42 protein-coding genes are annotated in these 45,876 nt (G+C 72.2%); 38 read left to right on the forward strand and 4 right to left on the reverse strand.

Annotation, left to right across the window (positions count from 1 at the left end; translation table 11 throughout):
* Nucleotides 1-88 precede the first annotated feature (88 nt).
* Entirely contained in the window at nucleotides 89-646 is a 558-nt protein-coding gene (locus tag IE308_RS22815) for a TetR family transcriptional regulator (protein ID WP_190219340.1), read from the forward strand.
* A 68-nt stretch (nucleotides 647-714) separates the two neighbouring features.
* Here the strand turns inward: IE308_RS22815 and IE308_RS22820 are convergent, their stop codons facing one another.
* Nucleotides 715-1,359 (reverse strand): ScbR family autoregulator-binding transcription factor, encoded by a 645-nt coding sequence (locus IE308_RS22820; RefSeq protein ID WP_190219341.1) that lies wholly within the window; start codon nucleotides 1,357-1,359, stop codon nucleotides 715-717.
* Nucleotides 1,360-1,572: 213 nt separating this feature from the next.
* Nucleotides 1,573-2,343, reverse strand: coding sequence for a response regulator transcription factor (locus tag IE308_RS22825; RefSeq protein ID WP_110627879.1), 771 nt, complete (start codon nucleotides 2,341-2,343; stop codon nucleotides 1,573-1,575).
* 461 nt (nucleotides 2,344-2,804) lie between these two features.
* On the opposite strand from IE308_RS22825, the gene IE308_RS22830 reads away from it, so the two are divergent.
* From IE308_RS22830 to IE308_RS22845, 4 genes are all read left to right on the forward strand, one after another.
* Entirely contained in the window at nucleotides 2,805-3,713 is a 909-nt protein-coding gene (locus tag IE308_RS22830) for a ScbA/BarX family gamma-butyrolactone biosynthesis protein (RefSeq protein WP_190219342.1), read from the forward strand.
* Nucleotides 3,713-4,663: an NAD-dependent epimerase/dehydratase family protein gene (locus tag IE308_RS22835; RefSeq protein WP_190219343.1), complete on the forward strand. Its 951-nt coding sequence runs from the start codon at nucleotides 3,713-3,715 to the stop codon at nucleotides 4,661-4,663. The genes IE308_RS22830 and IE308_RS22835 overlap by 1 nt, the downstream gene beginning before the upstream one ends.
* Before the next feature lie 83 nt (nucleotides 4,664-4,746).
* Nucleotides 4,747-5,739, forward strand: a complete 993-nt coding sequence (locus tag IE308_RS22840; protein ID WP_110627876.1) for an aldo/keto reductase — start codon at nucleotides 4,747-4,749, stop codon at nucleotides 5,737-5,739.
* Nucleotides 5,740-5,902: 163 nt separating this feature from the next.
* On the forward strand, nucleotides 5,903-7,675 hold the full coding sequence (locus tag IE308_RS22845; RefSeq protein ID WP_190219344.1) for an acetyl/propionyl/methylcrotonyl-CoA carboxylase subunit alpha: 1,773 nt from the start codon (nucleotides 5,903-5,905) through the stop codon (nucleotides 7,673-7,675).
* 84 nt (nucleotides 7,676-7,759) lie between these two features.
* On the opposite strand, the gene IE308_RS22850 is transcribed toward IE308_RS22845, so the two are convergent.
* On the reverse strand, nucleotides 7,760-8,776 hold the full coding sequence (locus tag IE308_RS22850) for a hypothetical protein (protein ID WP_190219409.1): 1,017 nt from the start codon (nucleotides 8,774-8,776) through the stop codon (nucleotides 7,760-7,762).
* A gap of 316 nt (nucleotides 8,777-9,092) precedes the next feature.
* Between IE308_RS22850 and IE308_RS22855 the strand changes: the two genes are divergently transcribed.
* The 24 genes from IE308_RS22855 to IE308_RS22970 all read left to right on the forward strand — a co-directional run bounded on the left by IE308_RS22855 (nucleotide 9,093) and on the right by IE308_RS22970 (nucleotide 34,303).
* On the forward strand, nucleotides 9,093-10,367 hold the full coding sequence (locus IE308_RS22855; RefSeq protein ID WP_190219345.1) for an MFS transporter: 1,275 nt from the start codon (nucleotides 9,093-9,095) through the stop codon (nucleotides 10,365-10,367).
* Nucleotides 10,368-10,669: 302 nt separating this feature from the next.
* Complete coding sequence (locus tag IE308_RS22860) at nucleotides 10,670-11,329, forward strand: TetR/AcrR family transcriptional regulator (protein ID WP_110627872.1); 660 nt, start codon at nucleotides 10,670-10,672, stop codon at nucleotides 11,327-11,329.
* A gap of 98 nt (nucleotides 11,330-11,427) precedes the next feature.
* Complete coding sequence (locus IE308_RS22865; protein WP_190219346.1) at nucleotides 11,428-12,993, forward strand: acyl-CoA carboxylase subunit beta; 1,566 nt, start codon at nucleotides 11,428-11,430, stop codon at nucleotides 12,991-12,993.
* 226 nt (nucleotides 12,994-13,219) lie between these two features.
* A complete protein-coding gene (locus IE308_RS22870; RefSeq protein ID WP_110627870.1) occupies nucleotides 13,220-13,549 on the forward strand; it encodes a TcmI family type II polyketide cyclase in 330 nt (109 codons plus the stop codon).
* Complete coding sequence (locus IE308_RS22875; RefSeq protein WP_110627869.1) at nucleotides 13,546-14,817, forward strand: beta-ketoacyl-[acyl-carrier-protein] synthase family protein; 1,272 nt, start codon at nucleotides 13,546-13,548, stop codon at nucleotides 14,815-14,817. The genes IE308_RS22870 and IE308_RS22875 overlap by 4 nt, the downstream gene beginning before the upstream one ends.
* On the forward strand, nucleotides 14,814-16,028 hold the full coding sequence (locus IE308_RS22880; protein ID WP_110627868.1) for a ketosynthase chain-length factor: 1,215 nt from the start codon (nucleotides 14,814-14,816) through the stop codon (nucleotides 16,026-16,028). Before IE308_RS22875 ends, IE308_RS22880 begins: the two co-directional genes overlap by 4 nt.
* 656 nt (nucleotides 16,029-16,684) lie before the next feature.
* Entirely contained in the window at nucleotides 16,685-16,948 is a 264-nt protein-coding gene (locus IE308_RS22885; RefSeq protein WP_110627867.1) for an acyl carrier protein, read from the forward strand.
* An 85-nt stretch (nucleotides 16,949-17,033) separates the two neighbouring features.
* Nucleotides 17,034-17,819, forward strand: coding sequence for a 3-oxoacyl-ACP reductase FabG (gene fabG / locus IE308_RS22890; protein ID WP_110627866.1), 786 nt, complete (start codon nucleotides 17,034-17,036; stop codon nucleotides 17,817-17,819).
* Between the two features lie 24 nt (nucleotides 17,820-17,843).
* Entirely contained in the window at nucleotides 17,844-18,779 is a 936-nt protein-coding gene (locus IE308_RS22895; RefSeq protein ID WP_190219347.1) for an aromatase/cyclase, read from the forward strand.
* 52 nt (nucleotides 18,780-18,831) lie between these two features.
* Nucleotides 18,832-19,650, forward strand: a complete 819-nt coding sequence (locus IE308_RS22900; RefSeq protein ID WP_229909001.1) for a 4'-phosphopantetheinyl transferase family protein — start codon at nucleotides 18,832-18,834, stop codon at nucleotides 19,648-19,650.
* Nucleotides 19,605-21,083 (forward strand): FAD-dependent monooxygenase, encoded by a 1,479-nt coding sequence (locus IE308_RS22905; protein ID WP_190219348.1) that lies wholly within the window; start codon nucleotides 19,605-19,607, stop codon nucleotides 21,081-21,083. Before IE308_RS22900 ends, IE308_RS22905 begins: the two co-directional genes overlap by 46 nt.
* A complete protein-coding gene (locus IE308_RS22910; RefSeq protein ID WP_190219349.1) occupies nucleotides 21,083-23,092 on the forward strand; it encodes an SDR family oxidoreductase in 2,010 nt (669 codons plus the stop codon). The genes IE308_RS22905 and IE308_RS22910 overlap by 1 nt, the downstream gene beginning before the upstream one ends.
* 36 nt (nucleotides 23,093-23,128) lie before the next feature.
* Complete coding sequence (locus tag IE308_RS22915; protein WP_110627862.1) at nucleotides 23,129-23,893, forward strand: SDR family oxidoreductase; 765 nt, start codon at nucleotides 23,129-23,131, stop codon at nucleotides 23,891-23,893.
* Nucleotides 23,890-25,101: an MFS transporter gene (locus IE308_RS22920; protein WP_190219350.1), complete on the forward strand. Its 1,212-nt coding sequence runs from the start codon at nucleotides 23,890-23,892 to the stop codon at nucleotides 25,099-25,101. The genes IE308_RS22915 and IE308_RS22920 overlap by 4 nt, the downstream gene beginning before the upstream one ends.
* Nucleotides 25,102-25,211: 110 nt before the next feature.
* On the forward strand, nucleotides 25,212-26,243 hold the full coding sequence (locus IE308_RS22925; protein ID WP_190219351.1) for a methyltransferase: 1,032 nt from the start codon (nucleotides 25,212-25,214) through the stop codon (nucleotides 26,241-26,243).
* A gap of 26 nt (nucleotides 26,244-26,269) precedes the next feature.
* On the forward strand, nucleotides 26,270-26,950 hold the full coding sequence (locus IE308_RS22930) for a hypothetical protein (RefSeq protein WP_190219352.1): 681 nt from the start codon (nucleotides 26,270-26,272) through the stop codon (nucleotides 26,948-26,950).
* A gap of 26 nt (nucleotides 26,951-26,976) precedes the next feature.
* Nucleotides 26,977-27,894, forward strand: coding sequence for an LLM class flavin-dependent oxidoreductase (locus tag IE308_RS22935; protein WP_110627859.1), 918 nt, complete (start codon nucleotides 26,977-26,979; stop codon nucleotides 27,892-27,894).
* A gap of 76 nt (nucleotides 27,895-27,970) precedes the next feature.
* A complete protein-coding gene (locus IE308_RS22940) occupies nucleotides 27,971-28,738 on the forward strand; it encodes an SDR family NAD(P)-dependent oxidoreductase (protein WP_110627858.1) in 768 nt (255 codons plus the stop codon).
* A 10-nt stretch (nucleotides 28,739-28,748) separates the two neighbouring features.
* Nucleotides 28,749-29,426 carry an antibiotic biosynthesis monooxygenase gene (locus IE308_RS22945; protein ID WP_190219353.1) on the forward strand — a complete coding sequence of 226 codons (678 nt, stop codon included), beginning with the start codon at nucleotides 28,749-28,751 and terminating at the stop codon, nucleotides 29,424-29,426.
* A 1-nt stretch (nucleotide 29,427) separates the two neighbouring features.
* Nucleotides 29,428-30,216, forward strand: coding sequence for an SDR family oxidoreductase (locus tag IE308_RS22950; protein ID WP_110627856.1), 789 nt, complete (start codon nucleotides 29,428-29,430; stop codon nucleotides 30,214-30,216).
* A 187-nt stretch (nucleotides 30,217-30,403) separates the two neighbouring features.
* Nucleotides 30,404-30,985 (forward strand): NADPH-dependent FMN reductase, encoded by a 582-nt coding sequence (locus tag IE308_RS22955; protein ID WP_110627855.1) that lies wholly within the window; start codon nucleotides 30,404-30,406, stop codon nucleotides 30,983-30,985.
* A gap of 25 nt (nucleotides 30,986-31,010) precedes the next feature.
* Complete coding sequence (locus IE308_RS22960) at nucleotides 31,011-32,360, forward strand: LLM class flavin-dependent oxidoreductase (RefSeq protein WP_190219354.1); 1,350 nt, start codon at nucleotides 31,011-31,013, stop codon at nucleotides 32,358-32,360.
* A gap of 9 nt (nucleotides 32,361-32,369) precedes the next feature.
* Nucleotides 32,370-32,999: an antibiotic biosynthesis monooxygenase gene (locus tag IE308_RS22965; protein WP_110627853.1), complete on the forward strand. Its 630-nt coding sequence runs from the start codon at nucleotides 32,370-32,372 to the stop codon at nucleotides 32,997-32,999.
* Nucleotides 32,996-34,303: an acyl-CoA dehydrogenase family protein gene (locus IE308_RS22970; RefSeq protein ID WP_190219355.1), complete on the forward strand. Its 1,308-nt coding sequence runs from the start codon at nucleotides 32,996-32,998 to the stop codon at nucleotides 34,301-34,303. Before IE308_RS22965 ends, IE308_RS22970 begins: the two co-directional genes overlap by 4 nt.
* Nucleotides 34,304-34,310: 7 nt before the next feature.
* Here the strand turns inward: IE308_RS22970 and IE308_RS22975 are convergent, their stop codons facing one another.
* Nucleotides 34,311-34,760, reverse strand: a complete 450-nt coding sequence (locus tag IE308_RS22975; protein ID WP_110627851.1) for a MarR family winged helix-turn-helix transcriptional regulator — start codon at nucleotides 34,758-34,760, stop codon at nucleotides 34,311-34,313.
* Nucleotides 34,761-34,986: 226 nt separating this feature from the next.
* On the opposite strand from IE308_RS22975, the gene IE308_RS22980 reads away from it, so the two are divergent.
* The 9 genes from IE308_RS22980 to ahcY all read left to right on the forward strand — a co-directional run.
* On the forward strand, nucleotides 34,987-36,087 hold the full coding sequence (locus IE308_RS22980) for an NAD(P)/FAD-dependent oxidoreductase (protein ID WP_190219356.1): 1,101 nt from the start codon (nucleotides 34,987-34,989) through the stop codon (nucleotides 36,085-36,087).
* Nucleotides 36,088-36,573: 486 nt separating this feature from the next.
* On the forward strand, nucleotides 36,574-36,828 hold the full coding sequence (locus IE308_RS22985) for an acyl-CoA carboxylase subunit epsilon (protein ID WP_190219357.1): 255 nt from the start codon (nucleotides 36,574-36,576) through the stop codon (nucleotides 36,826-36,828).
* 74 nt (nucleotides 36,829-36,902) lie between these two features.
* On the forward strand, nucleotides 36,903-37,823 hold the full coding sequence (locus IE308_RS22990) for an alpha/beta hydrolase (protein WP_190219358.1): 921 nt from the start codon (nucleotides 36,903-36,905) through the stop codon (nucleotides 37,821-37,823).
* Between the two features lie 124 nt (nucleotides 37,824-37,947).
* Nucleotides 37,948-38,106, forward strand: a complete 159-nt coding sequence (locus IE308_RS22995; RefSeq protein WP_162655497.1) for a hypothetical protein — start codon at nucleotides 37,948-37,950, stop codon at nucleotides 38,104-38,106.
* 65 nt (nucleotides 38,107-38,171) lie between these two features.
* Nucleotides 38,172-39,380 carry a methionine adenosyltransferase gene (gene metK, locus IE308_RS23000; RefSeq protein WP_190219359.1) on the forward strand — a complete coding sequence of 403 codons (1,209 nt, stop codon included), beginning with the start codon at nucleotides 38,172-38,174 and terminating at the stop codon, nucleotides 39,378-39,380.
* Nucleotides 39,381-39,471: 91 nt separating this feature from the next.
* Entirely contained in the window at nucleotides 39,472-40,455 is a 984-nt protein-coding gene (locus IE308_RS23005; protein ID WP_190219360.1) for a carbohydrate kinase family protein, read from the forward strand.
* Nucleotides 40,452-43,919 carry a methionine synthase gene (metH, locus tag IE308_RS23010; protein WP_190219361.1) on the forward strand — a complete coding sequence of 1,156 codons (3,468 nt, stop codon included), beginning with the start codon at nucleotides 40,452-40,454 and terminating at the stop codon, nucleotides 43,917-43,919. Before IE308_RS23005 ends, metH begins: the two co-directional genes overlap by 4 nt.
* Nucleotides 43,916-44,773 carry a methylenetetrahydrofolate reductase [NAD(P)H] gene (gene metF, locus IE308_RS23015; RefSeq protein WP_110627844.1) on the forward strand — a complete coding sequence of 286 codons (858 nt, stop codon included), beginning with the start codon at nucleotides 43,916-43,918 and terminating at the stop codon, nucleotides 44,771-44,773. Before metH ends, metF begins: the two co-directional genes overlap by 4 nt.
* The coding region (ahcY, locus tag IE308_RS23020; RefSeq protein WP_190219362.1) for an adenosylhomocysteinase at nucleotides 44,763-45,876 on the forward strand (1,114 nt) is incomplete at its 3' end. The genes metF and ahcY, both read left to right, overlap by 11 nt.

Consider the following 45,876-nt stretch of genomic DNA (forward strand, 5'->3'; position numbering starts at 1 on the left):
TGGTTGTATGGTTTATTTAAGTGCGGTGTCAGTAGGCACCCGCTCGCTCTCCAAGCCGTCGTACCGCAGTGATCAAGGGGCAAGCGCGATGCAGAAGCGGTCGCAGTCGACCCGTCAGGAACTCGTGTATGCCGCCGTGCAACTCATCGCGAACGGCCGCTTCGCCGACGCGGGCCTGGTCAACATCTGCAACACCGCCGGAGTGAGCCGGGGCGCGCTCTACCACCACTTCACGTCGATCGCGGAGCTGCTGGCCGAGGTCTACGCACAGGCCGAGAAGCGCGTCCTGGCGCTGGCCGACGACAGCTTCGCGTCGCGGGGCGCCGGGGCGCCGGCGCGTTTCGGCATCGCCCTGGGGAAGGCGCTGGCGGAGGATCAGCTGGTGCGCGCCGGGGTGCGGTTGGCGGCCGACGGTACCGACAGCCCTCCCCGGTTGAGGGAGGAGCTGCTGGCGCGGCTGCGCGAGGAGGTCCTCGGGGACGCCCCCGTCACCCCCGAGCGGGAAGTGCTGGCGGACCTGGCGGTGGTGGTCACCGCGGGACTGATCTCGCTCGGCTACACGGACACGACGTGGTGGCGCCCGGAGAGCACGCAGCGGATCTGGGACGCGCTGCTGCCGCTCTTCACGGACGCCGAACGGCGCTGAATCGGCGGGTTGTTGCCGATGTGGCAGCTGGGGGGCGGCTCAGGGCCGGGGGAGTGACGGCTGACCGCTCACGCGCCGACAGCCGCGGGTTCCGGCGCGGCCGCCGGCGCGGGCGGTGGCGTGACGCGCAGGTGGCCGATCATGCCGGGGCTGACGATGCCGGGCAGCAACAGCCGCCACATGGTGGTGACGCGCTCGGGAAGGTCCTTGCGGTTCGTGTAGACCTGCGACATCACCTGCATGCCGGTGAAGGAGCCGACGATCATCGTGGTGGCCTCCGTCAGGTCCAGGCCCGGCAGGGTCTCACCCTGCTCCCTCGCCTGCTCCAGCAGCCCGCGGATGGTGGCACTGGACTGCTCGTACGGCGTGTTGACCGGCCGGGTGAACGACGTGTCCTCCACGGCCAGGCGCACACTGGCGCGCAGGACCGGATCGCGCTGGAGCCGGTAGGCGAAGCCGAAGGTCAGGTCGATGATCGCCTGCATCTTGGTGCTGTCGTCGGGTGCGACGAGGGCCTCGCTGTGCGCCTCCAGCAGAGCCGCGGCGATGGCTTCCTTGGACGGGAAGTGGTGGTAGAGGGCACCGCGGGTCAGACCGCTCCGTGCCAGGATCTCGTTCGTGCTCGCGGCGTCGTAACCCCGCTCGTCGAACACCTCGGCCGCGGCCCTGAGAATCGCCCGCCGTGACCGCGTCCCGCGCTCCTGCTTCGCCATTCGTGATCCCTCGCACTCGCCGAAGAAAAAAGTATACCGACTTGTCTGCATCCTCGTGCAGACAGTTTCGGAGTCTCTCGGCGCGCGCTGGAGATCCGGTGGAATCGCCCGCGGGCGGGCCGGGCCGGCGGGACGGCGGCCTTCGCACAGGGTGGGGCCGCGGTCCGCCGCCCGCGTCGGCCGGTGCGCCCCGCTTGAGGTGCCGGGGCCGGGTTACGGGTTGCCCAGGCGGAACCCGACACCCCGGACCGTTACGATCCAGTCGCTGGACCCGAGCTTTCCGCGCAGGCTGCTGACGTGGGTGTCGATGGTGCGGCCCTTGTGCGACCAGGCGTCGTCCCAGACCTGGCTCATCAGCTGCCGCCGGGAGACCACGGCCCCCGGCTGGAGCGCGAGGATGCGCAGCAGGTCGAACTCCTTGCGGGTGAGGTCGACGGGACGGTCGTGCAGGGTCACCTTGCGGGCGACGGGGTCGATGCGCAGCGGGCCGTGCTCGATGACGCGGGACGTCCGGCTGGGGCGGACCCGGCGCATCACCGCTCCGATGCGGGCGAGCAGCTCGTGGAAGCCGTACGGCTTGACCATGTAGTCGTCCGCGCCGGCCTGGAGACCCAGCACCCGGTCCAGTTCGCTGCCGCGCTCGGTGACGGCGATGATCGGGGTGTCGCTCACCGCCCGGATGCCCCGGCAGACCTCCAGGCCGTCGAGGTCGGTCAGGTCCAGGTCCAGCAGGATGAGATCGACCTGGTGGTGGACCTGGAGCGCCTGGGTCCCGGTGGCCACGCTCTCCGCGCGATACCCCCTTCGGGTGAGGTTCTGGACCAGGGTCTTGGCCGCGCGTTCCTCCTCCTCCACGACGAGGACGCGCAGCGCCGCGTGCTCGACCGGCGCGTGCAGCCGAGGCGGGGTGGGGTGGCCGGGGTGGTGGGCGGAGTGCTCCCACCTGGTGCGAGCTCCTGGTGCGTCTGCTACCTGCCGGTTCATCTGCTCCCCCTGTACTCGGGCTGGCGACGGCCCTGTCAGATGTTTGTGATGGAAAACCAGGTGCTTGGCGAAGATACCAAACAGACTTGTCTGATTGTCAATGTAGGGCCCGCTGGGTGGGGGCGGGGCTGACACGCGCGTGTGAGCTGCGTGGATCTGTGATATGCCGCTTTTGCGTGTCGGATCGAGAGGGTCGCTCACTTTGCCAGATGCGCCACACTGTTCGGTGTAAGCAGGCAAGGTTGCCCGATCATGTATTTCGTTGCGTGATGCATCGATTACGGAACGATCACTTCCATCTGCGGTCGCCGAGCCGAATCCGTCCGCCGGGTGACGGGCTTCGAGTTTTTACTTGATTTACCCGACAGACCTGTCTGTATCTTATGGCTTGGTCAACGGGGGGCTGCTGCATGGCGCAGCAGTTTGCCCTCCCTGCACACACACAGAAGGGAGCGCACATCATGACCGCAATGCTCGACACCGCCCTCACCACGATCGTTCCGCGCCAGTACGTCCACCGTGCCGCGGTCTCCGAAGTCCTGCTCACCGGCTGGCAGGCGGCCGAGCAGGCCGACGCCTTCGTGGTGCGGGCGCAGTGGCCGCGCGGGCACGCCCTCTTCGCCCAGTCGGGCGGCTACCAGGACCCGCTGCTGCTCGTCGAATCGGTCCGGCAGATAGGGTCCCTGCTCTCGCACGCCGAGTACGAGGTGCCGTTCGGGCACCAGTTCCTCATGCTCGGCATAGGCTTCAGCGCCACCCGCGACATGTTCGTCGCGACGCCCGCCCCGACCGAGGTGGAACTGCACACCGTGTGCCGGGACATCGTCCGCCGGGGCAAGGCGCTCGCCGGCATGCGCTACGAGGTCACCGCCATGGTCGACGGAGTGGCCCTGGCCACCGCCTCGGCGGCCTTCAAGTGCACGGCTCCCGGCGTCTACCAGCGCCTGCGCGGGGACCGCCCCACCCGCGCGAACCGCCTCCCCGGCCTGCCGGTCGACCCGGCGCTGGTCGGCCGTACCGGCACCGAACACGTGGTCCTGTCGCAGGACGGCGCCTCCGGCAACCGCTGGGAGGTGCGCGCCGACACCGACCACCCCATCTTCTTCGACCACCCTGTCGACCACATCCCCGGCATGGTGCTCCTGGAGGCGGCGCGACAGGCCGCCCACGCCGCGACCGGCCTCACCGACGCCCTCGTCCTCGACCTGGACAGCTCCTTCGCCCGGTACGCCGAACTCGACGAGCCCTGCTACATCGAGGCGGACCCGCTCGGCGCCGACGACGGCGGCGACGTACAGGTACGGGTGCACGGGGTCCAGGGCCGGCAGACCGTCTTCACCGCACGCCTCGTGCTGCGGCCCCGCGCCTGATGGGCCGGCACCCGGGCCTCGGCGCGCCCCACGTCCTGGTCACCGGCGCGGCCGGCTTCATCGGCGCCCGCGTCGCCCGTGCGGCGGCCCGTCACGCCGGGCGGCTCACCCTGACCTCGTACCGCAGGCCGCCGGAGCCGGTCTCCGGCGCGGTCAGGACCGTCCGTGCCGATCTGGCGGACCCGGCGTCGCTGCGCGGACTGTGCGACGGCGTCGACGTCCTGCTGCACTGCGCCTCGCAGATCGGCGGCATGCCCGAGGCCAACGAGGCCGTCAACGCCCGCGGCACCGCGGCGCTCGTCGCCGAGGCGCGGCGCGCGGGCGTGGACCGCATCGTGTACGTCAGCACCGCCTCCGTGTACGGGCGCGGCACCTTCCGCCGCGCCCACCCCGGACAGCTCGCACGCCGCCCGCAGTCGCCGACCTCGCGGACGCGGGCCGCCGCCGAGGACGCCGTCCTCGCCGCCGGCGGGATCGTCGTACGCCCGCACGTGCTGTACGGCCCCGGCGACGAGTGGGTGATCCCCGGGCTCGGCCGGCTGCTGCGGGACCTCGGCGGCACGCCGACGGGGTGGACGTCACGGCACTCGGTCATCGCCGTGACCGAACTGGCCGCCCTGCTGGTCGGCGTGGGCCTCGCGCCGCGCGAGCGCCTGTCGGCGAGCGTCTACCACGCGGCGTACCCGGCCCCGGCCCCGGCGTCCGCCCTGCTGGAGGCCGCGGCCGGCTGCCTGGCGGCGCCGCCGCCCCGGCGGGAGCTGGACGTCGCGGAGGCCCGGGAGCTACTGGCGGGCGACGCCGCCGCCCTGCACACGCTGGACCTGCTGGCCACCGACCACTGGTTCGACAGTGAGCCCCTCTGGGCGGACCTGGGCCGGCTCCCCGGCCCGGGCTGGGACGCGGACTTCCCGCGCATGAAGGAGTGGTACCCGGCGCCGGCCGCGGCCTGAGCCGGGTACCGGGGACCGGCGGCCCGAACCGCCGACCATGTCCGGCAGTTGGACAGACAGCACCATCCGAAGGATCGGAATCCATGGAATACACCAAGCTCGGCCGCAGCGGACTGACCGTGTCCCGGCTCGTCCTGGGCACGATGAACTTCGGGACGCAGACACCCGAGGAGGACAGTCACGCGATCATGAGCCGCGCGCACGAGCACGGCATCAACTTCTTCGACACGGCCAACGTGTACGGCACGCGGCCGGGGGAGGTGTCCACCGAGGAGATCATGGGGCGGTGGTTCGCCTCCGGCGGCGGCCGGCGGGAGAGGACCGTCCTCGCCACCAAGGTCTACATCCCCACGGGCAGCTGGCCCAACGAGGGCTTCCTGTCCGCGCTGAACATCCGGCGCGCCTGCGAGGCGTCGCTGCGGCGCCTGCAGACCGACTACATCGACGTGTACCAGATGCACCACGTCGACCGGGACACGCCGTGGGAGGAGATCTGGGAGGCGTTCAGCGTCCTGCGCCAGCAGGGCAAGGTGCTGTACTTCGGTTCCTCCAACTTCGCCGGCTGGCACCTCGCCCAGGCGCAGGAGGCCGCCCGCGCCCGGCACTTCCTCGGGCTGGTGAGCGAGCAGTCCATGTACAACCTGATGACGCGCTGGGTCGAACTGGAGGTCCTGCCCGCCGCACGGCACTACGGCGTCGGCGTCATCCCGTGGGGGCCGCTGCACGGCGGCGTCCTCGGCGGCGTCCTGCGCAAGCAGAAGGAGGGCAGGACCGCCCGGGGCAGCACCGGCCGCTCGGTCGGCGTGCTCGCCCGGCACCGCGACACCATCGAGGCGTACGAGAAGCTGTGCGCCGACATCGGTGCGGACCCCGCCCACGTCGGACTGGCCTGGCTGCTCGCCCAGGAGGGTGTCACCGGGCCCATCATCGGCCCGCGGACCACCGAGCAGCTCGACAGCTCGCTGACCGCGCTGACGATCCGGCTCGACGACGCCACGCTGGCGAAGCTGGACGAACTGTTCCCGCCGCCCGGCCCGAACGGGGCACGGCCCGCTCCCGAGGCCTACGCCTGGTGAGCGTGCGAAAGCGCTGAACACCGCCGGGTGGGGGAGGCGTTCGACGCCCGCCTCACCCGGCTCTCCCCCCCGTCCGCACCGCGCCCCCGACGTGCCCGGAGCGAGGCCGCGGCGGACGGGGAGGCTGCCGCAACCATCCGTTCTCTCCCAGAAAAGAGACATCGTGCGCAAGGTGCTCATCGCCAACCGTGGCGAAATCGCTGTCCGCGTGGCCCGGGCCTGCCGGGACGCCGGGATCGCGAGCGTGGGGGTGTACGCGGACCCGGACCGGGAGGCGGTGCACGTCCGTGCGGTCGACGAGGCGTTCGGACTCGGCGGCGACACCCCGGCCTCCAGTTATCTGGTCATCGACAAGATCCTGAATGCCGCCCGGGAGTCGGGGGCGGACGCCGTCCATCCCGGTTACGGCTTCCTCTCCGAGAACGCGGAGTTCGCGCAGGCGGTCATCGACGCGGGTCTGATCTGGATCGGCCCGCCCCCGCAGGCCATCCGTGACCTGGGGGACAAGGTCGCCGCCCGGCACATCGCCCAGCGTGCCGGCGCCCCCCTGGTGGCCGGCACCCCGGACCCGGTCTCCGGCGCCGACGAGGTCGTCGCGTTCGCCAAGGAGCACGGCCTGCCCATCGCGATCAAGGCCGCCTTCGGTGGCGGCGGCCGCGGTCTGAAGGTCGCCCGCACCCTGGAGGAAGTCCCCGAGCTGTACGACTCCGCCGTGCGTGAGGCGGTCGCCGCGTTCGGGCGCGGGGAGTGCTTCGTCGAGCGCTACCTCGACAAGCCCCGCCACGTGGAGACGCAGTGCCTGGCGGACAAGCACGGCAACGTCGTCGTCGTCTCCACCCGTGACTGCTCGCTGCAGCGCCGCCACCAGAAGCTGGTCGAGGAGGCGCCGGCGCCGTTTTTGAACGAGGAGCAGGTCGCGGAGCTGTACCGGGCGTCGAAGGCGATCCTGAAGGAGGCCGGCTACGTCGGCGCCGGTACGGTGGAGTTCCTCGTCGGCCTGGACGGCACGATCTCCTTCCTGGAGGTCAACACCCGCCTGCAGGTCGAGCACCCGGTCACCGAGGAGGTCGCCGGCATCGACCTGGTGCGGGAGATGTTCCGCATCGCCGACGGCGAGGAACTCGGCTACGACGACCCGGTCCTGCGCGGGCACTCCTTCGAGTTCCGCATCAACGGCGAGGACCCCGGCCGCAACTTCCTGCCCGCCCCCGGCACGGTCACCCGCTTCGACGCCCCCTCGGGTCCGGGTGTGCGCCTGGACGCGGGTGTGGAGTCGGGCAGCGTGATCGGCCCGGCCTGGGACTCGCTGCTGGCCAAGCTGATCGTGACCGGCCGCACCCGCAAGGAGGCCCTGCAGCGCGCCGCGCGTGCGCTGGAGGAGTTCCAGGTCGAGGGCATGGCCACCGCCATCCCCTTCCACCGCGCGGTCGTGAAGGACCCCGCCTTCGCGCCGGAGCTGACCGGCTCGGCCGACCCGTTCACGGTCCACACCCGGTGGATCGAGACGGAGTTCGTCAACGACATCAAGCCCTTCGCCGCCCCCGCCGATGCCGAGGCGGAGGAGGAGGCGGGCCGCGAGACCGTCGTCGTCGAGGTCGGCGGCAAGCGTCTTGAGGTCTCCCTGCCCTCCAGCCTGGGCATGAGCCTGGCCCGTACCGGCCTGGCCGCCGGCGCCAAGCCCAAGCGGCGCGCGGCGAAGAAGTCCGGCCCGGTCGCCTCGGGCGACACCCTGACCTCGCCGATGCAGGGCACCATCGTGAAGATCGCGGTGGAAGAGGGCCAGGAGGTCAAGGAGGGCGACCTGATCGTCGTCCTGGAGGCCATGAAGATGGAACAGCCCCTCAACGCACACAAGTCCGGCACCATCAAGGGCCTGTCCGCCGAGGTCGGCGCCTCCCTCACCTCCGGCGCCGCCATCTGCGAGATCAAGGACTGAGTCCGACAGTCGCAGCACCAAGGGCTCCCGGCGATACGCCGGGAGCCCTCGTGCGATGTGGCCGGTCGTTCGCGGCGGGCCCGGCTAGGCCGCGCCCGCCCGGTGCTTGAGCGTCTCGTAGACGTCCGCCGCGTGGTAGTACGTGCGTCCCGACTGGCTGCGGCGCCGCCACTTCCGGGTGCTGGCGTGCCGGTAGACGCTGCCCGGCGGCATGGACCACAGCCGCGCTATGTCCGCGGCGGTCACCCAGCGCGTCTCGGGCTGCGGGGCCGCCGCGCCGGATCCGGGCCGGTCCTCGGCGTCCGCACCGGTCGGGGGCGTCGCTCCGGTCGTGTCGGTCGTACGGGTCATACCGGTCGTACCGGTCCGGTCGGTCGTACCGGTCGTGCCGGTCGTGTCGGTCGTGCCCGCGGTGGCACCCTTCGCCGACGCGGCGGCCCCGCCCAGCCGGCGGCTGAGCTGGAGCAGCTCGGGTCCGAACCAGCGGTGGGAACCGTCCGCCGTACACGTGATCGTGGCGGGCCACTTGGGGTGCTGGGGCCGTACGACCGCGGTCAGGCCGCCGGGGCAGCCCGGCTCCACGCACTCGCCTATGGGTATGCGCCGGCGCGTCACCGGGTCCATCACGCTGTGCGCCCGGCGCACCAACCGCGCCACCTCGGCGGACAGGTCACCGGCAGCGTCATGCCGCGCGAGCCATCCGCTGTGCCGGAGCAGGAACGCGGCGAGCGGGCCCACCGCCCGCCGCGGACCGGCCAGTCCCAGCTCCTCCACGACCAGCGTCGCCCAGGAGCCGAGCACGGCCAGGATCGACGAACGCACCTCGGCGGCCCAGGAGTTGAAGGGCGTGCCGGGCAGCGGACCGCCGGAGGTGCGCTCCGCACAGCGCTCGCCGCCGCTGCCGTCGAGGTGCCGTGCGCATTCCTCGTACAGCTCCGGCAGCCGGGTCAGGTCCCGCACCAGGTGGTCGTGGCACGGCCGGCACAACCGGGCACCCGGCTCGGCCGGCCGCCGGTCCCCGCCACCGTCCGCGCGACGGGCACAGCCGTGTCCGGCACAGGCCGTCGTCACCGCGGGCATACGGATGCTCCCCTGGTTCACCGCAACTCCTCCTAGTGGTCGCCCATGAACAGGGGAACGCTAATTCCGCAATTCTCGGGACGGCAAGGGCGGCAGAACCTCGCCTGTGCTTCGCGACGGAATTCAGAGAAATCCCGGAGGTTCTTTTCCGGCTTCTGACACGCCCGCCCCGTCATCTGCCGGATGACCTTTTTCTGACGACGTTTGACCGGGATCTGACATGGGATTCCTTGACCGGCCGACGGCGATCGAAGAAGCTTTGAGGCAGAGTCCACAGCCGTGTGCCCGAATCGTCTCGCACCGTGTGCGGCAGAGACCGACCTACCCCAAGGACGAGATGAATTCCCCTCGCGCCCGGACCTTCCAGTCCCTGACGATCCGCAACTTCCGCCTGTTCGCGGCGGGACAGCTCGTCTCCGTGGCCGGTACCTGGATGATGGTGGTCGCGCAGGACTGGCTCGTGCTCGCACTGACCGGTGATTCCGGGACCGCGCTGGGCATGGTGACGGCCTTTCAGTTCGCGCCCCTGCTGCTGTTCACCCTGCACGCGGGCGGCCTCGCCGACCGGTACGACAAGCGCCGGCTGCTGATCTGCGCGAACCTCACCTCGGGCGCGCTGGCCCTGTGCCTGGGCGTCCTGGTGCTGGCGGGCGTCGCCCGGCTGTGGCACGTCTGTCTCTTCGCCCTCGGGCTCGGCCTCGTCAACGCCGTCGAGGTGCCCACCCGGATGTCGTTCGTCAGCGAACTCGTCGGCGCCGACCTCCTGCCCAACGCGTCCGCGCTGAGCGCCGCGTACTTCAACGCCGCGCGCGTGGCCGGGCCCGCCGTCGCCGGCCTGCTGATCGGCTGGCTGGGCACGGGGGCCGTGATGCTGCTGAACGCGGTGAGCTATCTGGCGACGGTGGCCGCGCTGCGGGCGATGCGGCCGGGCGAACTGCACCGGGACGGGCGGCGCCCCGAGCGGGCACCCGTCCGTGACGGCCTGCGGCACACGGCGGCCCGTGCCGACCTGCTGCTGCCGATGGTCCTGGTGGCCGTCGTCGGCATGCTGGGCTTCAACTTCCAGCTCACCCTGCCCCTGCTCGCCAAGACGGTCTTCCACGCGCGGGCCTTCGACTTCGGCCTGCTCACGACGGCCTTCGCGGCGGGCTCCCTGCTCGCCGCGTTCGTCACCACGCACCGCCGCGGCCGGCCCCCGGCCGGTCTCGTGACCGGCTCGGCCCTCGCGTTCGGCGCGCTGGAGACCGCGGCCGGGCTCGCCCCGACCTACGCCACGGCCCTGGTGCTGCTGCTGGGCACCGGGTTCGGCGCGATCTACTTCGCGCAGGCCGCCAACCACCGGATCCAACTGGGCACCGACCCCGCCTACCGCGGCCGGGTGATGGCCCTCTACACCCTGGTCTTCCAGGGCACCACCCCGCTGGGCGCGCTGCTGATCGGCGCCCTCAGCGAACGGTTCGGCGCCCGCTCCGGCCTGCTGGCGGGCGGAGTGGCCACGCTCCTCGCCGCGTCCGCCGTGCTCGTCGCCCAACGGCGCGCCCGCCCCGCGGCCGCGGTCACCGGCAGGGCCGACGAGCCCAGCACCCGGACCTCCGGGGAACCGGCCCGCTGAACACGGGGCGGACGACCGGGCCGGGGTTACGACCGGACCAGGTGCATGACCGGACCGGCTGCTTGACCGGACCGGGTGTACGACCGAGGCGGTCGTACGTCCCGACCCGACGCGTCGGCCGTAGACCCCCGTCGGCCCCCGACCGCAGATGCCGCCGGCCCCCGGGCCGCCGACGCCGCCCGCCCCCCGGCCGTAGACCGGACCGCCCCCCGGCCGCAGACCCCGACCGGACACCCTCACCCGAGGACGCGGCCGCCCTCGGCCCGCCTTCCCGTCCGAACGCCACACGGAGGAACACACTCATGGCCATCCAGGAAGCAACGATCACCCGCACCCCCGCCGGCTCGGCCGAGGAACGGCAGGACGTCGTCCGGGCGGCCCGCGCCGTCTTCGCCCGGGAGGGCTGGACGCACAGCGGTGTCGCGGACATCGCCCGGGAGAGCGGCCTCGACGAGGCCACGGTCACGCACTACTTCCCGGACAAGGAACGGCTGCTGCTCACCGTCCTGCTGGAGGGCGCCGCCTCGGTCGCCGCCGCGCTGACGGTCATCGCGGAGAATCACCTCGCCGACGTCACCGACCTGGAGAAGGACCTGATCGCGCTCGGCCACGCCTGGCTGACCCCGCTGGCCGACTTCCCCGAGCACTTCGCCATCGTGCGCCACCTCGGCGCCGAGATCGCCGCCTGGCCGGCCGGCGTGGTGGAGATGTGGCGGACGGCCGGCCCCCGGCAGGCCACCCGTGAACTGGGCCGCCGCCTGGAGCGCCTCGCCGACCGGGGGCTGCTCGCCTTCGACGACAGCGACCACGCCGCCGAGCGCTTCATCCAGCTGGTCGCGGGCGGCGTCGTCCAGCGCTCCTTCCACGGCGCCCTGCCGCTCGCCGACTTCGAGACCGAGGCGCTCGTCGCCGCGGGTGTCGCGGACTTCGTGCGCCTGTACCGGCCGGGCGCCGGCCGCTGACCCGCGGCAGCCAGCCCGGCCCCGAACCACGAGAGAACCCTCGGGGAATCCCACGACCCACGGAGGAATCCGACCGACCCACGGAGGTGGGAGACACCATGGCCACACCGCACGACTCGATCCAGGCCCGGATCGACGAGCTGACCGAGATCAAGGAGGCAGCGCGGCTCGGCCCCGACCCGGCGGCCACCGAGCGCCAGCACAACAAGGGCAAGCTGACGGCGCACGAGCGGATCGCCCTGCTGCTGGACAAGGGCTCGTTCAACGAGGTGGAGCCGCTGCGCCGGCACCGGGCCACCGGCTTCGGACTGGAGGACAAGAAGCCGTACAGCGACGGCGTGGTGACCGGCTGGGGCACCGTGCACGGCCGCACCGTCTTCGTCTACGCCCACGACTTCCGCATCTTCGGCGGCGCGCTCGGCGAGGCCCACGCCCAGAAGATCCACAAGATCATGGACCTGGCCGAGGCGGCGGGCGCCCCGCTGGTCTCGCTCAACGACGGCGCCGGCGCCCGGATCCAGGAGGGCGTCACCGCGCTCGCCGGGTACGGCGGCATCTTCCAGCGCAACACCCGCTCCTCCGGCGTCATCCCGCAGATCTCCGTGATGCTCGGCCCGTGCGCGGGCGGCGCCGCCTACTCGCCCGCGCTGACCGACTTCGTCTTCATGGTCCGCGAGACCAGCCAGATGTTCATCACCGGGCCCGACGTCGTCAAGGCCGTCACCGGCGAGGAGATCACCCAGAACGGGCTCGGCGGGGCCGACGTCCACTCCACCACCTCGGGCGTCTCCCACTTCGCCTACGACACCGAGGAGGAGTGCCTGGAGGACGTCCGCTACCTGCTGTCGCTGCTGCCCGCCAACAACCGTGAGCTGGCGCCCGTCGAGCGGTCCGGCGACCCCGTCGACCGGGTCAACGACGCGCTGCTGGACCTCGTCCCGGCCGCCGCCGGGCAGTCGTACGACATCCGCGCGGTCATCGAGGAGGTCGTCGACGACGGCGAGTTCTTCGAGGTGCACCCGCTGTGGGCGACGAACATCGTGTGCGCGTTCGCCCGGCTCGACGGGCACGTCGTCGGCATCGTCGCCAACCAGCCCGCCGCCATGGCCGGCGTGCTGGACATCGAGGCCTCGGAGAAGGGCGCCCGCTTCGTGCAGTTCTGCGACGCCTTCAACATCCCGCTCGTCACCCTGGTCGACGTCCCCGGCTTCCTGCCCGGCGTGGACCAGGAGCACGACGGCATCATCCGGCGCGGCGCCAAGCTGCTGTACGCCTACTGCAACGCCACCGTGCCGCGTATCTCGCTGGTGCTGCGCAAGGCGTACGGCGGCGCGTACATCGTCATGGACTCCCGGTCCATCGGCGCCGACCTGGCCCTCGCCTGGCCGACCAACGAGATCGCGGTGATGGGCGCCGAGGGCGCCGCCAACGTCATCTTCCGCCGCGAGATCAACGCCGCGGAGGACCCGGAGGCGGTGCGCCGACAGCGCATCAAGGAGTACAAGAGCGAGCTGATGCACCCCTACTACGCGGCCGAGCGCGGGCTGATCGACGACGTCATCGACCCCCGCGAGACCCGCGCGGTGCTGATCCGTTCGCTGGAGATGCTGCGCGCCAAGCACGCGGACCTGCCCTCGCGGAAGCACGGTAACCCCCCGCAGTGACTCCTCTGTAGTTCTGGACGCGGATTTGACGTAAAGCCCCCCGATCAGCCTTGAAATCGGGGGAGTTGCCGAAGAAGATGGATGTCAGAGTCCGGAGCTTTGTCGCCGACGTTTTCGGCTGGACGCCCGCTCATCCTTTCTTCGGATCCTTCCGAGCCAGAAACCTTTCTCCGCCCCACGGCCTTTCGCGCCCTTTTCGGGACCGGACCACTTGGAGAAGAATCGCATGCACAGCAACCTGATCGTGGCCAGGATGGAGCCCGCCTCGGGCGCCCAGGTGGCCGAACTCTTCAGGGCGTTCGACGCCACGGAAATGCCGCACCTGATGGGCACCCGCCGGCGTCAGCTCTTCCACTACCGCGGTCTGTACTTCCACCTCCAGGACTTCGACACGGACAACGGTGGACAGCAGATCGAGGAAGCCAAGACCGACCCGCGCTTCATACGGATCAGCGAAGACCTGAAGCCGTTCATCGAGGCGTACGACCCGGCGACCTGGCGCTCGCCGGCCGATGCCATGGCGACCCGCTTCTACCACTGGGAGGCGGGCTCGTGACCGGCCGGCGCGTTGTCATCACGGGCCTGGAGGTGCTCGCCCCCGGCGGGGTGGGCACCGACGCGTTCTGGTCCCTGCTGAGCGAGGGCCGTACGGCGACCCGCGGGATCACCTTCTTCGACCCCTCGCCGTTCCGCTCCCGGGTCGCCGCCGAGATCGACTTCGATCCGGAGGCGCACGGACTGAGCCCGCAGGAGATCCGCCGGATGGACCGCGCGGGCCAGTTCGCCGTCGTCGCGGCCCGCGGCGCCGTCGCCGACAGCGGCCTCGACCTGACGGACCACGAGGCACACCGGGTCGGCGTCACCGTCGGCACCGCGGTCGGCGCCACCATGGGCCTCGACCAGGAGTACCGGGTCGTCAGCGACGGCGGCCGGCTGAACCTCGTCGACCACCACTACGCCGTCCCGCACCTGCACAACTACCTGGTGCCCAGCTCCTTCGCCGCCGAAGTGGCCTGGGCCGTCGGGGCGGAGGGCGCCAACGCGGTGGTGTCCACCGGCTGCACCTCCGGCATCGACTCCGTCGGCTACGCCGTCGAGCTGATCCGCGAGGGGACCGCGGACGTCATGGTCGCGGGCGCCACCGACGCCCCGATCTCGCCGATCACGATGGCGTGCTTCGACGCGATCCGGGCGACCACCCCGCGCCACGACGAACCCGAGCGCGCCTCCCGGCCGTTCGACAGCACCCGCAACGGGTTCGTGCTCGGCGAGGGCTCCGCCTTCTTCGTCCTGGAGGAGCTGGAGAGCGCCCGCCGGCGGGGCGCCCGCATCTACGCGGAGATCGCCGGCTACGCGACCCGCAGCAACGCCTACCACATGACCGGGCTCCGCCCCGACGGCGCCGAGATGGCCGAGGCCATCCGGGTCTCGCTCGACGAGGCGCGGCTGAACCCGGAGGACATCGACTACGTCAACGCGCACGGCTCGGGCACCAAGCAGAACGACCGGCACGAGACCGCCGCGTTCAAGAAGAGCCTGGGCGAGCACGCCTACCGGACGCCGGTCAGCTCCATCAAGTCGATGGTCGGCCACTCCCTCGGTGCCATCGGAGCCATCGAGATCGCCGCCTCGACGCTGGCCATGACGCATCACGTGGTGCCGCCCACGGCGAACCTGCACGCCCCCGATCCCGAATGCGATCTCGACTATGTGCCTCTCACCGCCCGCGAACACCGGACGGACGCCGTGCTGACCGTCGGCAGCGGCTTCGGAGGCTTCCAGAGCGCCATGGTGCTGGCCCGCCCGGAAAGGACCGCCGCATGAGCACCTCAGTCGTGGTGACCGGCCTGGGCGTGGTCGCGCCCAACGGCCTCGGCGCCGAGGAGTACTGGTCCGCGGCCCGTGTCGGCAAGAGCGGCATCGGCCGGCTGACCCGGTTCGACCCGACCCAGTACCCGGCCCGGCTCGCGGGCGAGATCCACGGGTTCGAGGCCGAGGAGTACCTGCCGAGCAAGCTGCTGCCGCAGACCGACCGCATGACCCGGCTCGCGCTCGTCGCCGCCGACTGGGCGCTGGAGGACGCCGGGGTGCGCCCGCAGGAGCTGCCCGCCTTCGACATGGGCGTGGTCACCTCCAGCGCCTCGGGCGGCTTCGAGTTCGGCCAGCGCGAGCTGGAGCGGCTGTGGAGCCAGGGCAGCGAGTACGTCAGCGCCTACCAGTCCTTCGCCTGGTTCTACGCCGTCAACAGCGGCCAGATCTCCATCCGGCACGGCATGAAGGGCCCGAGCGGCGTCGTCGTCAGCGAGCAGGCCGGCGGCCTGGACTGCCTCGCGCAGGCCCGCCGCCAGGTCCGCAAGGGCACGCCGCTGGTCGTCTCCGGGGCCGTCGACGCCTCGCTGTGCCCGTGGGGCTGGGTGGCCCAGATGACCAGCGGCCGGGTCACCACGAGCGAGGACCCGGCCGGCGCCTACGTGCCCTTCGACGACCGGGCGTCGGGCCATGTGCCCGGCGAGGGCGGTGCCCTCCTGGTCCTGGAGGGCAAGGAGGCCGCCCGTGCCCGCGGCGCGAAGGTGTACGGCGAGATCGCGGGGTACGGCGCGACGTTCGACCCGAAGCCGGGCAGCGGGCGTCCGTCCACGCTGCGCAAGGCGATCGAGACCGCGCTGGCCGACGCCGGTGTCGAGGCCCGTGACGTGGACGTCGTCTTCGCCGACGGCGCGGCCGTCCCGGAGCTGGACCGGATCGAGGCGGAGGCCCTGAACGAGGTCTTCGGCACGGGTCAGGTGGCCGTCACCGTCCCCAAGACGATGACCGGGGCCCTGTACTCGGCGGCGGGCGCGCTCGACGTCGCCACCGTCCTCCTCGCGATGGAGGAAGGCCTGATCCCGCCCACCATGAACACCGAGCCGGCCGAGCGGTACGGCCTGGACCTCGTCGCCGGCCACCCGCGGACCACCGAGGTGCGCACCGCGCTGGTCGTGGCCCGCGGCCAGGGGGGCTTCAACTCGGCGCTGGTCGTCCGCGCGGCCGACTGACCGGCCGCCCCGCCCCGGAGACCCGCGGCACGCGCCGGCCGGGACACACCCTCACCACCGGGCCCGCCGGCCCGGCAACCCACCCGCGCGCCGACCGGGAGACCGACCGCGCGCCGGCCCCGGGGCCTGCCGTGCACAGGCTCCGGGGCCCGTGGCGCACCGGACGGGAGCGCCCGGACTCCGACTCCCGCCGGGCGTCGACCGGGAGACCGACCGCGCGCCGGCCCCGGGGCCTGCCGTGCACAGGCCCCGGGGCCCGTCGCGCACCGGACGGGAGCGCCCGGACCCCGACTCCCGCCGCGCGCCGACCGGGAGACCGGCCGCGCGTCCGCCCCGAGGCCTGCCGTGCACAGGCTCCGGGGCCCGTGGCGCGCCGGACGGGAGCGCCCGGACCGCAACTCCCGCCGGGCGTCGGCCCCGGGGCCTGCCGTGCACAGGCCCCGGGGCCCGTCGCGCACCGCACCGGTGCGCCCGTACCGCAACTCCCGCCGCGCGCCGGCCCCGAGCCCCGCGCGTCGGACCACACCCCCCCACAGCGCGCCGGCCCGGACCCCCCACCGCGGCCGGGCCGGCACCCACCGGAAGCCGAAGCCGCTTCGGGTTCCGGCGCCAGGCCGTGCCGGAAGCCGAAGCCGAACCGAAAAGGAACAACCGTCATGGCCGAGCAGGTATTCACCCTCGACGACCTCCGCCGCATCCTCATCGAGGCGGCGGGCGACGACGAGTCCTACAACCTGGACGGAGACATCCTCGACACCGAGTTCGAGGAGCTGGGCTACGAGTCGCTGGCCCTGCTGGAGACCGGCGGCCGCATAGAGCGCGAGTACGGCATCTCGCTCGACGAGGAGGTGCTGAGCATCGCGAACACCCCGCGCCTGCTGATCGACACCGTCAACGCCGGTCTCGCCGCCCTGGTCTGATCCGTCCCTCCCGCCGGGCGGTGCCCCGCCGCCGCCCGGCGGACGCGTTCCCCAAGCCCCCAACCGACCACTGGAGACGACAGACATGTCAGAGCAGGAAAAGCGGGTCGCTCTCGTCACGGGAGCCACCAGCGGGATCGGCCTCGCCAGCGCCCGGCTGCTGGCCCAGCAGGGCCACCGGGTGTTCATCGGCGCCCGCAACGCCGACAACGTCGCGGCGACCGTGAAGGACCTGCAGGCCGAGGGCCTGGAGGTGGACGGCGCCACCGTCGACGTCCGCTCCGGCGACGAGGTCCGCGCCTTCGTCCAGGCCGCGGTCGACACCTTCGGCACCATCGACGTGCTGGTCAACAACGCGGGCCGCAGCGGCGGCGGCGTCACCGCCGACATCGACGACGAACTGTGGGCGGACGTCGTCGAGACCAACCTCACCAGCGTCTTCCGCGTGACCCGCGAGGTGCTCAACACCGGAGGGATGCGGCACAAGAGCCGCGGCCGGATCATCAACATCGCCTCGACCGCCGGCAAGCAGGGCGTGGTGCTCGGTGCGCCGTACTCGGCGTCCAAGCACGGCGTCGTCGGCTTCACCAAGGCGCTCGGCAACGAACTCGCGCCCACCGGCATCACCGTCAACGCCGTCTGCCCGGGCTACGTCGAGACCCCCATGGCCCAGCGCGTGCGCCAGGGCTACGCGGCCGCCTACGACACGACCGAGGACGCCATCCTGGAGAAGTTCCAGGCGAAGATCCCGCTCGGCCGTTACTCCACCCCCGAGGAGGTGGCCGGTCTCGTCGGCTACCTGGCGTCCGACACGGCGGCCTCCATCACGGCGCAGGCGCTCAACGTCTGCGGCGGACTCGGCAACTTCTGATCCCGGCCTCGAGGAGAGCTGATCATGACCATCCGTGAGGTCGAACACGAGATCACCGCGAAGGCCCCGGCCGAGACGGTGTACCGGCTGATCGCCGAGGTGGAGAACTGGCCGCGGATCTTCCCGCCGACCATCCACGTCGAGCACGTGGAGCGCGGCGAGCGCGACGAGCGCATACGGATCTGGGCCACCGCCAACGGCGAGCCGAAGAACTGGGCGTCGCGCCGCACCCTGGACCCGGACACCCTGCGGATCGACTTCCGGCAGGAGGTGTCCACCCCGCCGGTGGCGGCCATGGGCGGGGCCTGGATCATCGAGCCGCTGTCGGCGGACGAGTGCCGGATCCGGCTGCTGCACGACTACCGGGCGGTGGACGACGACCCCGCCGGACTCGCCTGGATCGACGAGGCCGTCGACCGCAACTCGCGCTCCGAGCTGGCCGCCCTGCGCACCAACGTCGAACGCGCCCACGCCGAGGCCGACCTGACGTTCTCCTTCGAGGACTCCGTCGAGATCGCCGGATCCGCCAAGGACGTCTACGACTTCATCAACGAGGCCGACCTGTGGGCCGAGCGGCTGCCGCACGTCGCCTCGGTACGGCTGACCGAGGACACCCCCGGCCTGCAGACCCTGGAGATGGACACCCGCGCCCGCGACGGCTCCGTCCACACCACGAAGTCGTACCGGGTGACGTTCCCGCACCACAAGATCGCCTACAAGCAGGTGACCCTCCCGGCGCTGATGACGCTGCACACCGGCTACTGGACGTTCACCGAGACCGACACCGGCGTCACGGCGTCCTCCCAGCACACCGTGACCCTCAACACCGCCAACATCGCCCGTGTCCTCGGCGAGGACGCCACCGTCGCCGACGCCCGCGCCTATGTGCGGGACGCGCTGAGCACCAACAGCAGGGCCACGCTCGGCCACGCGAAGGCCCATGCCGAGGCGCGGCGCTGAACCGGACGGCGCCGGTCGGACGGCCGGCTCCCCGCGTCGTCCCCTGGTCCCGGTGCTCCGCGAGGCACCGGAACTCTCGCTGTGGCTGCTGCGCTCACCGTCCCCGGACAGTGCCGCGGCAGCCCGGCTGGCGGTGCGCGAGCTGGACGACACGGAGGTGCGCCGGGCCGCGCTGTTCGTGCGGCCCGCGGACCGGGTGCAGTACCTGTCGGCGCACATCGCCCTGCGCCGGATCCTCGCGGCGACCACGGGCTGCCCGCCGGAGTCGCTGCGGCTGGGCCGCGAGCCCGGCCCGCTGCTCTCCCCCCGTACCAGCAGGCCCGTGCTGCGGCACCCGCCGGTGCCGGTGCACTTCTCGCTCTCGCACAGTCACGGGCTGATCCTCATCGGCACGGCCGCCTCGGCCGTCGGCGTTGACGTGCAGCGCACGCCGACGATCGAGGCGGTGCGGGTGGTGGGACCCGCGCTGCACCCGGCGGAGTGGCGGGAACTCCTCGCCCTCCCCGAACCGCGGCGACCGGCGGCCTTCGCGCAGCTGTGGACCCGCAAGGAGGCCTACCTCAAGGGCCTGGGCACCGGCCTGGTCCGTGGCCCGGCCCTGGACTACCTGGGGCTCGGCACCGACGCCGACGCCCCGCCCGGCCCGCCCGGCTGGATCGTCCGCGACGTCCTGGTCGGGCCGCATCACGCTGCTGCCGCCGCCCTGGCCGTCGCCGTGGAACCGCGCATCACGCTGCGCACGCTGCCGGTGGCGTGCCTGTACGACGGCGACGCGGGACTGCCGCTGTCCGCGGCCCCGCTACTTGCTCTGAGAAGGAGAGGTTCATGGACGCTTCGGTGGTCGTTGTTGGAGCGGGACCCGCCGGGCTGATGCTCGCCGGGGAACTCCGGCTCGCCGGAACCGACGTCACCGTGCTGGAACGCCATCCCCGCCGCACCGGCGAGTCACGGGGGATCGGCCTGACCATCGGCACCATGGAGGTGTTCGACCAGCGCGGACTCCTGGGCAGGCTCGGCCCCTACGAGACGAGCGGCATGGGGCACTTCGGCGGCGTGCCGCTGGACATGAGTGTCCTCGGGCGGGCCCACGAGGCCGCCCGCACGGTCCCGCAGTCGGTGACCGAGGAGGCCCTGGAGTCCTGGGCGCGCGACCTCGGCGCCGACATCCGGCGCGGACACGAGTTCGTGTCGTACGAGGACACGGGCGACGGACTGACCGTGACGGTCCGTCACCCGGGCGGCGAGGAGCGGATCCACACCCGCTACCTCGTCGGCTGCGACGGCGGGCGCAGCTCTGTGCGCAAGGCGGCGGGGTTCGACTTCCCCGGCACCGCCGCCACCACCGAGATGTTGCTGGCCGACGTGCGCGGAGTCGACCTGGAGCCGCGCATGACCGGCCAGCACGTCGGCGGCGGGTTCGTGATGGTCGCCAAGCTGGCCGGCGGCATCCACCGGCTCATCGTCGGCGAGCACGGCATACCGCCCCGCCGGCGCACCGAGCCGCCCGCCTTCGCCGAGGTCGCCGACCTGTGGAAGCGGCTCACGGGCGAGGACGTCTCGCACGCGGAGCCCGTCTGGGTCAGCGCCTTCGGCAACGCCACCCGGCAGGTCACCGAGTACCGGCGCGGCCGGGTCCTGCTCGCCGGCGACTCCGCGCACGTGCACCTGCCCGCGGGCGGGCAGGGCATGAACACCAGCGTCCAGGACGCGCACAACCTCGGCTGGAAACTCGCGGCGGTGCTGCGCGGGGACACCCCCGAGGAGCTGCTCGACACCTACCACGGCGAACGCCACGAGGTGGGCCGCGCCCTGCTCGCCAACACCCGCGCCCAGAGCCTGCTGGTGCTGGGCGGCGAGGAGGCCCAGCCGCTGCGTGACGTGCTGGCCGAGCTGATCGCCTACCCCGAGGTCACCCGGCACCTCGCGGCCAAGGTCAGCGGCCTGGACATCCGCTACGACGTCGGCGGCGGCACCCACCCGCTGCTCGGCCGGCGCATGCCGCACCTGCCGGTGACGACGGCGAGCGGGCCGACCAGCAGCACCGCGCTGCTGCGCACCGGGCGCGGGGTGCTCCTCGACCTGGAGGACAACGCCGTGCTGCGCCGCCGCGCGCACGCCTGGCGCGACCGCGTCGACGTCGTCACCGCCACCCCCGGCGCGCTGCCCGAGGACAGCCCGCTGGCCGGCACCGCCGCGGTGCTGCTGCGCCCCGACGGCTACGTCGCCTGGGCCGCACCCGGCAGCCACCGCGACCTGAACTCCGCCCTGACCCGCTGGTTCGGGCCGGGCCTGGGACGGCGCTGATGGCACGGCAGACACCCGACGCGGACGTCCTCGTCGTCGGCGCCGGACCCGTGGGGCTGTTCCTCGCGGCCGAGCTGCGCGCCGAGGGCGCCCACACCGTCGTACTGGAACGGCTTCCCGAGCCGACCGGAGAGTCGCGGGCCTCCGTCCTGCACGCCAGGACCATGGAGATCTTCGCCGACCGGGGCTTCCTGCCGAAGCTCGGCGAGCTGCCGCCCGTGGGCGCCGGCCACTTCGGCGGGCTGCGTCTGGACCTGGCCGACGCCGCCCCGGACCACCCGTACGCCGGGCAGTGGGAGTGCCTGCAGTACCACCTGGAGGCCGAACTCGAACGCCACGCCCGCGACCTGGGCGCCGACATCCGGCGCGGCCACACCCTCACCGGGCTGTCGCAGTCCGGCGACGGCGTCCGCGCCGAGGTGCGCCGGCCGGACGGCACCCGGTACACCCTCACGGCCGGCTACCTGGCCGGCTGCGACGGCGAACGCAGCACCGTGCGCGACCTCGCCGGCTTCGAACTCGCCGGGCACGAGGCGGACAAGGTGATGCTGCGCGCCGACATCGCGGGCGTCGAGCTGGACAACCGGCGCCTGCAGCGGTTCCCCGACGGCATCGCCACCGCCTACCGCAGGCCCGACGGCACCACCCGGCTGATGGTGCACCGGTTCGGCGAACAGCCCGCCGGCGAGGTGACCTTCGAGCAGGTCGTCACCGCGTGGGCGGCCGTGACCGGCGAGGACATCGGTCACGGACGGGCCCTGTGGCTCAACCGGTTCGACAACGCCTCCCGGCAGGTCACCGAGTACCGGCGCGGCCGGGTGCTGCTCGCCGGTGACGCCGCGCACCAGCAGATGCCGGTCGGCGGACAGGCCGTCAACCTCGGCCTGCAGGACGCGGCCAACCTCGGCTGGAAGCTCGCCCGGGTGGCCACCGGGCAGGCCCGGCTCGCACTGCTCGACACCTATCACGCCGAGCGGCACCCGGTCGGCGCGCGCACCCTCGCCCACATCCGGGCCCAGGCCCACCTGCTGTTCGGCACCGAGGAGGTCACCGCGCTCCGTGACGTCTTCGGCGAGCTGCTGGAGTTCGCCGGCGTCCGCCGCCACCTCGCCCGCGCGATCAGCGGCCTCGACGTCACGGAACAGCCCCGGCCCGACCGGCCGGCCGAGCCCGCGCCGCACACCGGCGGCCGGGCCCGGCCCCTCCGCCCGCACCCCTCGCACACCCACCCATCCGGAAGGTCAACCGTGGACAGGCTCACCGACAAGACCGCCCTCGTGACCGGTTCCAGCCGCGGCATCGGCAGGGCGACGGCGATCCGGCTCGCCCGCGAGGGCGCGCTGGTCGCGGTGCACTACACGGCCAACCAGGCGGCGGCCGAGGAGACCGTCGAACTCATCGAGAAGGAAGGCGGCAGCGCCTTCACCGTCCGCGCCGAACTCGGCGTCCCCGGCGACGTGCACGAACTCTTCCTCGGCCTCGAACGCGGCCTGAAGGAGCGCACCGGCGACACCCGCCTGGACATCCTGGTCAACAACGCGGCCGTCACCTCGACGGGCGCGGCGCCGGAGGACCTCACCCCCGAGGAGTTCGACCGCTACTTCGCCGTGAACGCCAAGGCGCCGTACTTCCTCGTGCAGCGCGCGATCGGGCAGATGCCCAGCGGCGGGCGCATCGTGAACATCACCTCGGGCGTCACCCGCACCGCCGTCCCCGACCAGCTGGCGTACGCCATGACCAAGGGCGCGATCGAGCAGCTCACCTTCCACCTGGCGCGGATCCTCGCCCCGCGCGGCATCACCATCAACAGCGTGGCGCCGGGCATCACGGACAACGGCAGCGCCCTCTTCGACAACCCCGAGGCCGTCAAGGCGATGGCCCAGCTGTCGGCCTTCAACCGGGTCGGCGAGGCCGGTGACGTCGCCGACGTCATCACCTTCCTCACCACCGACGAGGCCCGCTGGATCACGGGCGCCTTCATCGACGCCACCGGCGGCACCCTCAGCTGAGCCACCCGCACCCGTTTCCACCCGTGAGAGGGAGTCATGTCCGCCAAGACCCCCCGCTACGCCGTCGTCACCGGCGGCAACAAGGGCATCGGCCGCGAGATCGTCCGGCAGCTCGCCGAGCGCGGCCTGGTCGTCTACCTCGGCGCCCGCGACGAGCAGCGTGGCCGCGCCGCCGAGAGCGACCTGCGCGCCGACGGCCTCGACGTGCGGTTCCTGCACCTCGACGTCACCGACGACAAGAGCGTCGCCCTCGCCGCCGAACGGCTGCACGAGGAGGCAGGCGTCCTGCACGTCCTGGTCAACAACGCCGGCATCGGCGGCCCCATGCAGCCGCCCAGCGAGACCCCCACCGAGCAGGTGCGCACGGTCTACGAGACCAACGTGTTCGGCGTCATCACCGTCACCAACGCGCTGCTGCCCCTGCTGCGCCGGGCCGGTTCCGCCCGGATCGTCAACGTCAGCAGCGCCATCGGCTCCCTGTCGGCGGCGGCCGCGAACCACGACCCGACGGGCGTGCACCCGCCGGGCGAGTTCCCCGTCATGCTGTCGTACGCCACCTCCAAGAGCGCGCTCAACGCGGTCACCCTGACGTACGCCAACGAACTGCGCGGCACCGGCATCCTCGTCAACGCGGCCTCGCCGGGATTCGTCGCCACCGACATCAACGGGCACCACGGCGTGCTCACCCCGCAGCAGGGCGCACGCATCCCCGTGCTGCTGGCGACCCTCGGCGACGACGGGCCGACCGCCGCCTTCCTCGGCGAGGACGGCACCCCCGAGGGGCAGGTGCTGCCCTGGTGACCGGCGCCCTCCTCGACCCGCCCGCGGTGCGGGCCGGCTGGACGGCACGGCAGTGGACCAGGCTGCTGGTGCTGTCCGGCAACATGCTGCTGGACGCCGTCGAGGTGTCCGTCGTGCTGATCGCCCTGCCCGCCGTCGCCGCCCGGTACGGCCTCACGCCCTGGGGCGCCCAGTGGCTGATGAGCGGCTTCGCGCTCGGCTTCGCCGCGCTGCTGCTGCTCGGCCCGGCCCTGTGCGCCCGCATCGGGCGGCGGCGCGCCTACCTGGGCGCCATGCTGCTGTTCGTCCTCGCCTCCCTCGCGGGCGGCGTCGTCGACGGCCCGGCGCTCCTGGTGGCCGTCCGGGTGGTCAAGGGCTGCTGCGCGGCCCTGACCGCACCGATGGGCCTCGCCCTCATCAACGACCTGTTCCCCGAGGGTCCCGAGCGGCGGCGGGCGCTGTCGGTCTACTCGCTGTCCGGCGCGGCCGGCTTCACCGCCGGCCTGCTGCTCGCCGGTGCGCTGCTGGCGAGCGACTGGCGCTGGGTGTTCGTCTTCCCCGCGCCCGTCGCCCTGGTGCTGCTGGTGTGCGGGCTGTTCGTCCTGCCGCGCGGGCGGGGCGGCACCCCGCCCGGGCCGCCGCGCCCGGCGCTGCTGAAGCAGGGGGCGCTGCTGCGCTCCGCGCTGGGCGCCGCCTCGCTCAACGGCACCTACCAGGCCCTGCTGGTGCTGATGGTCTTCCAGATGCACGACGACTTTGGCTGGAGCGCCTGGCGGACCGCCCTCGCCCTGCTGCCCGCGTGCGTCCCGCTGGCGCTGACCGTCCCCTTCGCGGGCCGGTTCATCGCCCGGTACGGCACCCGCCGGCTCATCGCCGCCGGCGCGCTCTTCCCGCTCCTCGGCTACGGCCTCTGTCTGGCCCGGCCGGACGGCAGCCCGTACGCCGTCGGCACGCTGCCGGTCCTGCTGCTGGTCGAGGCGGGCTTCTGCTGCGCGTTCGTCGCCCTGAACGCGCAGGCGACGGCGGGCTTCGAGGCCGCCGACCGGGGCGCGGCGGTGTCGTTGTACCAGACGTGCGTCCAGCTCGGCGCCGCGGTGCTGCTGCCCCTGGTGGCGCTGCTCCTGACCCACGGCGACGGCCCCCGCCCCGCCCTGGCCCTCATCACGGCCGTAGGGGCCCTGGGCCTCGCCGCCGCCCTGGCACACCGCCCGGCCCGCAGCGGGCGGTGACCCGCACTCCGACCCGTTCACCACCCCACGCACGCCCTTCGCCCCCCACAGCTCACCCCCACCCCCCACGCCCACCACTCCACCTTCACCACCACGGAGGCATACCGACCATGGCCGACGTAGCGCACGAGAGCGCCCCGAACCCCGGCCCGATCATGGGGCTGATCCTCGGCGCCTGGCAGTCGCGCATGCTGCTGGCAGCCGTCGAGCACGACATCTTCACCGAACTGTCCAAGGGAGCGGCGACCTCCGCCGAACTGGCCGGGCGGATCGGCCTGGTGGAGCGCCCCACCAACGACCTGCTCGCCGGCCTCGCCCACCTCGGGCTGCTGGAGTCGGCGGACGGCACGTTCACCAACTCCGCCGTCGCCGACGCCTTCCTGGTCCGCGGCCGGCCCGCCTACCTCGGCGGCTACCTGCACTTCTGCGAGCAGGAGCTGAACCCGGCGTGGAACGGCCTGGCCGACTCGCTGCGCACCGGCCGGCCGCAGAACCGGGCCGCCGTGGAGGGCAACCCGTACGACACCCTGTACGCGGACGCCGACGCCACCGACGGCTTCCTGGACAGCATGGACCTGCTCAACGCGCCGATCGCGGCGGCCCTGAGCCGCTTCGACTGGAGCGGCTACACCTCCTTCGTCGACATCGGTGGCGCCCGCGGCAACTTCGCGCACCAGATCGTCACCCACAACCCCCACCTCAAGGGCGCCGTCTTCGACCTGCCGCCCCTGGAGCCGGCCTTTCGCCGGCACATGGACCGCCTCGGCGACACCCCGGCGCCGATCACCTTCCACGGCGGCGACTTCTTCAAGGACGACCTGCCCGCGGCCGACGTCCTGGTCTTCGGCCACGTGCTGCACAACTGGGGCGTCGACGACCGCGTGACGCTGCTGAAGCGGGCCTACGACGCGCTGAAGCCCGGCGGCGCCGTCTTCGTCTACGACCCGATGGCCGGCGGGCAGCAGCCGTCGATGCACGGCGCGCTGGCCGGTCTCACCATGCTCGTCTGGTCCCGCGGCGGCCACGAGTACACCGCCGACGAACTCCACGGCTGGCTGCGCGAGGCGGGCTTCTGGCCGGAGACCGTCGAGGTCGACGGCCTGCACGACGACGTCCTGGTCATCGGCCGCAAGGCCGAGTGACGCCCTTGGAACCCCAGGAGCCCACCATGCCCCGCACATCCGACACCCGGCCGGTCCTCGGCCGTCCCGACGCCACCGCAGCGCTGGTCGAGGAGGTCGTCGACGGCGACCCCGAGAAGCTGCGGGCCGCCACCGCCGCGGTCCTGCGGCACTGGGACTCCGCCGAGTGGCCGGCGGGCCTGCTGGCCGTGTCCCTGTTCACCGGCACCGACGACACGTCGCTGCTGGTCTACTCGCAGTGGTCGGCGCGCGCCGGGCACGGCGACGACCTGCCGGCGGCGTTCGACGCCCTGCGGCCCGACTGGCGGGCGCTGGGCTACACCCCCGGCGAGCCCCGGGTGTTCGAGCTGTACCGGCGGGTGCAGCCGGCCGTACTGCCCGATCCGCTGCCGCCCGTCGGGTGCTACCCGGCCGCGTTCTTCTCGATGAACGACGGCCAGACGGCCCGCGCCTGGGTCGACGGCCTGCTCGGCACCGAGGAGGAGACCATCGGCGAGGACCGCGCCTACCCCGGGGCCATCGCCGCCAACTTCCACGTATCGGCGGACGACTCGGGCATCTTCCTGTTGTCCGAGTGGGCCTCGGAGGCGGAGGCGCTGGTGCACATCAAGGCGGAGATCGAGCCGCTCCTGGAGTACATGGGGCAGGCCGAGGCCGGACCGGGCCGCCGCTACACCTTCCACGCCACCGCCGCCACGGCCGGCTGAGAACCACACAGACGAAGGACAGCATTGTGTCTACCCGCGAAGTCGTCTTCGGCTTCGGTGCGCACAGCACCATCGACCAGGGGCCGGAGCTGCTCGACATGGCCCGGCTGGCCGACCGCGAGGGGCTCGACCTCTTCTCCCTCTCCGACCACCCCTACATCGGCCAGCGCCTCGACGCGTACGCCACCGTCGGGTTCGTCCTCGGCCGCACCCAGCGGCTGGCCGGGTTCGCGAACGTGAGCAATGTGCCGCTGCGGCCCCCGGCCATGCTGGCGCGCACCGTGACCACGCTGTCCGCGCTCTCCGGCGGCCGTGTCGTGCTCGGCTTCGGCGCCGGCGGGCTGTGGGAGCGGATCGCCGACATGGGCCGGGAGCCGCTCACCCCGGGTGAGGCCGTCGAGGCCTTCGAGGAGGCGGTCGTCCTCATCCGGAAGCTGTGCGGCGGCGGCCCGCCGGTCACCTTCGAGGGCCGCCACTACCACGTGCGGCAGATCGAGCCCGCCCCGGTGCCCGCGCCGCCGGTGTGGACCGGGTCGGTGGGCCGCAAGTCCCTGGCCGCCACCGGCCGGGTGGCCGACGGCTGGATCCCCGGCCACGCCGCGGACTGGCTCAGCCCGCGCTACCGGGCCTCCCGGCCCGTCATCGACGAGGCGGCCAAGGCCGTGGGCCGCGACCCGCGCGAGGTCCGCACCATCTTCAACTTCCCCGGCCGGATCACCGACCGGCCGCTGTCCGTCACCCGCGACCCGGACGGCCGCTGGATCGGCGGCAGCGTCGAGCAGTGGGTGGAGGAGCTGACCGGAGCGGTCCTCGAACACGACGCGGGCGGCTTCATGCTCTTCTCGCCCCGCGGCGGCACCCCGGACATGGCCTCCCTCGGCCGCTGGGCCGGCCAGATCGTCCCGGCGGTCCGCGAGGCCGTCGCCCGGCACCGCGGCCAGTGACCTGCCGCGTCCCGTACCCCGGTTCTCCGAACCCCGTTTCACCCCCCAACTCACCCTGAATCACGAAGGGCTTTCCATGAGCAGGCTGAAGAACAAGACGGCACTCGTCACCGGCGCCAGCCGGGGCATCGGGCGCGGCATCGCGCTCCGGCTGGCCCAGGACGGGGCGCTCGTCGCGGTGAACTACTCGGCCAACGAGGCCGCGGCGAAGGAGACGGTGGCCCTCATCGAGGAGGCGGGCGGCCGTGCCTTCACCGTGCAGGCCGAACTGGGCAAGCCCGGCGCGGTGGAGCAGCTGCTGGCCGGCGTGGAGGCCGGGCTGGTCGAGCACACCGGCTCCCGGACGCTGGACATCCTCGTGAACAACGCAGCCGCCACCGGCTTCGCCGGGACCGGCCCCCACTCGGTCACCGAGGAGATCCTCGACAACTGCTACAACATCAACGCCAAGGCGCCGTTCCTGCTCATCCAGAAGGCACTGGACCTGATCCCCGACGGCGGCCACATCGTCAACGTCTCCTCCGGCGTCACGCACTCCGCGTTCCCGATCCAGATCGCCTACGCGATGAGCAAGGCCGCCCTGGAGCAGATCACGCTGCACATGGCCCCGGTCCTGGCGCCGCGGAACATCACCATCAACACGGTGGCCCCCGGCATCACCAACAACGGCGACCCGGTGTTCGAGGACCCCGAGGCGGTCAAGCAGATGGCCGCCCTGTCGGTGTTCAACCGGGTCGGCGAGGTGTCCGAGGTCGCCGACATCGTCGCGTTCGTCGCCTCCGACGAGGCCCGCTGGATCACCGGGGCGTTCGTCGACGCCACCGGCGGCACCCTTCTGCGCTGAGGAGCCCCGCATGCACAACGAGATTCAGTCGGCGGTGGGTTACGCCCACGCCAAGCCGGAGAAGGCGGAGGAGCTGCGTGACCTGCTCGTCTCCTTCGCCGAGCGGTCCCGTGCCGAGGAAGGCTGCCTGGGCAGCTGGATCAACCAGGACGCGGGCGACCCCCACCTCTTCGTCTTCTACGAGATCTGGGCGACGCGCAAGGACCTGGCCCGCCACCTGGCGCAGCCGTACATGAAGGAGTTCCTGGCCGGCCGGGACGAGTACCTGGCCAAGGAGCTGGAGGTGCGCCAGCTGCACCTGGCCGGCCCGGCCCCGGAGCCCGCGGAGCCCGCCGACCCGGCCGAGATGAACCAGCGGTACCTGGACGCCTACGCCGCCCGCGACATCGACGCGATCATGGCGGTCTACGCGCCCGGCGCCGCGGCCGTCTGGGAGCCCGGCAAGGCGGTCAGCGGTGCCGAACACCGGGCGGCCGTCGAGGAGTTCCTCAAGCGGGAGCCGAAGCTGTCCGCCGAGGTCCGCGAGAGCTACGTCGTCGGCGACACCGCCGCGCTCGTCGTCGACTGGAGCATCGAGGTGCCCGGCTCGCCCGAGATGACCGGCACCGGACGCGGGCTGGACGTCCTGCGGCGCAACGCCCGCGGCGAGTGGCGCTACATCATCACCAACCCGTTCGGGAGCCTGTGACATGAGGATCGAAGGCAGCGTGGCCGTCGTCACCGGTGCCGCGAGCGGTATCGGCAAGGCGATCGCGGAGCAGCTCGCCCTCGCCGGCGCCCGGGGCGTGGTCGTCTCCGACCTCGACGCCGAGGGCGCCGAGAAGGTGGCCGCCGGCATCGGCAGCGCGGCGCTGGCCGTCCAGGCCGACGTCGGCGAGGAGGCGTCCGTGCAGGCCCTCGTGGCCCGCGCCCGGGAACGGTTCGGCCAGGTGGACATCTTCGTCTCCAACGCCGGACTCACCGTCACGGGCAGCTACGACGCACCGGACGAGGACTGGAAGCGCGCGATGATCGTCAACATGATGTCGCACGTGTACGCCGCGCGTGCGGTGCTCCCGGCCATGCTGGAGGCCGGCCGGGGCCATCTCGTCCAGACGATCGCCGCGTGCGGTGTCCTCACCGCGTTCGGCGCGGCGCCCTACGTGGTCGCCAAGCAGGGCGCCGTGGCGTTCGCCGAGTACCTCGCCGTGGAGTACGGCGACCGGGGCATCGGCGTGTCGTGCCTGCTGCCCCAGGCGGTCAACACCCCGATGCTGGCCGCCAGCGTCAGCAGCAACGAGCAGCTGGCCCAGCTGAAGAAGAACTCCGAGGTGCTGGAGCCGGAGGACGTGGCGCGGGCCGCCCTCGCCGGCATCGAGGAGAACCGGCTGCACGTCTTCACCCACAAGGGGTCGGCGGAGTCCTTCCGGCAGCGTGCCGCGGACGCCGACGTGTGGGCGGCGCAGATGCGCGCCATCCGTCACGGCGGCCGCCCCTGACGCCTGACCGGGCCCGTCACCCGCGGGTGCGGGGCGCCCACACCGCGCCCCGCACCCGGCCCGCCCCGGCCCGCCACCCCCTCTCGTCCGGCTCACCGGCCGCCCTCGGCCGGCCCCCGCCCCGGCCGTCCCGCGTCTTTCCGTTTCCCTCGCCGTGCCCGGTTCCTGGCGCGCAGGAAGGAAAATCATGTCCGAGGAAAACCTTCAGCTGACCGTGATCATCGGTTCCTCCCGTGAGGGCCGCACCGGCCCGGCCGTCGCGCGCTGGTTCGTCGCGGAGGCCGAGTCCTGTGCCATGTTCGACGTCGACGTCCTGGACCTGGCCGGCGTCGAACTGCCGCTGTCCCTGACCCAGGACCCCGGGTCCGAGTCGGCCGAGCTGCTCGCCGCGGTCGGGGCACGCCTGGAGTCGGCGGACGCGTTCGTCGTCATCACCCCGGAGTACAACCACAGCTTCACCGCCCCGATGAAGAACCTGATCGACTGGCACCGCACCCCGTGGCAGGCCAAGCCGATCGGCTTCGTCTCCTACGGCGGCCTCTCCGGCGGTCTGCGCGCCGTGGAGCAGCTGCGCCAGGTCTTCGCCGAGCTGCACGCCGCCACCATCCGGGACACCGTCAGCTTCCACGGCGTCTGGCAGCACGTCGGCGAGGACGGCGTCCTGCGCGCCCCCGACGCGGCCGTCCCGGCCAAGGTCATGCTCGAAAAGCTCCAGTGGTGGGCGGCCGCGCTCAAGGACGCCCGCACCCTCCGCCCGTACGCCGCCTGATCCCCCCGCCCGCCGAGGTCTCCCCATGGACAAGCAGATACGCGTCACCGCCTTCGCCATGAACACCCCGACACACCTGTCGCCGGGCACCTGGCGCCACCCGGCGAGCCAGGGCCGCCGGTACAAGGACCTGAGTTACTGGACCGACCTGGCCAGGACGCTGGAACGCGGCCTGTTCGACGGGCTGTTCATCGCGGACGTGCTCGGCGCGTACGACGTGTACGCGGGCACCCCCGACGCGGCGCTGCGCGGAGGCGCCCAGGTCCCGGTGAACGACCCCATGATGCTGGTCTCCGCGATCGCGCACGTCACGCGGCACCTCGGGATCGCGGTCACCGCCTCCACGTCGTACGAGCACCCCTACCCGTTCGCCCGCCGCATGTCGACGCTGGACCACCTCACCGGTGGCCGCGTCGCCTGGAACATCGTCACCTCCTACCTGGACAGCGCCGCCCGCAACATCGGCCTCGACCGGCAGGTCGGACACGACGAGCGGTACGACATCGCGGACGAGTACCTGGAAGTCGTCTACAAGCTGTGGCAGGGCTCCTGGGAGGACGACGCGGTCCGGGCCGACGACCACTACGCGGACCCCGCGAAGATCCACCCGATCGCCCACGAAGGCCGCTGGTTCACGGTGCCGGGCATCCACCTGTGCGAGCCGTCCCCACAGCGCACCCCCCTGCTGTTCCAGGCCGGCACCTCGCACCGCGGCAAGGACTTCGCCGCGCGGCACGCCGAGGCCGTGTTCGCGGTGGCGCCGGAGGCGGCGATGCTCCGCAAGCAGGTCGAGGACCTGCGCGGCCGGGTCGCCGCGGCGGGCCGCGACCCGCACGACATCAAGGTGTTCAGCGGGTGCACGGTCATCACCGGCGAGACGGAGGCCGAGGCCCGGGCCAAGTACGACGAGTACCGCAGCCACATCGACCCCGAGGGCATGCTCGCGCTGTTCTCCGGCTGGCTCGGCTTCGACCTGTCCCCGTACGGCCTCGACGACCCGGTGCGGGTGGTGCCCAACCACGCCGTGCAGTCCATCGCCGAGACCCTCGGCCAGGGCGACTGGACCGTGCGCGACCTGCTGGAGCGGCTCGCGCTCGGCCATCCGCCGGTGATCGTCGGCGCACCGGACAAGGTCGCCGACGAGATCCAGCAGTGGATCGAGGAGACCGGCGCGGACGGACTGAACCTGGGCCATGTGGTCACGCCCTCGACCTACGAGGACTTCGTCGACCTCATCGTGCCCGAACTCCAGCGCCGCGGCGCCTACAAGACGCAGTACGCCGACGGCACGCTGCGCCACAAGTTCTTCGGCCGCGGGGACCGCCCGGCGCTCACTCACCCCGGTTCCCGGTACACCCACGCGGCGCTCGACTAGGGAGAGCACATGAGTTCCATCAGGGTGGAGGACGGCTACTTCACGCTGTTCAACATCTTTCACACCGACGGCCCCGAGGCGCAGCAGCTGCTGTTCGACCAGTGGCGCAGCCTGCCGCCGGCGCACACCCAGCCGGGTCTGGTCTCGGGCAACTTCCACCGCGGCTTCGACGGCGCCTCGGTGGTCAACTACGCCCAGTGGGAGAGCCGCGCCGCCTACGACGCCTTCATGAGCGAGCAGGCCACGCGGGGCCGGCTCGGCAGCGCCCTCGCCGTGTCCCGGCTGGACAGCATCGCCTGCGAGGTCGTCCACACCTGGGACCCGGCGCCCCGGATCTCGCTGGACCAGCCCTGGTACACCGTGGTGGTCGTCGTCAAGTCGGCTCCCGAGGACCAGGCCGAGGTCCTGAAAGAGATGACCTTCGATCCGCCGGAGCTGGCCGACACCCCGGGGTACGTCTCGCACGCCGTGCACCGGGGCCTGTCCGGCGAACACGTCGTCAAGTACGCCCAGTGGCGGGACGAGGAGAGCTTCCGCGCCTTCGTGAGCAGGCCGCAGGAGCCGTCCCCGCTGGACGAGCTGTCCGTCGAGGTCGAGCTGTACTTCGGCGAGATCGAGTACATCCGGGAGCGGTCGTGACCACCACAGCAACCTGGCCGGACGCGCGGGCGCTGCAGACCGCGGCCGACACGGCCGCCCGGCACGCGGCCGAGGCGGACACCGGCGGCAGGCTCGCCGACGCCACGGTGCGCGCCCTGGCCGAGGCCGGCTTCACCGCGGGGTTCGCACCCGTCGGGCAGGGCGGTGCCGGGGCCACCTTCACGCGGATGACGGACGCGGTGGCGGCGATCGGGGAGGGCTGCACCTCCGCCGCCTGGATCGCCTCGCTCTGGGCGTACAACGGGCGTTTCAGCGCCTACCTGCCCGAGGAGGGACAGCGGGAGGTCTGGGCCAAGGGGCCGGACACCCGGCTGGTCAGCTCGATGGTCGCGGCCGGCGTCGAGGCCGAGCCCGTGGACGGCGGCTGGCGGATCTCGGGCAGCTGGCTGTACGTCAGCGGCGTCGAGTTCGCCGACTGGGCGCTGGTCAGCTCGGCGCCCCCGCGCGAGGGCGACCGCACCATCAGGGTGTTCGCCGTGCCCCGGGACTCCTTCACGTACCGGGAGACCTGGTCGACGCTCGGCATGCGCGCCACCGGCAGCCACACCCTGGTCGTGGAGGAGGCGTTCGTACCGGAGTACCGGTCGTTCCTCTGGGACGACATGCGGCAGGGGAACCTGCCCGTGCCCGCGGCGAATTCCGGACACGATGGCGCGGACGGCTCGCATATACGGCCGAATTCCGGCACGCCTTCCTCGGCAGGCGCGGGATCATTTTCCGGACCGGCCTCCGCGTCGCTTTCCGCTACGCCTTCGGGCTCGGCCACCGGTCCGCTTTCCGGCGCCGAATCCGGATCGCTTTCCGGTGCGGACGCCGTGTCCGCCGTGCATTCCGCGCCGCTGTTCGCGGTGAACGGACTCACGTTCGCGGCGCCGATCCTCGGCGCGGCCCGGCAGGCCCTGCGCCTGGTCGAGGAGCATCTCGCCCAGCAGCCCAGCGGGGCACGCGCGGCGGCCCGCGAGTCGCACCGGATCGCCCTCGCCCGCGCGGCGGGGGAGATCGACGCGGCGGCGCTGCTGCTGGCCCGGGTCGCCGACACCGCCGACCGGGGCCTGCTCCGGGAGGACGGGGTGGCCGTGCGCAGCCACCGCGACAGCACGCTCGCGGTGGAACTCCTCGTCGGCGCGGTGGACCGGCTCTTCCGGGTGACCGGCACCCGGGGGCAGGCCACCTCCCACGCCATGCAGCGCATCTGGCGGGACGTCCACGGGGCCGGCTCGCACGCCGCGCTCCAGTTCGAGCCGGCGGCCCTCGCCTACACCCAGCGGCTCGTCGCCGCCTGACGCCCGCTCAGCCGCCGGGGGAGGCCTGGTCCGGCTCGGCGAAGACCGCCGGCACCTTGTGGTCCAGCACGATCCGGCCGAGCAGACCGGCCAGCGTGTCGCGCTCGGCCGGATCCAGGCCGGCCGGCAGCTCCTCGATGCGCCGGCAGGCCTCGGTGTAGAAGCGGTCGGCGAGCCGCGCGCCCCGCGGGGTGAGCGCCACCCGCACCGCGCGGCTGTCCCGCGGGTCCGGCTCACGCCGTACCAGGCCGTTGTTCTCCGTACGGTCCACCAGACCGGTCAGGCTCGACTTGGCCAGGCCCAGCATCGAGCACAGCTCGCCCATGCCGTAGGGCTGGGCCATCAGGACACACAGCAACTGACCCTGCTGCGGGGTGAGGCCGTCGTCGCGGGCCGCCTGGGCATACACGGCATGCACCAGGAACGAGGAGCGCACCAGCGCCGCCACCAGCCCCATCCCGCCGTCTTCACGCTTAGCCACGCGCGCAGCGTACCACGGAAAACCGGGAAAGTTCGCTGCCAGAACTATCAGGGATCTGTCAGAAATCCGCTGAACATTTCTCTGTAGTTGCTTAACAAAGATCTGTAGTTCTTGAAACTCTCATTGGTTGTGGTTCGTACTGCGAACCAGTACGTTCTCCACTCGAACCCGAAGCTTTTTCCTGGTCTCTGGAGTGTGAATCATGAGTCGTACAGTCGCTGTCGTCGGCGGTGGCTACGGGGGCGCCGCGGTGGCCAAGGCGCTGGAGTCCGAGGCCGACGTCGTCCTCATCGACCCCCGGGACGCGTTCGTGAACGTCGCGGGTTCGCTGCGCGCGGTGACCCAGCCCGACTGGGCGGCCAACATGTTCTACCCGTTCAGCACCCTGCTCACGAAGGGCAAGCTGGTCCGCGACCGGGCCGTCTCCGTCGACCCCGCCGGCGTCACGCTGTCCTCGGGCGAGCGCGTCGCCGCGGACTACGTCGTCCTGGCCACCGGCTCCAACTACCCCTACCCGGCCAACCCCACGGCCGACACGGTCACGGAGGCGCTGGAGGACTTCCGCCGCTCGCACAAGGAGCTGCGCCAGGCCGACAGGATCCTGATCCTCGGCGCCGGCCCCGTCGGCCTCGAACTCGCCGGTGAGATCAAGGAGATCTGGCCGGACAAGAAGGTCACCATCGTCGACCCGGCCACCGAGCTGCTGCCCGGCTTCAAGCCCGAGGTGGTCGAGGACCTGCGCGGCCAGCTCGACGCGCTCGGCGTCGAGGTGCGGCTCGGCAACAGCCTGACGGCCCAGCCGGGCACGGAGGCGGGCGTCGCCGGCTCCTTCACCGTCACCACCACCGACGGCGACGAGATCACCGCCGACGTCTGGTACCGCGCCTACGGCACCACCGTCAACAGCGGCTACCTCTCCGACGGCAAGCTCACCACCCTCACCCCGGCCGGCCAGGTCGAGGTGACGGAGAAGCTCAACGTCAAGGGCTACGACCACGTCTACGCCATCGGCGACCTGACCGACGTCGCGGAGAACAAGATGGCCGGCTTCGCGATGCAGCACGCCGAGGTCGTCGCCAAGAACATCATCGCCCAGATCAAGGGCGAGGAGCCGACGGCCACCTACCAGCCGCTGGGCTTCCCGATGATCCTGCTCCCGCTCGGCACCAAGGGTGGCGTGGGCCAGCTGCCCTCGCCGGACGGCCCGTTCGTCGCCCCGGCCTCCATGGTCTCCGAGTTCAAGGGCAGCGACCTGTTCACCGGCCGCTTCGTCGGCCAGTTCGGCCCCACCGCCGCCTCCTGATCCGACGCGGCCTCCCGGCCCGCCGCGCGAACGCCTCGGGTCCCACTGGAACTTCCCCCGGCCAGTGGACCCGGCGTTCGCGCGGCGTTCGTGTTTCCCGTGATCCCGGCCGCCGGCATCCACGCCGGCGGCCGTGGTGTGCGCGGCCCGGCCCGTTGCCGTAGCCGGCACCTGACTCAGGCACCTCCGCGCCGCGCCTTCCAGCCGTAGCCGCGGGCACAGCCGTCGCCATCGCCGCAGCCGTGGCCATCGCCGCAGCCGTCGCCATCGCCGCAGCCGTGGCCCGCGGCCTTCCGCCGTGGTGTCTGCCGCAGCTGTCCGGCCCTTCCGGCGGCTCCTCCGGCCCTTCCGGCCCCCCGGCCCGGCTCCTCCGGCTCCCGGCCCCCTTTGCCCCGGCCCCGCCGCGCGCATCGTTGCCGTCCGGCAGCTTCCCTCCCCCCACTCATCGGCGTCCCACGCCGCGTCCTCACCTTCCCGGAGACACCCATGTCACCTTCCGCATCCGCGGACCACACAGCCGTACCGGCTTCCGCAGAGACGTTCCTGCGTATCGAGAAGGGCAGCCCCGACGCCACGGAACTCGCCGCGCTCACCTCGGTGCTGCTCGCCCGTGCGGCCGTCCTGGCGAACGCGGACGAGGAGACGGAGCAGACACCCCGCCGCACCGCGGGCTGGCGCCGCCTCGAACGGCGCTCGCGCGCCGGCACGCCCCGCAGCTGGCGCGACGACACGCGCCGCTGATGGGGCACGCGCCAGGCCGGGCCCGCGTCCGTCTCCCCGCCCGGAAACCCCGCAGCCCTCGGAGGTGTTGATCCATGTCCCAGCCGTCGCCCGCCGACGCCTCCCCGGTCCGTGACATCACCCTCGACGCCGACGGCATCCCCCTCTCCGGTCTCCTCGCCGAAGCGCGGCACGGCCCGCCCAGGGCCGTCGTGGTCGCGGTGCACGGCGGCGGCATGTCCGCGGGCTACTTCCACAGCCAGGTCCGCCCCGGCCTCTCCCTGCTCACCCTCGGCGCCGACCTCGGCTACACGGTCCTCGCCATCGACCGCCCCGGCTACGGCAGTTCGGCCGCCTGGCTGCCCCGCGGCCAGACCCTCGCCGACCAGGCGGCGACCTTCCACGACGCCCTCGAATCCTTCGCGGCCACGCACGACACCGGCGCCGGCCTCTTCGTCGTAGCGCACTCCAACGGTGGCAAGCTCGCCCTCGCCGCAGCCGCCGAGGAGCGCGGCGGCACCCTGCTCGGCCTGGACATCTCCGGCCTCGGCTGCCGGCTCGCCGTGCGCAGGGACCAACTCCCGGGACTGAACGGGCACGGCGACTGGCGGCGCCACTGGGGCTCGCTGCGCCTGTACCCGCCGGACGCCTTCCGGCAGGGCCGTCACCTGATCTCCCCGGTGCCCGAACTGGAGGCGCAGGAGGGCCCGTCGTGGCCCCGGATGTATCCGGACATCGCCCGCAGGGTGCGGACGCCCGTCCGTTTCACCTTCGCCGAGCAGGAGCAATGGTGGCGGTTCGACGACGAGGCCGTGGCCGCGCTCAGGGAACCGCTGGTCGCGCCGAAGGTGCTCGTCGACCACCAGCCGGACGCCGGACACAACCTCAGCCTCGGCTGGGCGGCCCGCACCTACCACCTCAAGGCGCTCGGCTTCCTCGAGGACTGCCTGCTCGCCAGGGACGCGGCACCGGCCCATCCACGCCTGCGGCAGCGCGAGCCGATCGCCGCATCCTGAGCCGGCCCTGAGCCCGCCCTGACCCGGCCCACAGACCACCCGTCCGCCCCCCTCCAGCCGCCGCGCCCACCCGATCGGAGAACACCACACCGAACACCACACCACCGGAAGACAGGCACAGCAGATGACCATCGACACCCTTGAACCGGAGCTGGTGTCCCACCGCCAGACCCCGGACGAGCCCCAGCCCGTGGCCGCACAGCCCGTCGTCGTGCGCCCCGCGCTCCTCGCGGGGGAGGAGCACGAAGCGCCGGACCCGTGGATCTTCCGCGGCACCGACTGAACCGGCCACGGGCGTACCCACCGCCGTCATCACCACCCCTTCGCCACCCACCACCCAGGAGAGACATGTCCCGCCGCCTGTTCACCTCGGAGTCCGTGACCGAGGGCCATCCCGACAAGATCGCGGACCAGATCAGCGACGCGATCCTCGACGAACTCCTGCGCCAGGACCCCACCTCGCGCGTAGCCGTGGAAACCCTGATCACCACCGGCCAGGTGCACATCGCCGGCGAGGTGACGACGGCCGGGTACGCCGACATCGCCGCGCTCGTCCGCGAGACGATCCTGAGGATCGGCTACGACTCCTCCGCCAAGGGCTTCGACGGCGCCTCCTGCGGCGTCTCCGTCTCCCTCGGCGCCCAGTCCCCGGACATCGCACAGGGCGTGGACGCCGCGTACGAGGCCCGGGTCGAGGGCGACGACGACGAGCTGGACAAGCAGGGCGCCGGCGACCAGGGCCTGATGTTCGGTTACGCCACCGACGAGACGCCCACGCTGATGCCGCTGCCGATCGAGCTGGCGCACCGCCTGTCCCGCCGTCTCGCCGAGGTCCGCAAGGACGGCACGCTCCCCTACCTGCGCCCCGACGGCAAGACCCAGGTCACCATCGAGTACCTGGGCAACCGCCCGGTCCGCCTGGACACCGTCGTCGTCTCCTCCCAGCACGCCCCCGGCATCGACCTGGACGGGCTGCTCGTCCCCGACATCCGCACGCACGTGGTGGAACCCGTGCTGAACGCGCTGGCCGAGGACGACATCAAACTGGAGACCGAGGACCACCGCCTGCTGGTCAACCCGACCGGCCGCTTCGAGATCGGCGGTCCGATGGGCGACGCGGGCCTGACCGGCCGCAAGATCATCATCGACACGTACGGCGGGTACGCCCGGCACGGCGGCGGCGCCTTCTCCGGCAAGGACCCGTCCAAGGTGGACCGCTCGGCGGCGTACGCGATGCGCTGGGTCGCCAAGAACGTCGTCGCCGCGGGCCTCGCCTCGCGCTGCGAGGTGCAGGTCGCGTACGCCATCGGCAAGGCCGAGCCCGTCGGCCTGTTCGTGGAGACCTTCGGCACCGGCACCGTCGCGCAGGAGCGGATCGAGCGGGCCATCGCCGAGGTCTTCGACCTGCGGCCGGCCGCGATCATCCGCGACCTGGACCTGCTGCGCCCGATCTACGCGCAGACGGCCGCCTACGGCCACTTCGGCCGCGAGCTGCCCGACTTCACCTGGGAGCGCACCGACCGGGCCGAGGCACTCAAGGCCGCCGCGGGCGTCTGACGCCTCCCCACGCAGGAAACACACAGCCCCCTCCCCAGCCGGCCGGGTGGCCGGCCGACGCCGGCCACCCGCCAGGAGTGCAGGAGTTCAAGTGCGTATCGCGGTGACAGGATCCATCGCCACCGACCATCTCATGGTCTTCCCCGGCCGGTTCGCCGACCAGCTCCTCCCGGACCGGCTCGCCCGCGTCTCCCTGTCCTTCCTGGTCGACGCCCTGGAGGTGCGCCGGGGCGGAGTCGCGGCCAACATCGCCTACGGCCTCGGCAGCCTCGGTCTCGACCCCCTGCTGGTCGGGGCCGTGGGCAGCGACTTCGCGGAGTACGCGGTCTGGCTCAAGGACCACGGCGTCGACACCGGCGCCGTACAGATCTCCGCCGAGCGGGCGACCGCGCGGTTCATGTGCATCACCGACGAGGACGCCAACCAGATCGCCTCGTTCTACGCGGGCGCCATGCAGGAGGCCCGCGACATCGACCTGGGGCGGGTGCTCGCCGGCCGCCCGCTGCCCGACCTGGTCCTCGTCGGCCCCAACGACCCGGAGGCGATGCTCCGGCACACCCGCGAGTGCCGGGCCCTCGGCCTGTCCTTCGCCGCCGACCCCTCCCAGCAGCTCGCCCGCCTCACCGGCGCGCAGGCGCGCGACCTGGTGACCGGCGCCCGCTGGCTCTTCACGAACGAGTACGAGGCCGCCCTGCTCCTCGAACGCACCGGCTGGGACCACGACGACGTCCTCACCCGCGTCGGCGCCTGGATCACGACCCTGGGCGGCGACGGCGTGCGCGTCGAGAGCGCCGGCGAACCCCCGCTCACCGTCCCGGCCGTCCCCGACACGCCGGTCACGGATCCGACCGGCGTCGGTGACGCCTTCCGGGCCGGCTTCCTCGCCGCCCTCAGCCGCCGGCTCCCGCTGCCCGCCGCCGCCCGGCTGGGCTGCGTGGTGGCGTCGGCGGCCCTCGCCACGGTCGGCTCGCAGGCCTACCGCATCGACCCTGAGCACCTCCTGACCACCGCCGCACGCGCCTACGGCGCCGACGCGGCCCGAGAACTCGCCCCGGCCCTGGACGGCACGCCATGACACCATCCCGCAGCGCAGACCTCCGCGAGGCGCTCGCCACCCGTGTGGTGGTAGCCGACGGTGCCATGGGCACCATGCTCCAGGCGCAGGAGCCCAGCATGGAGGACTTCCAGCAGCTGGAGGGCTGCAACGAGGTCCTCAACGTCACCCGCCCGGACATCGTCCGCTCGGTCCACGCGGCGTACTTCGACGCCGGTGTGGACTGCGTGGAGACCAACACCTTCGGCGCCAACCATGCCGCGCTGGGGGAGTACGGCATCACCGAGCGCATCTTCGAACTGTCCGAGGCGGGCGCCCGTATCGCCCGCGAGACGGCCGACGACTTCACCCGGCGGACCGGCCGGCAGCGGTGGGTCCTGGGCTCGATGGGCCCCGGCACAAAGCTGCCCACCCTCGGCCACACCACCTTCGCCGCGATCCGCGACGCCTATCAGCGCAACGCCGAGGGTCTCGTCACGGGCGGCGCGGACGCCCTGCTCGTGGAGACGGCCCAGGACCTGCTGCAGGCCAAGGCGGCGCTCCTCGGCGCCCGCCGGGCCCTGGACGCCCTCGGCGCGGACCTGCCGCTGATCTGCTCCGTGACGGTGGAGACCACGGGCACGATGCTGCTCGGCTCGGAGATCGGTGCGGCGCTGACGGCGCTGGAGCCGCTCGGCATCGACATGATCGGCCTGAACTGCGCCACCGGCCCCGCCGAGATGAGCGAGCACCTGCGTCATCTCTCCCACCATGCGGGCATCTTGTTGTCGTGCATGCCGAACGCCGGCCTGCCCGCCCTCACCAAGGAAGGCGCCCGGTACCCCCTGACCCCGGCCGAACTCGCCGATGCCCAGGAAGGGTTCGTCCGCGAGTACGGGGTGTCCCTGGTGGGCGGTTGCTGCGGCACGACTCCTGAGCATCTGCGCCAGGTGGTGGAGCGGGTGCGGGGGCTGTCCCCGGCCGAGCGCGATCCGCGACCGGAGCCGGGTGCGGCTTCCCTCTACCAGAGTGTCCCGTTCCGTCAGGACACCTCCTACCTGGCGATCGGTGAGCGCACCAACGCGAACGGGTCGAAGAAGTTCCGTGAGGCGATGCTGGAGGGCCGCTGGGACGACTGTGTGGAGATGGCCCGGGAGCAGATCCGTGAGGGCGCGCACATGCTCGATCTGTGCGTGGACTACGTCGGCCGTGACGGCGTGGCGGACATGGAGGAGCTGGCCGGCCGGTTCGCGACCGCCTCGACGCTGCCGGTCGTGCTGGACTCCACCGAGGTGGAGGTGATCCGGGCCGGGCTGGAGAAGCTGGGCGGCCGGGCGGTGATCAACTCGGTGAACTACGAGGACGGCGACGGCCCGGAGTCCCGTTTCGCCCGGGTGACGGCGCTGGCCCGGGAGCACGGGGCGGCGTTGATCGCGCTGACCATCGACGAGGAGGGCCAGGCCCGCACGGCGGAGAAGAAGGTCGAGATCGCGGAGCGGTTGATCGCGGACCTGACCGGGAACTGGGGGATCCGGGAGGAGGACATCCTCGTCGACTGCCTGACCTTCACGATCTGCACGGGTCAGGAGGAGTCCCGCAAGGACGGCATCGCCACGATCGAGGGCATCCGCGAGCTGAAGCGCCGGCATCCGAACGTGCAGACCACCCTGGGTCTGTCGAACATCTCCTTCGGCCTGAACCCGGCCGCCCGCATCCTGCTGAACTCGGTTTTCTTGGACGAGTGTGTGAAGGCGGGGCTGGATTCGGCGATCGTGCACGCCTCGAAGATCCTGCCGATCGCCCGGTTCGACGAGGAGCAGGTGCAGACCGCCCTCGATCTGATCTACGACCGTCGCCGTGAGGGCTATGACCCGCTGCAGAAGCTGATGCAGTTGTTCGAGGGTGCCACCGCCAAGTCGCTGAAGGCCTCGAAGGCGCAGGAGCTGGCGGCGCTGCCGCTGGAGGAGCGCCTGAAGCGGCGCATCATCGACGGTGAGAAGAACGGCCTGGAGGCCGACCTGGACGAGGCCCTCGCCGCGCGTCCGGCGCTGGAGATCGTCAACGAGGTGCTGCTGGACGGCATGAAGGTGGTCGGTGAGCTGTTCGGCTCCGGCCAGATGCAGCTGCCGTTCGTCCTGCAGTCCGCCGAGGTGATGAAGACCGCGGTCGCCTATCTCGAACCCCACATGGAGAAGACCGACGAGGCCGGCAAGGGCACCATCGTGCTCGCCACCGTGCGCGGCGACGTCCACGACATCGGCAAGAACCTGGTCGACATCATCCTGTCCAACAACGGCTACAACGTGGTCAACCTCGGCATCAAGCAGCCGGTCTCGGCGATCCTGGAGGCCGCCCAGGAGCACAACGCCGACGTGATCGGCATGTCCGGGCTGCTGGTGAAGTCCACCGTGATCATGAAGGAGAACCTGGAGGAGCTCAACGCCCGCGGCCTGGCCGCCGACTACCCGGTCATCCTCGGCGGCGCCGCGCTGACCCGCGCGTATGTGGAGCAGGACCTGCACGAGATCTACCAGGGCGAGGTCCGCTACGCCCGGGACGCCTTCGAGGGGCTGCGGCTGATGGACGCCCTGATCGGCGTCAAGCGCGGCGTCCCGGGTGCGGTCCTGCCGGAGCTGAAGCAGCGCCGGGTGCGGCCGACCGCGCAGGCGGTGGTGGAGGAGCGGCCGGAGGAGGGGCATGTCCGCTCGGACGTGGCCACGGACAACCCGGTGCCCGCCCCGCCGTTCTTCGGCACCCGCGTGATCAAGGGCATCCAGCTCAAGGAGTACGCCTCCTGGCTCGACGAGACGGCACTGTTCCGTGGTCAGTGGGGCCTGACGAAGGACCTGGTGGAGACGGAGGGCCGGCCCAGGCTGCGCGGCCTGCTGGACCGGCTGCAGACGGAGAACCTGCTGGAGGCGGCCGTCGTCTACGGCTACTTCCGCTGCGTGTCGAAGAACGACGACCTGATCATCCTGGACGAGGCGGGCAACGAGCGCACCCGCTTCACCTTCCCGCGTCAGCGCCGCGGCCGCCGGCTCTGCCTGGCCGACTTCTTCCGCCCGGAGGAGTCCGGCGAGACCGACGTCGTCGGCCTGCAGGTGGTCACCGTGGGCTCCCGGATCGGCGAGGAGACCGCGCGGCTGTTCGAGGCCGACGCCTACCGCGAGTACCTCGAACTGCACGGCCTGTCCGTCCAGCTCGCCGAGGCCCTCGCCGAGTACTGGCACGCCCGCGTGCGGCAGGAACTCGGCATCGCGGGCGCCGACCCGGACGCGCTCGACGGCATGTTCCGCACGGAGTACCAGGGCTGCCGCTACTCGCTCGGCTACCCGGCCTGCCCCGACCTGGAGGACCGCGCGAAGATCGCCGAGCTGCTCCAGCCCGAGCGGATCGGCGTCCACCTGTCGGAGGAGTTCCAGCTCCACCCCGAGCAGTCCACCGACGCCATCGTCGTCCATCACCCCGAGGCCGGCTACTTCAACGCGGGAGGCGGACGGGCATGACCACCTTCTCCTTCGAGTTCTTCCCGCCGAAGAGCGAGCAGGGCGAACGCGTCCTCTGGGAGGCGATCCGCCGGGTGGAGACGCTGCACCCCGACTTCGTCTCCGTCACCTACGGCGCGGGCGGGTCGTCGCGTGACCGGACGGTGGCCGTGACCCGCCGCATCGCCGCCGAGACCACCCTGCGCCCGGTCGCGCACCTCACGGCGGTCGGGCACTCGGTGGCCGAACTGCGCCACATCATCGGCCAGTACGCCGACGCCGGCGTGCGGGACGTCCTCGCCCTGCGCGGGGATCCGCCCGGGGACCCCAAGGGTCCCTGGACCCCGCACCCGGACGGGTTCACGCACGCCTGGCAGCTCGTCGAACTCGTGCGGTCCCTCGGGGACTTCACCATCGGCGTGGCGGCGTTCCCGGAGATGCACCCGCGCTCGCCCGACTGGGAGTCCGACATCCGGCACTTCGTCGCCAAGTGCCGGGCGGGTGCCGACTACGCCATCACGCAGATGTTCTTCCACGTCGAGGACTACCTGCGGCTGCGCGACCGGGTCGCGGCCGCGGGCTGCGACATCCCGATCATCCCGGAGATCATGCCGGCCACCGACTACCGGCAGATCCGCCGCTTCGCCGAACTCTCCGACGCGGCCTTCCCCGAGGACCTGGCCCGGCGGCTGCACGCCGCGCGCGGCAACCCGGCGGCCGGTCACCGCATCGGCGTGGAGTACGCCACCGCCATGGCCGAGCGCCTGCTCGCCGAGGGCGCCCCCGGACTGCACTACATCACCCTCAACAAGTCCACCGCCGCCCTGGACATCCACCGCACCCTCCAGATCCCAAGGAGCGTCAGTGTCCGCTGACTTCACGGACTTCAAGGTCGCCGACCTCTCCCTGGCCGAGTTCGGCCGCAAGGAGATCACCCTCGCCGAGCACGAGATGCCGGGCCTGATGGCGATCCGCAAGGAGTACGCCGAGGCACAGCCCCTCAAGGGCGCACGCATCACCGGTTCGCTGCACATGACGGTGCAGACGGCCGTCCTGATCGAGACCCTGGTCGCGCTGGGCGCTCAGGTCCGCTGGGCGTCCTGCAACATCTTCTCCACCCAGGACCACGCCGCCGCCGCGATCGCCGCCGCCGGCATTCCGGTGTTCGCCTGGAAGGGCGAGACGCTGGAGGAGTACTGGTGGTGCACGGAGCAGGCGCTGACCTGGCCGAACACCCCCACCGGCGGCCCGAACATGATCCTGGACGACGGCGGTGACGCCACCCTCCTGGTCCACAAGGGCGTCGAGTACCAGAAGACCGGAGAGCTCCCCCCTGCCGACAACGAGGAACTCGCCGTCGTCCGCGCGCTGCTGGAGGCCGGCACCCTGGACTGGACGCAGCTCGCGTCCGAGATCCGCGGTGTGACCGAGGAGACCACGACGGGTGTGCACCGCCTGTACGAGATGCAGCGTGACGGTGTCCTGCTGTTCCCGGCGATCAACGTGAACGACGCCGTGACGAAGTCGAAGTTCGACAACAAGTACGGCTGCCGTCACTCGCTGATCGACGGCATCAACCGGGCCACCGACGTCCTGATCGGTGGCAAGACCGCGGTCGTCTGCGGCTACGGCGACGTCGGCAAGGGCTGCGCGGAGTCGCTGCGGGGCCAGGGCGCCCGCGTCATCGTCACGGAGATCGACCCGATCTGCGCGCTGCAGGCGGCGATGGACGGCTACCAGGTCACCACGCTGGACGAGGTCATCGACAAGGCCGACATCTTCATCACCACGACCGGCAACAAGGACATCATCATGGCCTCGGACATGGCCAAGATGAAGCACCAGGCCATCGTCGGGAACATCGGTCACTTCGACAACGAGATCGACATGGCCGGCCTGGCGAAGATCCCGGGCATCGTCAAGGACGAGGTCAAGCCGCAGGTCCACACCTGGACCTTCCCCGACGGCAAGGTGATCA

The organism is Streptomyces griseosporeus, assembly GCF_014656055.1.
GTDB lineage: Bacteria > Actinomycetota > Actinomycetes > Streptomycetales > Streptomycetaceae > Streptomyces > Streptomyces griseosporeus.

Excerpts from the sequence above, each read along its gene's own strand:
- IE308_RS22815 (WP_190219340.1), top strand. The coding sequence starts at position 89 with ATGCAGAAGCGGTCGCAGTCGACCCGTCAGGAACTCGTGTATGCCGCC.
- IE308_RS22820 (WP_190219341.1), bottom strand. The coding sequence starts at position 1,359 with ATGGCGAAGCAGGAGCGCGGGACGCGGTCACGGCGGGCGATTCTCAGG.
- IE308_RS22825 (WP_110627879.1), bottom strand. The coding sequence starts at position 2,343 with ATGAACCGGCAGGTAGCAGACGCACCAGGAGCTCGCACCAGGTGGGAG.
- IE308_RS22830 (WP_190219342.1), top strand. The coding sequence starts at position 2,805 with ATGACCGCAATGCTCGACACCGCCCTCACCACGATCGTTCCGCGCCAG.
- IE308_RS22835 (WP_190219343.1), top strand. The coding sequence starts at position 3,713 with ATGGGCCGGCACCCGGGCCTCGGCGCGCCCCACGTCCTGGTCACCGGC.
- IE308_RS22840 (WP_110627876.1), top strand. The coding sequence starts at position 4,747 with ATGGAATACACCAAGCTCGGCCGCAGCGGACTGACCGTGTCCCGGCTC.
- IE308_RS22855 (WP_190219345.1), top strand. The coding sequence starts at position 9,093 with ATGAATTCCCCTCGCGCCCGGACCTTCCAGTCCCTGACGATCCGCAAC.
- IE308_RS22860 (WP_110627872.1), top strand. The coding sequence starts at position 10,670 with ATGGCCATCCAGGAAGCAACGATCACCCGCACCCCCGCCGGCTCGGCC.
- IE308_RS22865 (WP_190219346.1), top strand. The coding sequence starts at position 11,428 with ATGGCCACACCGCACGACTCGATCCAGGCCCGGATCGACGAGCTGACC.
- IE308_RS22870 (WP_110627870.1), top strand. The coding sequence starts at position 13,220 with ATGCACAGCAACCTGATCGTGGCCAGGATGGAGCCCGCCTCGGGCGCC.
- IE308_RS22880 (WP_110627868.1), top strand. The coding sequence starts at position 14,814 with ATGAGCACCTCAGTCGTGGTGACCGGCCTGGGCGTGGTCGCGCCCAAC.
- IE308_RS22885 (WP_110627867.1), top strand. The coding sequence starts at position 16,685 with ATGGCCGAGCAGGTATTCACCCTCGACGACCTCCGCCGCATCCTCATC.
- fabG (WP_110627866.1), top strand. The coding sequence starts at position 17,034 with ATGTCAGAGCAGGAAAAGCGGGTCGCTCTCGTCACGGGAGCCACCAGC.
- IE308_RS22895 (WP_190219347.1), top strand. The coding sequence starts at position 17,844 with ATGACCATCCGTGAGGTCGAACACGAGATCACCGCGAAGGCCCCGGCC.
- IE308_RS22905 (WP_190219348.1), top strand. The coding sequence starts at position 19,605 with ATGGACGCTTCGGTGGTCGTTGTTGGAGCGGGACCCGCCGGGCTGATG.
- IE308_RS22910 (WP_190219349.1), top strand. The coding sequence starts at position 21,083 with ATGGCACGGCAGACACCCGACGCGGACGTCCTCGTCGTCGGCGCCGGA.
- IE308_RS22915 (WP_110627862.1), top strand. The coding sequence starts at position 23,129 with ATGTCCGCCAAGACCCCCCGCTACGCCGTCGTCACCGGCGGCAACAAG.
- IE308_RS22925 (WP_190219351.1), top strand. The coding sequence starts at position 25,212 with ATGGCCGACGTAGCGCACGAGAGCGCCCCGAACCCCGGCCCGATCATG.
- IE308_RS22930 (WP_190219352.1), top strand. The coding sequence starts at position 26,270 with ATGCCCCGCACATCCGACACCCGGCCGGTCCTCGGCCGTCCCGACGCC.
- IE308_RS22940 (WP_110627858.1), top strand. The coding sequence starts at position 27,971 with ATGAGCAGGCTGAAGAACAAGACGGCACTCGTCACCGGCGCCAGCCGG.
- IE308_RS22945 (WP_190219353.1), top strand. The coding sequence starts at position 28,749 with ATGCACAACGAGATTCAGTCGGCGGTGGGTTACGCCCACGCCAAGCCG.
- IE308_RS22950 (WP_110627856.1), top strand. The coding sequence starts at position 29,428 with ATGAGGATCGAAGGCAGCGTGGCCGTCGTCACCGGTGCCGCGAGCGGT.
- IE308_RS22955 (WP_110627855.1), top strand. The coding sequence starts at position 30,404 with ATGTCCGAGGAAAACCTTCAGCTGACCGTGATCATCGGTTCCTCCCGT.
- IE308_RS22960 (WP_190219354.1), top strand. The coding sequence starts at position 31,011 with ATGGACAAGCAGATACGCGTCACCGCCTTCGCCATGAACACCCCGACA.
- IE308_RS22965 (WP_110627853.1), top strand. The coding sequence starts at position 32,370 with ATGAGTTCCATCAGGGTGGAGGACGGCTACTTCACGCTGTTCAACATC.
- IE308_RS22975 (WP_110627851.1), bottom strand. The coding sequence starts at position 34,760 with ATGGGGCTGGTGGCGGCGCTGGTGCGCTCCTCGTTCCTGGTGCATGCC.
- IE308_RS22980 (WP_190219356.1), top strand. The coding sequence starts at position 34,987 with ATGAGTCGTACAGTCGCTGTCGTCGGCGGTGGCTACGGGGGCGCCGCG.
- IE308_RS22985 (WP_190219357.1), top strand. The coding sequence starts at position 36,574 with ATGTCACCTTCCGCATCCGCGGACCACACAGCCGTACCGGCTTCCGCA.
- IE308_RS22990 (WP_190219358.1), top strand. The coding sequence starts at position 36,903 with ATGTCCCAGCCGTCGCCCGCCGACGCCTCCCCGGTCCGTGACATCACC.
- IE308_RS22995 (WP_162655497.1), top strand. The coding sequence starts at position 37,948 with ATGACCATCGACACCCTTGAACCGGAGCTGGTGTCCCACCGCCAGACC.
- metK (WP_190219359.1), top strand. The coding sequence starts at position 38,172 with ATGTCCCGCCGCCTGTTCACCTCGGAGTCCGTGACCGAGGGCCATCCC.
- metH (WP_190219361.1), top strand. The coding sequence starts at position 40,452 with ATGACACCATCCCGCAGCGCAGACCTCCGCGAGGCGCTCGCCACCCGT.
- metF (WP_110627844.1), top strand. The coding sequence starts at position 43,916 with ATGACCACCTTCTCCTTCGAGTTCTTCCCGCCGAAGAGCGAGCAGGGC.